Source organism: Microcoleus sp. T3_D1 (assembly GCF_036700405.1).
Taxonomy (GTDB): Bacteria; Cyanobacteriota; Cyanobacteriia; order Cyanobacteriales; family Microcoleaceae; genus Microcoleus.
Window position 1 is genome coordinate 1 of record NZ_JAUBOV010000005.1, and the last position, 44,687, is coordinate 44,687.

Genomic DNA, 44,687 nt, shown 5'->3' on the forward strand with positions numbered 1-44,687 from the left:
CAAAGAGTGAAATTCTGTGTTTCATAAACGGTGAAATTCTTGTGGAGTGGGCGTCCCGCCCGCCCTAAAAATACAACTTAAAGGCGAGACAGCTTACCTATTTAATTTACTCTTTTCCTATTGCTATTTGCCAATGCAAAATCTGCTAAATATTCTGTCGAGCACTGATTCTGTCACTTCTTCGCCCGTAACTTCCCCCAATGCTTGAATTGCACCGCGCAAATCTATTGTCCAAAAATCTAAAGGCAATTTATAGCTAATAGTATCTGTACATTGTTCCAGAGAAATTTTAGCTTTAGTTAACGCCGCTGCTTGTCGCTGGTTGATTGCTAAGTCTGAGTTGGCTGCTTGCAAATTTCCCCCGCTGACAGCATCTAAAATTGCTGTTTCTAAGTCTTCTATGCCTCGATCCAGGGCTGCTGCTGCGGTAACTCTACGGTGAATTTCTGAGGAAAAAGGTAATTGGGGGATGGTGTTTACTAAGTCGATTTTGTTGATAATTATAATTAGCGGGCGGTGTTTTACTTGTTCGTAAATTTCCGAATCTTCCTCTGTCCAACCAGATTCCGCGTCAATTGTCAACAACACTAAATCGGCTTGTTTTGCTGCTGCGCGCGATCGCTCAACGCCAATCTTTTCTACCTTGTCTTCGGTTTCTCGAATGCCTGCAGTATCGAGCACCTGCACCGGAATGCCGCCCACAACTAGCTGCGATTCTACCACATCTCGCGTCGTACCGGGCAAATCCGTGACGATCGCCCGATCGCTCTTACTCCACGCATTCAACAAACTCGATTTTCCTACATTCGGCCGCCCAACAATCGCTACTTTCAAACCAGTTCTCAACAATTCGCCGCGATCTGCCGTCGCCAAAATTGTTGACAATTCCTCCAAAACATGATTTATTTCCAAAGATGTTTTAGCTTCATCTAAAGGCGGCAAATCTTCCTCAAAATCAATTCTTGCCTCAATTTCTGCCAGCACGTCCAAACAAGTGGTTCTCAATTTGCGAATTGGCTGCGCTAATTTTCCCTGCAAACCAGCCAAAGCACTTTGTGCAGCAGCGGGCGATTTTGCTCCCACCAAATCTGAGATACTTTCAGCTTGAGTTAAATCGAGCCTCCCGTTCAAAAAAGCCCGCAGCGAAAACTCTCCCGGCTGCGCCAATCTCGCCCCATTTTCCAAACACAACTGCAAGACTTGCTGCACGGCCATAATACCGCCGTGACAGTGAAATTCCACCACATCTTCGCGAGTAAAAGAACGCGGTGCTTTCATGATTAACAATAAAGCTTCATCGACTAATTCTTGAGTTTTGGGGCGACGGATGTGGCCGTAAAGAATGCGGTGAGACTCCCATATTTGCCGTCCTGGGGCGCGAAACAGAGTTTCGGCAATTTTTAAGGCTGCGGAACCGGAAACTCGCACAATGCCGACGCTGCCTTGTTGGGGAACTATGGCAGTGGCGATCGCTGCGATCGTTCCTCCTTTTGTTAGTGATTCAGACATTTTTAATTACTCTAAGTAGAAGGAAGAAGGAACAAGGAAGAATATTTATATAGCAATTAATTGAAATTTTTAGTTTTAGTCAAAATGATTTAATTGCATTCCAATGCCTAACTTTTACTTTTTTTAGTGTCACGCAATAGGTTCTCCATCTTCTATTGTGTAAATATCAGGTTCGTCATGCAAAAAGTCAAAACCGCCACCGCTTTGAGCAAGCTGCATAAGTTCCTGAGTCGAAGGGTACGGGATGTTTTCTAGTAATTTGTCCGTAATCGCTAATTGCTCGTCTGCGGAGAGAGATAAGATAACTTGAATTAGGGAGTCAACCAGTTGTACGTTCATTTTAAGTCATCTGTTGCTCGGTTACTAAATTATACTATAAGTTCAGGGTTTGCATCTACAGTCAACGGATACGGGCAGCAGACTGGGACTAATCTTAATGCTATAGTCCTCGACGCAGAAATTGGTTTTTTTACGGAAATACTGCATCCCGGCTTTTAACACTGCGTCCAGGACTGCTCAAATTCAGACAAGGCTCAAAGTTTGGGCGATCGCCTTTAAATTGCCAGCACCTGTAGTCCTACTACTGGCGATTTCTTCGGCGGCTTGGCACACCGGAATCAATAGCTAAAAGTTGGACACCACAGTGAGCTCTTCTGATTTTATGCGATAATGGAAAATTGATAGGGTAGAGGGCAAAGCATGATTGGTCAACTTCTAGACAGACGTTACCGCATCATTAAAGTCACAGACTCAAGTGAGGTGGGAAAAACTTATCTAGCAGCAGATACTCACCGTCCCGGGTATCCGCAATGCACGGTTAGAGAAATGCGACTCCCCGGCACAAGTTCGCAAACTCCCGAATTAGTCAAAGTTATATTTCAAAGAAACGCAGAAATAATTGAAAAATTGGGAAAACATGACAAAATTCCCGAATTATTGGCGTATTTTGAGGAAAATCAAAGTTTATACTTAATTGAAGAATTTATTGCGGGCTTACCTTTAAGTCAAGAACTAATACCCGGTCAACCTTGGGATGAAGACCAAGTAATTGGTCTGCTATCAGAAATATTAGAAATTTTGGTGTTCATCCACGAGAAGGGTTTTATTCACCGCAGAATTCAACCAGACAGAGCGATCCGGCGCGAGTCAGACGGCAAATTTGTATTGGTAGACTTTAGCTTAGACAAAGAAATTAACCCGGAACTTGCTAATTGTCATTTGTTGTCGCAAACCTCCCCGAACTCTGTTAAACGGCATGAGGCAAAAAAACAGGATTTGGCGGCTCAGGAGTTATACGTGCCGATCGAGCAATTGAGCGGCAACCCCCGTTACAATAGCGACATCTACGCTCTAGGTACGATCGCCCAGCTTGCCGTCACAGGACTTTCACCCAACGAACTGAGTGCCTTAAAAAACAACAAAAACGAAATTCCCTGGCGAAACCGGGCAACTTGTTCGGCAGCCCTAGCAGATATTATCGATCGAATGGTGCGCCCCGACTGCGAGGAACGCTATCAAGAGGCCGCCGAAGTTTTAGCAGACCTCAAACAAATCGCCGTAAAATTGGAGGTTGAGCCGCCGCCAGCCACAATCATCACGGACGCTATGAGTCAACCGCGAAGACAAAGCCAAACCAAACTGCTGCTGTTGGCTGCAACAGCGGCAGCTTTAATCTTGACGGCACTGATAATTTACTTTTGGCAGAGTCAAAGTCCGGCGAGGTCAAAAGAATTGTTAGCCCGCGGCGTTATCAAGGCGCAGCAAGGTGACACAACAGGCGCGATCGCCGATTATACTCAAGCGATCGCCCTGAATGCCAGCGATGCGGAAACTTACTACAAGCGGGCAAACGCTCGCTACGACATGGGCGCAACCGAGCAAGCAATACAGGATTACACGCAAGCAATTAAAGTCAATCCTAGCCACAGCAAAGCTCTCTACAATCGAGGTATGGCCCGCCTCGACATCGGCGACAAGCGGGGGGCCGTGGAAGATTTCACCCAAGTAGTGCGACTCAATCCCAGCGACGGTGAGGCATACTCTCAGCGGGGTTTAGCCTACTACGATTTGGGCGACTACCGCACAGCAATAGAAGACTACACTCAGGCAATTCGGCTCACTCCCAACGATGCTACAGCTTACAGCAATCGGGGTTTAGCTCGATCGGCTGCAGGCGACAAAACAGGAGCAATGGCAGATTTTACTCAAGCCATTCAAATTAGCCCCCAGCAAGCTGGCGTATACTACAGTCGTGGTCGAGCCAGGTTTAATCTGGCAGATTATCAAGGAGCGATGGAAGATTATACTAAGGCGATCGAATTGCAACCCGATCTCGCTGATGCTTATACCAATCGGTGCAGCGCTTACTTGAATTTGGCTACCTACGACAAAGCGATTGCAGATTGCACCGAAGCAATTCGCCTCGCTCCAAAAGATGAAGCAGCTTACAACAACCGCTGCATTGCTTATCTGAATTTAAAACAATTTCAAAAAGCTAGCGAAGATTGCAGTTTGACGATCGGACTCAACGGCAACAATCCCAAAGCATACAGCAATCGAGGATTAGCTCGATCGGCTTCGGGAGACAAGCAGGGAGCTTTAGAAGATTTTACTCAAGCAATTCGACTCAATCCCAGCGATGCAGTAGCATACAGCAATCGCGGTACTATTTACTCAGAACTAAAAAATTACCCTTTAGCGGTTGAGGATTTCGCTCACTCGCTGCGGCTCAACCCCAACAATGCTAGCGCTTTTTACAGCCGAGGCCTCGTCCGCCGCCAACTCAAAGACCGTGCTGGGGCGATCGAGGATTTTCAGAAAGCTGCCACCCTCTTTCTCGAACAAGGAAGAGCCGATGGTTTCCAAAACGCACAAGCACAAATCAACGACCCTAAATAAACTATTACTCATCAGTCAGATGTTAAAAAAAGAAGAAATAAGGAAGAAGGAAGAAGAAAAAAGGCAGAAGGAAAAAGGCAAAAGGAAGAAAGAAGAAGGCAACATTACCAACTCCCCCTTACCAACTCCCCCTTACCAACTCCCCCTTACCAATTCCCAATTACCAACTCCCCGTTACCACTTCTCAATTATAGATATGAACATGGTTGGTCAACTTTTAGACAGGCGTTATCGGGTAGTGCAAATTCTCAGTTCAGGAGCTTTTGGACAAACTTATTTAGCTGTCGATACTCGCCGCCCTGGCCACCCTCAATGTGTAGTCAAACAACTGCGCCCTCCCAGCAACACTTCCACAGTTCTCAAAACAGCTTACCGCTTATTTAAACAAGAAGCAGAAATATTAGAAAAGCTGGGAAAACACGATCAAATTCCATTTTTACTCGCTTATTTTGAAGAAGGAAATCAATTCTACCTCGTCGAAGAATTTGTGCCCGGACACGCCCTAAATAGGGAAATTGTGGCCGGTCAACCTTGGCGGGAAGAACGAGTGCTGGATCTGCTGGAAGAAGTGTTACAACTTCTCGGCTTCGTACACTCTCAGGGAGTGATTCACCGCGATGTTAATCCCTCCAACTTAATCCGCCGCAAACCCGACGGCAAATTAGTTTTAATTGACTTCGGCTCGGTTAAAGAAGTTGCAAATCAAGTCAGCGAGCACGATACAGAATTTCCGCGCACCATTGCTACTGGAACTCCGGCTTATATGCCGATCGAACAATTTCAAGGCAACCCGCAATTTAGCAGCGACATCTATGCAGTCGGGATGATGGCCGTCCAAGCTATCACGGGTTTGCCCGGTACGGATTTGCCCAAATTGCAAGATCCGAGTCCTTCTCACACGGGGGAAATTGTGTGGCGAAACCGAGCTCAATGTTCTGTGGGACTAGCCAATATAATTGACAAAATGGTCTGTCACCAATTTGGCAAACGCTATCAATCGGCTGAGGAAGTTTTGGTAGCTCTCCGCAAGTTGAGACACCGCCAAGAACCGGGGAATACGGCTCAAAAGAAAAGTATTTCTCCGAGGTTACTGTCTTCGGATAGTTTTTCGTCACGTTTGGGAAGTCGATTTTGGTTGATGATTTTGGCGGGGTTCGGGGCGGCGATAGTTCTGCTATTTCTGTTTAGTTATTGGAGCCGCCCGAATCCGATTAAAGCTAAGGAATATTACGAGCAGGGAGTGGAAAAGTCTCGCAATCAAGATGCGGAGGCAGCTTTGCAGGCTTTTAATAAATCAATTCAATTGAATCCTAAAAATGCTGAGAGTTTTTATAGGCGGGGTAATGCTAATTATGATTTAAAAAAGTATCAAGAAGCAATTGCGGATTATTCTCAGGCGATCGCTCTCAATCCTAAATATTTTCAGGCTTATTTTAACCGCGGGCTAGCCCGTCACGATTTTAACGACAAGGGCGGGGCGATTGAGGATTACACTCAAGCTTTGAATCTCCAGCCCAATGATGCTGATACATATTATGAAAGAGGAGTTGCTTATTTAGAAATGCAAGATTACAAGGCGGCTATTCAGGATTTTACCGAAGTAATTCGGTTGCAGCCGAACCTTGTTAAAGCTTATCATTCGCGGGGGTTGGCTCGCGCTGGGAGCGCAGATTTGCAGGGGGCGATTGGAGATTATACTGAAGCAATTAAACTCGATGCTAAGAATGTTGATGCTTTTTACAGTCGGGGGAGAGCTCGCTTTCACCTAGGAGATTATCAGGGAGCTTTGGCGGATTATTCTCAGGTAATTGCGATCGATCCCAAGAGTGGAGATGCTTACGCTAATCGTTGCAGCACGCAGTTGAATTTGGGAGCGCATCAAGCGGCAATTGACGATTGCACTCAGGCAATTTCGCTCAGCGAGGAGGATGGGGTTCCTTACAACAATCGCTGCATTGCTTATTTAAATTTGAAGGATTATCCGAAAGCAATTGCCGATTGCACTCAAGCGCTGACAGTGAATCCGAATGATTTTAATGCTTTTAACAATCGTGGTTTAGCTCGCAGCGCAGGGGGTGACGCGCAGGGGGCGATCGCAGATTTTACAGCAGCAATCGGGTTCAATCCCAACAATGCGGAAGCTTACGCCAATCGGGCGAAGATTTATCAGGAGTTAAAGAATTACAATAGTGCGATCGCAGATTACGTGCAAGCTATTCGGATCAGTCCGAATTATGCTGCTGCTTACTACGGTAGAGGTATGGTTCGGCGCTCATTGGGAGACAAAGCAGGAGCAATTAGCGATTTAGAAAAAGCCGGCCAAATGTTCCTCGATCAAGGACTTACCGGCGGTTACAAAGATGCACAATTTGAGATTGAAAAGCTGAAGTAGTCATTAGTCATTAGTGATTATTTCTCGATATTATATTTTTATCGATCAAGGATTTATAATCCAATACGCTTGGGTTAAAACTATTTATTCCGGGCTAGATCCCCCTAAATCCCCCTTAAGAAGGGGGACTTTGAGTAATTTCTTGTCCCCCCCTTGTAGGGGCGGTGCGACCCCTACTCCCCGTGCCCGCCCTTGGCTAGGGGGGATCGAGCTTAACTGAACCGTATTGATTTATAATCTCAGATTGCGTAAGGGCTGGTTCCCCCTAATCTTTAATACCAACAGAAACTGCTGGTTAACCTGCCCCGGAACGCTATTAATTCAAGCTATTATCAATCAATTTTCTGGGTCTTGAAGTCGTTTAACCAATTCATAAAACGGTTCCCAATTATCCTCAATAGCAATGGCCTCCCAAACAGCCTCAATCGTCGGTCTCAACAGCGATTGTTCGGGATTGTGCCTCCGCAAACAGTCCGCCATTTTATCCATATCATCCGCCGAGAAACTTTGCAAAACGTGATAATAAAACTGTCGCCAAGGTGCTATCAAGTCCGCCGGTTCCGCCTCAGCAAAAATTAGACTAGCATCATCTCGCCAAGTGCGATCGAACTGTCTTCGCAGTTCAAAAAAGAAATCGTGATAGGCTACTTGAGACTCCGCCAGCATTTTAATTGTCACCTTCAACAACTCATCTCCCTCAGCTTCTGGCAAATCCTCAAATCCCAATCTATTGAGCATCAACTGCCGATAAGCTGCATTATAATAATCGCCAAACTTTGCCAAACCCGCATCCATATCAGCTTGAGGAATCGCCGCTGCTAGCGGTTCCTGAAGCTTCTCTAAATTGTCCCTACAAATTAACGGTTGATTGCCGTAACAATACAGACCGTAATGGTCGAAATAAGCTGCTGTAAATTCCGGCTTGTAAGTTGGGATAAAAGCGAAAGGCCCGTAATCGAAACTTTCTCCAGTAATCGACATATTATCAGTATTCAGCACAGCGTGGCAAAATCCTGCTGCCATCCACTGAGCGACTAATTCAGCTACTCGCTTGACTAAATCTGCATAAAACAGGGCGTACTTTTCCTGCGGCGAAACACCCGCATTACTTGCTTCTAAATGCAGTTCTGGGTAGTAATATTCAATAACAAAATCTAAAAGTTTTTTAATTAAATCCGGGCGGCGGATATAGTGCAACCTTTCAAAAGTTCCAAACCGGATGTGAGAAAGACTGAAACGCACCATTACGGACGATCGCGTCGGAGATGGTTCGTCGCCCCGCCACAAAGCATCCCCAGTTTCAACTAAACTAAAACAGCGAGATGTGCGAACTCCCAACCGGTGCAAAGCTTCCGCAGCTAAAACTTCGCGAACTCCCCCTTTGAGAGTGAGTCTACCGTCACCGCCCCGCGAGTAGGGAGTGCGGCCGGAACCTTTAGTACCGAAGTCGTAAAGTCTGCCGTCAGTCCCGCGAACTTGGCCGTATAAGAAGCCTCTACCGTCGCCTAAATTGGGGTTATATGTGTTGAATTGATAGCCGTGATAGCGAAGTGCCAAAAAAGGGCGGACACAGTGAAATTCGCCGAACGCTTCTATAAAATGTTGGTCGGTTACTTGTGCGGGGTCTAAACCCAATATTGGCAATAATTTGTCGTTGCGGAAGCGGAGAATATGCTGCGGAAAATCTGCAGCCGGGACTTCATCAAAATAGTCGCCACCGAGGGATTCGAGGGCGGGTTCGTAGTTGAGGGAAAGCAAAGGATTTGACATTTTTCTATTTTATCTTGAAATTGGCGATCGCTCCAAATTATATACGGGTAAGGTGCCCACTGTATTGGTGTCAACAATTGCCTCATACCCTTTGTCTCCCTCGTTTATAGACGAGTTCGATCCCCTCCCATCTCCGGGCTTTTTCATGCTCAAATTTTAACCAAGCTAAAGTTTGAGCATGAAAGATTAATGTTTTCCTCGAAGGCAAAAACTTTTTACGGTTCATTTTAGTGAGAGTTTAATTAACGGTTTTCCTTGCTAAAAATGGAGTTGATCTCATATCCGATTGACCATAATATCCCGGTCGGGCGGGTTTTTGAGATTGTCAATTATTGGCCGATGTTGTTGGTGAACCCGCCCCTACCTGATTTCGGGTAATCGACGGGACATGAGATGAAGTCTTAAATTTTTTAAAGTTAAGTGGGATTCACCAGCTAATATAGTAATCTAAATCATTTGTGAATTTCTTACTCCCTCCCCGCGGGTTCGGGGAGGGTCAAAAGATTACAACTCCTGCAAGGATTGCTATATACCTTTTCCCTGAGATATTGCACCATTCTCAAGAACGGGCTCTTCGGCCCGTTCCACAAAGAATGAGTTTTCTTGTGGAACAGGCCGAAAAGCCTGTTGCTAAACAAGTAATTGAGAATGGTGCAAGATGTGAGTTTTCCCCTATTTAAAATTCGTCAACACCCCGTAAATTGCCCAAATTGCCATCGCCCGCAAATAGTGACTCGCCCGAAAAGTCCCCCCCGCCGTAATCGCTTCCGGCGTGCGAAACTGCAACCCATTTTCATAAATCTGCTTCACCACAGCATCCGTCAATTTAAATGCTTTATCCTCCATCCCCATCTGTACCAAAAAAGCGGCCAACCCAAAATTAATCCCCGTCCAAACTTCCAAAGGATGAGTTGCATTGGGATTTTCCGGCGAACCGTTCAGCATCACTCCATTCGCCGCACCGAACTCCCCCTCATTGAACTTCAAAAAGCAAGATTCGTACACAGTTTCTAAAGCACTGACTGCACATTCCGGCGGCACAATATCCGGCAATCCTAACAGTTTCGCGTAAAATTGACCGCACAGTTGGTCGGCCATCACCACTTCGGAATTACTCTCGCTGTCCAAACGGTAATATTGACCGTTCCACAGTTTTTCTTGATAGCTAGGTCTTGCTTGTAGCAGCCAACTGTGATATAATGCTATCTTTGCTTGAGGGTTAGGAATTATCTCCGGTGCTGCATCTTCCAAGATTTCGCCGATCGCGATCGCAGCCTCCAGCGCCGCCAACCACAAACCCCCGCAATACGCACTTATCCCCCGCATTTGCCAGTCATCAAACGTCTGATCCGGTGCTCCCGAATTCTCAGGAATTCCGTCCCCATCCTCATCAAAAGTTTTCAGATAAGCCAAAGCCTCAACAATTGCCGGCCAACACTCTTGCAGAAACTCACAATCTGTGCCACCAGTCAATAGGAAATCCCGATAAACCTGCAACACAAAATCGCAAGGCAAATCCTTCCACAAATTGCAATCTTGATAGCTAGTATAATTCGTTTTCTCCCAAGGATGTTCGTTAGGAGCACCCAAATCGTGCGGCGTCGCACCGACAGCTTTTCTAATAGCCGAAGCTTGATTCCAGCCAATAATTCTCGGCGTATCGTCTCCGGCTGAAATTGCCCTAGCGAACGCTAAAACCACCGACTTTTCCAAATCCGGCCACAGCATCAACAAAGCAAAAGAACCGTAAAGGCGCACGTCCAAACTTTCATACCAGCGGTAATCAATGCACTCCAAAACCGCAAATTGACCCTTTGGATCGCGTTCGTCAGCCGCACTCCACAGAGTACCGCCGTCTGTCAGGGCGTATAACTCGTTAAACAAAGCCATTTTAAAACTGTCTGACAAATCTTTTCGTTCTAAAATGGGTTTTTGCCAAGCTTCAATATTTTCGCGCCAAGTATCCGAATGCTTCATTGCAGTGCGAATAATCGGCCAAGCATTTTTGCCGTTGCGGCCGAAGAAATCTGTATAGCGGCGGTAGTACCAAACTCCCGATGCAAACTCAGTAACGGGCAAATCCCAAGCTATAATAAAGGGGATTTTGCGAGTTTTTCCCGGTCGAATAGTAAAGCGAACTGCGATCGCACAAGCCAACTGTTCTCCTGCTGCTGCGGCTGTCTCGTCTTTGTCATCCAACAAGAAACCTTCAGTAGAAAAGTTGCGCCAAATATCGTCGCCATTCCCCGCCGGGTTCCAGCGAGTTTGATAGAATACCTCTACGGCCGGATTAGTAATAGTTGCGATCGCCCATTGTCCATCCCCCTCTTGCGGTTCGTCCTCAGCAGTCAACCGCGTCATCACGCAACCGATGCGGTGGAAATCTTCCACCAACAAATTCATATTTCCGCCGCTTTCTCCCCACCGGGATTGATAATCATAAAATGGACTACCATCATCTCGAACCATCACTTTCGGCGACTTGTTGGCATTAGTAAACCAACCAACAATATTCTCCCAAGTCAGCATGATGCTGAGAGTAATCGGCGCATCTGTAGGATTGTGCGCCACCCATTCAAACATGGCTACTGGGTAACTGCTTTCCTGATAATTCTTCGGCAAAATTGGCGAAAATTGCTCGCAGCTTAATTGAGCCTCAAACACATTTTCGTAAACAAACCAACTGCGCGGATACAAAGCATGATAAGTACCAGAATTAGACTTTACCCCTCTCCCTTCATCCTGGTGTATTCTATCCGTTACATCCGTTACAAAATCCGCTGCCGAACTTCCTTCTTCCTTATTCCTTATTCCTTCCGATGGATACCATTTCCAACTAGATAAACTACCATCACTAGGCGGTTCAGTGGACAGTGCAAAAGCTTGTTTCTTGCCTTGAGTTTCTTCAAAAATGCTGAACTGACAAGCGGGCAAACTGCGAAAAATGTGCTCCCCGCCGTCAATGTGCCAGAGGTTGAAGTCGCCACGGGACGATCGCCCGATGCAGCCGGCACCGAACCCGCCCAGAGGCATTCCGTGCCAGGGGCCGTCGTCGAGATTGCTTGCGTAGCGGACTGTATAGGGATTCTCCCAACCGAGGCCGATGGGACGTTTCCAGGTGTGCGGGGGGATGTTTGGATTGGATGTGCGATCGTTCTTCATGTGATTAATCTTAGCGCTCGATCGAGCTTGACAATTTTTTTATTTAATTTTAAACTTTTATCGCTGGAACAAACCCCGATATTTCCGAAGATTGTTGACTGTTGATTGTTGACTATCAAGCAATTGGTTTCTGGTTCGCCGGCTTCATCAATTCTCCAATCTAAAATCTCAAGTCTAAAATCTAAAATCGCTCGACTGTTGATTGTTGATTGTTGACTATCAAGCAATTGGTTTCTGGTTCGTCGGCTTCATCAATTCTCCAATCTAAAATCTAAAATCGCTCGACTGTTGACTGTTGATTGTTGACTATCAAGCAATTGGTTTCTGGTTCGTCGGCTTCATCAATTCTCCAATCTAAAATCTAAAATCTAAAATCTAAAATCGCTCGACTTCTACCACAAATTTAATAGATCGTCCCAGCGTAATCACAGGTTCTCTTTCCCAGAGAGGTTCGCTGACAAGGGCGGTTTCATCTAATACGACAATATCGGGACGGCGGGCAGTAGCTGCATCTGAAAATGGACGTATCAAACAAGTACGGGGAATGAACCAAGGTAGTTTTTCGGCTGCGATGGCGATGCCGATTTGAGTTGCTAGTTTACCGCTGACGGTTTCGTGGGGGCCTGTGGGTTCCATGTCAACTAATTCTCCGTCAGCGAGCTCGTAGCGGAAGTTGTCACAATATCGATCGAGGAATGTTTCAAAAGTTAAGATTTTTGGCGCAGTGTAAGCCATTGGAAACTAATAGTTTGTTGCTAAAAATCTTATTCTATCAACTAATCAAATCCCAAATCCGAACCTTTCCCCGCGTGAACCAGAGCCAACTTTTCGTAACGCTTAGCGTGTTCCACCAACTCGGCCGCTTCTTCCTCAGAGACATCTCGCAGGCGTTTGGCAGGCACTCCCGCAACTAGCGTGTGAGGGGGAACGTCCTTGGTGACAACCGCCCCTGCACCGACGATAGAGCCTGTTCCCACCCTGACTCCGTCCAGGACGATCGCCCCAATCCCGATCAGGCAGCCCCGTTCAATGTAAGCTGAGTGAATCACGGCTCGGTGTCCCACTGTCACGAAATCTTCCAAAACAGTCGGTTTTCCCGGATCGCCGTGCAGAATTGCTCCATCTTGGATATTGGTACTTGATCCTATTGCAATTCGCTCTATATCCGCCCGCACCACCGCCCCGTACCAGATACTAGCGCCTGCAGCCACCTCTACCCTGCCGATGACAACAGCGCCTTCAGCGACAAAAGCCGCTTGGGACAGATCGGGCCTGGGCCAAGAGGAAGGAAGTGCAGACTGAGATTCGTTGAGATTGCTCATTAGTTGGTCGATCGTTATACTTCAAGCAGATTAGCTGGTTGTTGATACGGGATATAATAAGAGTATTTGGGACTTTTGCAGAGAAAATATGCTGGGACGCAAATAAATGATTGAAGTTGCCTTGCAATACCCGATGTTTGGCCCGGAAATTCAGTGTCCCCACTGTCGCCAAACAATTCCGGCTCTAACGCTCACGGATACCTATTTGTGTCCGCGTCACGGGGCATTTGAGGCAGATCCAAAAACGGGGGAACTGGTTCACCTTCAGTCTGGGCGGCACTGGCGCCGCTGGGAGAATGAATGGTATCGCCAGCACACGCACCCGGACGGGATTCGGTTTGAAATTCACGAAGCGCTCGATCGACTTTATACTCAAGGCTACCGAGCAACTCGCGTGATCGTTGCCCAACGCTATCGGGACTTAATCAGCGCTTATTTGGAACGCAGCACCCCTTGGCGCGGCCAGTCGGAATCGCCCCGGCCGAGGCTGTACGGTTTGCCTGTGGATTTTAGCCCCGATCCTCAAGAGGACCCTTGCTGGGAAGTGATTAATTTTGATTTGGAAAAAGAGCCGGGAGTTCCGGTTAGATATCCCTATTTTCGGTTGTTTGAATAGTTATTAGACATCTCCCAAAAAGACAGTTTTGAACAGGCAAGATGCCTGTTCCACAATAATTATGGGAGAGGTCTATTCGTTATTAGTCATTAGTTATTTGTTGGTTGTCATTTGCCCAAGGTTTTTTAGAATGTTTTGGCGATAGCAACCAATGCCCAATGCCCTGTTTGGCCAATTCCCCAATCTAAAATCTAAAATCTAAAATCTAAAATCGAATGCACCACGCCTCGATTCGCACTGCTAACATTCACCGGGCGATCGCCTTTTACGAACAGTTGGGATTTACTGTGAGCGATCGCTTCACCACAGGTTACACCCTAGCCTGTTGGATGGAAGGTCTCAACGGACGCATCGAACTAATTCAAATCCCGGAACCAAAACCCGCACCGGATGCTTTTGGAGACGAGCATTATGTTGGATATTATCATTTATCTTTCGATTTAACTGAGGCGACAACTGACTTACCTAGCTGGTTGCAGTCTCTGAAAGATCGGTTTGAGGAAGCTGCTAAAGACCAACCAAACCAGTTTCAAGCTTTGAAAGTTTTATTAGAACCGACTCAACAGGCGATCGGGCAAAATGTTTACGAAGTAGCTTTTATTGCCGATACAGACGGTTTGCCCTTAGAGTTTATCCGGCGCATGAATGACTAATTAACTCAGAGCTAAAACACCTCAAAAATCCCATCAGCGTCCATCTGTGTTCATCTGCTGATATCTGCGGTTAAAAAATTCCCATCCCACTAATGTGCTTTAATCAGGAGATAAATTCACCAATAACTTAAGTAGAAGGAAGAAGGAATAATGCTCATAGAGCAAGCTTTTCAACCATCTGCATCTTACATTAAATCACCTAAATTTACTTAATAACCCATAACCATAAGCATAAAAACAAAACCCGCTGACGCGGGCTTCATCTTAATCCTTATGGTTAATAAATTACGGTTTCAACTACTTACTTTTTAGGAACAAGAGCCTCATTAGCGGTTACGGGAGGGGGAGACGAAGCGGTAGTTCGCAAAAGTGCGATCGCCTGCGCGTAAGCAGGATCGTCCTGAGTCGCAACCAACATCGGTTTGTTAGCTAATTTCAGCTTTTGTTCGTCGGTGATTTCCACCTTAACATCGGGAGTAACGCCCTTGTGGCTGATATCCGTACCGTTGGGAGTATAGTAGTGAGCGATCGTCACCGCCAATCCCGAACCGTCAGCCAAAGAATGCACCGACTGCACCAAAGCTTTGCCAAAAGTTTGGCCGCCCATCACAGTTGCGCGCTTGTTGTCCTTCAGAGCACCGGCCAAAATCTCGCTGGCGCTGGCCGAGTTATCGTCCACGAGCACCACCAAAGGCTTGTCAGTGAGCGCAGTGCGATTTGCCTTCATTTCCTGAGAATCGCCCGCGCGATCGACTGTGCGGACGATCGCCCCTGTATCCATCCACATCCGAGCGATATCAATGCTCACTCGCAGCAAACCGCCGGGATTCCCCCGCAAATCCAAAACAAAAGCGTCAGCTTTCTGAGCCGAGAGCTTTTTAATCGCCGCCTCCATTTGTTCGCCCGCGTGGGAGCTAAACTCTTGCAAACGGATGTAACCCACATTCTTACCGCCTTCATTTTTGAGGCTGTAGCGAACCGCTGCTACCTCAATTCTCGCCCTAGTCAGAGTAATGTCAAATTCGCTTTTGCCCTCACGAGCAATCCGCAGCGTGACTTTCGTGCCTTCGTCGCCCCGAATTACCTGAGCCGCATCCGAGACAGTCATGCCTTTGGTAGTTTTGCCGTCAATCACCAAAATCGTATCGCCCGCTAGAATCCCTGCCTTCAGGGCCGGGGAATTTTCCATCGGCTCGACTACCCTAATCGCTTTCGTTTTCTCGTCTTCTTCCAGCCTCATCCCCACCCCTGTCAGTTCCCCAGAGGTTTGATTCGTCAGCGCTTCGTACTGCTTCGGGTCCATGAAGCGCGTGTACTGGTCGTCCAACTTCTCTAGCGCTTTACGGAGAGCGGTGTAAGCAGCTTCGCGAGAGGTATAGTTTTTGCTCAACAGTTCTTGGCGGGTCAATTGCCAGTCAGTCTTGTTAAAGCTGCCATCAACATACTCTCGGTTCACAATTTGCCAAGCTTCGTCTAAGACAGCTTTGGGGCTATCTTGAAGCTCGGCGCGGACTGATTGACTCAGCCCGGGAACGAGCAAAGATATCGAAGCGGTTGTTGCCATCGCCCCACTGAACAGGGCTGCCTGTAACTTAGAAAAGCGTCTGCGGGCTTGATTCATTGAATTTGGCTCAATTCGATTTTAGATTTTTGATTTGAGATTTTATATTGCTAAAAAATCTCACACTACTACTTAAACTATTGTGTGGAGGCTCCACCATCCCTTTGGACAGTTTAACGAGATTTTTAGTCGATCGCCAACCAATTATTACTCTCTTTCAATAAACTTAATTTAAAACTTGGATTTATAAAGTGCCGTGGAAGCTAAAATCGAACAATTTTCGCGTAAGTGGTTGAGCCTGCTCGTTAATGGAGCTATCGGTCTAGCAGCGCTGGCGGGGGTCGTCGCCATGCAGTCTAGCGGGCAGTTGGGCGGAATGTCCCCAGTTGGCGTTCAGGGGCAAAAGTCGCCCTCTGCAATGTCTGCTGCCAGTTTCAAGCAAGCCGCACAGCAAGAAGCGCAGCAAGAAGCCCTGCGGCTAAAAATGCTCAAAACAATCCCTAGTTTTGGGTTTGACAATTTAATTGCAGATTGGACATTTCTCAAATTTTTGCAGTATTTTGGGGACGACGAAGCGCGAGATGTAACGGGCTACAATCTCAGCCAAGATTATTTTGACATAGTTACGCGGCGCGACCCGCGGTGGGCTGACATCTACCTGTTTCTTTCCACAGCTATTTCTTTTTATCAGGGAAAGCCTGAAACTGCAGTTGAGTTTATAGAGCGGGGTACTAGCGCCCTTGCCCTTTCGCCACAAATTCATTCCCAATCGTGGATAGTGTGGCGAACTAAAGGTATTGATGAGTTGCTGCTGTTGGGGGATATTCCCGAGTCAATTCGCTCTCACGAAATGGCCGCTGATTGGGTGGAAAAAAACCCGGAATGGTCGAAATTGGCGCCGATGTTTCGAGCCACTGCTGAGTATTTGCGCCGAGATCCCGATAGCGTGCCGGTGCGGTTTAATGCTTGGAGTACGGTTTATGCTCAAACAACTGATAAGTTGGTGCGTCAAAGGGCGAGACAAGCTCTTGTCAAGTTGGGAGCTCAGGTGCAAAAAGATAAGGATGGAAACGAGAGTTTTATTTTGCCGCCTCGAAAGTAAGCAGAAGGAAGAAGGAAGTTCGGCAACGGATTCGCAAGGGCGGATGTAACGGATGTAACGGATGTAACAGATTTCAGTCCGATGGAAGTCGGAAGAAGGAAGAAGGGAAATGCAGTCGCAGTAATAGTTTCAGATATCAAGAATGTCCTAAATGTCAAGGCGGTTGACTGTAATTCCCCAATCTAAAATCTCAAATCTAAAATCTCAAATCGGCTTGAGTTAGTTCCCGCCATTCACCGGGTTTGAGGTCTTCGAGACGCAAATGCCCGATCGCACACCTAACCAGCCGCAGCGTCGGAAACCCTACTGCTGCGGTCATCCTGCGGACTTGGCGGTTGCGGCCTTCTGTGAGAGTCATTTCCAGCCAAGCTGTCGGCACGTTTTTGCGAAATCGAATCGGCGGTTCGCGGGGCGGCAAAGCGGGTTCTTCTAACAATAATTGCACTTTTGCCGATCGAGTCCGATAATCTTGAATTGTGACACCTGTCTGCAAAGCGGCGATCGCACTTGCATCAGGAATTCGTTCAACTTGCACCCAGTAAGTGCGGGGATGAGCGAATTTCGGGTCACTAAGTCGGTGCTGAAGGGGCCCATCGTCGGTTAGCAGCAACAAACCTTCACTATCGCGATCGAGCCTTCCTACTGCATAAATGTTAGGAATAGGAATATAATCTTTGAGAGTGCTGCGTTTAGCTTCCCCTGAGTTGTCAGTGAATTGAGTTAAAACATCATAGGGTTTGTAAAATAAAATGTACCGATAGGGCATAACAAATTAACGCTTAAAAATCTACGATTTGGTTTTAATATTAACTGAATAGGTATCAACGGAGATATTGCATCATTGTCAATTACCTATTTAGGAACAGGCAAGATGCCTGTTTCACAATAAAATTGAGTTTTTGTGGAACGGGCATCTTGCCCGTTCTTAAGAATGGTGAAAGATGTGAGTATAAACTGATATCCTGCACCAAGGTCAAAAACAGGCAAGATGCCTGTTCCACGAAATATGAATCAACTTACATCTAATTTTACCATGCCCGAAGCCACACACCGCGTTTGCATCGTCTTAGGAACTCGCCCGGAAGCGATTAAACTAGCCCCAGTAATTCAACTCTTCAAAAGTTCGCCCACCTTTGACACCCAAGTAATTTTAACCGGTCAGCACCGAGAAATGGTCGAGCAAGTAATGCGAATGTTCGATCTAAAAGCCGATCGGGATTTAGCCATTATGCAGCACCAGCAAACCTTGACAGATATTACATCCCGGAGTTTGCAGGGTTTGGAAGCATTGTTTAAAGAATTGCAGCCCGAAATCGTCTTAGTTCAGGGCGATACAACGACAGCATTTGCCGCTGCTTTGGCTGCATTTTACCAGAAAATACCCGTAGGTCACGTAGAAGCCGGATTGCGGACAGACGACGTGTTCAATCCTTACCCCGAAGAGGCTAACCGACGGTTGATATCTCAACTCACAAGGCTGCATTTTGCCCCGACAGAGCTGGCTGCGGAGAATTTAGGGCGATCGGGCGTTTTGGGAGAAATTCACCGCACAGGCAACACAGTAATCGATGCCTTGCTTTCTGTCGCCAAACGCCAACCAGAATGCAACATTCCTAACTTAGATTGGAGCAAATATCGCACTATCTTAGCAACTGTTCACCGTCGCGAAAATTGGGGAGAACCCTTAGCAGGAATTGCTAAGGCATTTCTCCAAATCTTAGATAAGTTTCCCGATACAGCCTTGCTCTTACCTCTACATCGAAATCCCACAGTCAGAGAACCTTTGCAAGCTCTTTTGGGCGACCATCCGAGAGTCTTTTTAACTGAACCTTTAGATTACGCCGAATTAGTAGGAGCGATTCAGAGATGTCATTTAATTTTAACAGATTCCGGTGGCTTGCAAGAGGAAGCACCTAGTTTGGGCAAGCCTGTTTTAGTATTACGAGAAACCACAGAAAGACCAGAGGCAATTTCCGCAGGCACCGCTAAACTTGTAGGTACTAATTCTGATATAATTTTCACAGCAGCGGCAGAATTGCTCAGCAATTCCGAAGCATACAACGCAATGGCAATGGCAATTAATCCCTTTGGTGACGGTTTGGCCGCCTCGCGGATTTTGAAAATTGTTGAAGAGTATTTTAGTTAGCTACCGTTCGATCATTCGGCATAAGTGCGCCACCGCAGCTTACATTTATAGTCATGGACGCAGGGGTGGCGAGAAACCGGGTTTTTAACCAAAATAATTGCTGAAAACCGTCAATCTCGGTTCAAAAACCCGGTTTCTTAGTCGGCGCGTGCGAGTGCTAACTAATTTAGATATTTTTAAGGAGAGGGAACTGGTTGCAGAAAATTGCTGCTGCCTTTATAACCGGATAAAATAGCCAGTTTTTCCAAAGATTGCCGGCCCGTGTAATATTTACCCCGAATTTCCCAAGTGGGATAAGCTTTAATATTGGCAGCTTTGCACAAATCGGGTTGAGCATCTTTGCCTCTGGGATCGCACTCAATGTAAGTAATAGCGGTAAAAGCTTCTTTGCCGAAAAGTTCTTGTTGCGTGTGACAGTTAGGACACCAGTAAGCACCGTAGAGTCTAGCTTTGATGGTCTGCAAATGGGTTGCTAAAGCTATTTTATCCGGCACTGATTCGCTGCGAATAGGTGGCGCTTCTTGTTCGGTAACAGGCTGTGCGAAAGGGGGAGGAGGAGGGAGGGTTTGTGCTAATTTTTGAGTGGGTTTATTGCTGACACTGAACTGTGCAATTCTTCCGTCTGCTTTGGTACTGACGAAAATCCCCAAAGTCAGAAAAATGCCGATCGCACAAAAGTTGAATTTGCTTACTCTCATCTTGGATTTCATCTTGAATTTACTAGGATTTCGCGAGCTTGATTCATAGCCTCTACAGCATTGTCTACCACAAAGATGTTAAATTGTGCTAAACCTTTAAAAAAAACTTGACTTTCGGCGCTGTGATTTAACAATATAACTTGTTTGTTAGCTTTCAGAGCGAGGGCGATTTCCGAAGCAGTGCCCGTCCCCATACCGCAGGCAATTATTACATCTGAAGAAAGAACGTTAATGTTATTTCTGGCGTTTCCCATATCGGTGACAATGGCAATATCTACAGCTTCAGAAATGCCGCGAGTGTCATTTCCCGGAAGGATGCCGACTGTTAAACCGTTAGCTGATTTTGCTCCTTTGTTGGCGGCATCCATGACGCCGACATTTCTGCCGCCAGTTAGCAATATCCATCCTGCTTCGGCGATGAGTTGTCCGAGTTGATAGGCGTTTTCTAAGTCGGTTGAGGTGGCACTCTCGCCCGGGCCCATGATGCCAATGATGATTTTTTTCATAGTTTTGGGCTGGATATGGTGTTATTAATACTTGCGAGTTTTTTGCAGTATCTACAAATGTATGTTATTATATAAATAGTGGCTTAAAAAAATAGCTTTTGAGACCACAAAATTCTCGAACCTTCCTAGTATTTTTACTATGAAAGAGCAAACATTTAAACTAGATGAATCGCAGGTAAAATTTTTAGAACTCTGTCAAAACTATGGATTTAAAGATCCTAGTGAATTGGTTAGAATAGCGATTCAACGGTTGGAATTAGCGTTAGAAACCGAGCAGTTGAAAGAATCGGCGATGCTCTATGCGGAAGTCTATGCCGAAGAGACAGAGTTACAGGAATTGGCGGAATTAGGTTTAGAAGAATGGCCGAAGGAATAAAACTGACACGGGGACTAATTATTGAAGTCAATCTTGACCCTACTAGGGGTTCTGAAACTGGAAAAATTAGACCTTGCATTATTGTGACTAACAATACTTATAATGAGAGAGTTCCCATAATCCAGGTGGTTCCAATTACTGCTTGGAGTGAAAAAAAAGCCAAGATTAGAAGTAATGTGGAGATTGAACCTTCAGAAGCAAATAGATTAACAAAAAAATCTCTTGCAGATTGTTTGCAAACGCGCCCTATAGATTATTTTTCTCGCTTGGTGGATATCCGAGGTGAAGTTGAGCCAGAGGTTTTACTAAAAATCGATCGAGCTCTCAGAATTGTGTTTGCTTTGTAATTTTTCAACTTTTTAAAGAAGGAATTATGGGCGAGATCCTTTCTGGATATGGGTGAGAAAGGGATCTGGATCTTTTTTAACCGCAGATGCACGCAGATTAACGCGGATGTAAGAAGGGCGATCGATCAAGGACTAATGGAAACCACATCCCCAGTATCATTAATGCGAACTGCGGAACCCGTTGGTAGCGACAATATCATAGTGCTAACTTGTCTCATCAAAGGTACAAGATGGTCGGGTCTCGTACTGCTAGAATCTAACACCACAATTGTAATAACACGAATTGCTAAATTTTGTTGATAGGGAAGATTTTTATCGGCGGTGATAAAAACATCAAAAGGATGATTCTCCGATCGATCCAGAATTTCCCGGTCTTTTAGCCCTCTCCACCCCATGTCATAAACATTGCTGATTGAATGACCCTCATCTAAGAAAGGCTGCTTAAGTTTTTGACTCAAGAGATTTTCATCAAGCAATATAAGCATTGGAATCACTTTCTAGCGACAGCATCATCTTAGTAAGATTTTCTAGCACTTTAATTGCCTGACTTTCTAGGTAAGGAAAATCATTAATAAATTCTGCGAAACCGCTTTCACCTTCCAGGTAATCGAAAAAAGTCTTTAAGGGAACGCGAGTGCCGACAAATACGGGGACACCGCTCATAATTTCTGGATCGCGGTGAATAATCCCTTTTCTTTGCAGTAATTCTTCTATTTTCACGGGCTTTACTCCTTTATATCAAAAGAAGTGGGCAAGTGTAGCTGTAACTGATGGGTAATTATATCATAAATTCAGCAAAAGCGATCGCCCTTCTGAATTATTAGAAAGGGCGATCGATCTTTTTTTACCGCAGATGGACGCAGATTAACGCAGATGCAAGAAGGGATCTCGCTCTTTTGATGAATGATGGGCGAGAGCCTTTCTGAATTATTAGAAAGGACGATCGCTATAATTCCAGATAGCGCTGCAAAATCTCTTGACTTTGGGAAAATAGCTCGGATTCCAATTGGCCGACTTGTTGTACTAATCTTGTTTTGTCGAAAGTCATGGGATCGACACAGACTAGCAAACTATCTGCATCTAAACCATTTTGTGGGGATGCGGGTACTAATATCACAGCAGCAGAAATCCGAGGATCGTGAGGACGAGCGGATGTAAATGGCAAAACAGTCACTTTGCTGCGCCGCTCGTTGAACAGCGTACCAGAAATGACCAACGCAGGTCGCGTTTTGCGTATTTCTGTTCCTACTGACGGATCGAATCTAGCTATCCAGATGCTTCCCAGTCGGTAATCGCTTGAGCTTGCCATTCCTCATCCCATCCTAAATCTAATTCGTCAATTAGCTTGCAAGCCTCTGCTAAAGCTTGGTTTTCTTGTTGTTTTCGCCATTGTTTTAAGAGAGATTCTATCAAAGCACTGGGGTTGGGCGCTTTTTGATTGACGTATGTGAGTAAGTCATCTGGCAAGCTGATAGAGATGTCGCTCATTGGCTAATCAGAATAGTTTTTTGTGATTATTTTAGCAACAATTGACTGAAATGACAATCTTTTGTTAGTTGAATGCAACAATAAGGGATCTCGATCTTTTGATGAATCATGAGTGAGATCCTTTCTGCCTTTGGCTGATTAAGGGCGATCGCTTTTTTTTTACCGCAGATTAACGCAGATTAACGCGGATACAACAAGGGATCTCGCCATGATTGATGAATTATGGGCGAGATCCTTTCTGAATCTGGGTAAAAAAGGGATCTCGCTCTTTCCAATTTATTATAAAATTACACGTTGTGTGAGACTTGACAAAAAATGGCAAAATCTGCCATAATAAGATAACGAGTTAAATGAGGTAAGTAATACCCGTGACAAGTATGAATATTTCTCTGCCTGACTCAATGCGAACTTATATAGAAGAACAGGTAGCCCAAGGGGGTTATAGTACAGCTAGCGAGTATTTTCGTGAGTTAATTCGCCAAGACCAAAAACGTAAAGCTTCAGAACGTTTGGAAGCGATGTTATTAGAGGGTTTGGAATCTGGAAATCCTACGGCGATGACGGAGGAAGATTGGATGGAGATTAGTCAAGCTGTGCGATCGCGTATTTCCCAGAATCAGGGGTTGCAGGAATAAAAAAGACCTCGATCCAAAAACGTCCGCAAATTATCGGCGATTTGATTGAATTAGCCACTTACATTGCGGAAGATAATATGGATGCTTCCGATCGCTTTCTTGTCGCGGCCGAAGAAACCTTTAAACAATTGGCCCAAACGCCGAAAATGGGAAAAGGCTGTCAATTTTCTCATCCGAATTTAATCGATGTGCGACAACAAGCTATTAAAGGTTTTAGAAGATATCTGATTTTCTACCGTCTCATAGAGTCAGAGGTAGAAATTTTGCGCGTGATTCACGGGGCACGGGACATCGAAGATATCTTGGATAATGTTGATGAGAATGAATAAATCTTTACTCTTGAGGTGGGAAGTTGAAGATCGATCGCCCTTCTGAATTATTAGCAAGGGCGATCGATATTTTGTGACCGCAGATGGATGCAGATTAACGCGGATGTAAGAAGGGCGATCGATCGTTCGATGAATTATTGGCGGTCGGCTTTCTGAATTTGGGTGAGGGAGGGCGATCGCCTTTGGAACTAAACCGATTATAATTGCTAAAATAAAGCTAAACTGCTCTTAATCTATAATCCGATTATGACTGTTATTGAACAAATCTACGCGATCGTCAAAACCCTTCCCCAAAACCAAGCTAGGGAAATTCTCACTTTCGCTGAGTTTATTCGTGCCAAGTACCTGAATGAGAACCAATCCACCGATACAGTAGATACTTCAACTCCTTGGACGGAACTGGTTTATTCCCTAGCTGGAGCGTGGGCAGATGACTTTCCTACTCTGGAAGAGATTCGTGTTGAGTCGGGGGAAGACATTTTGCGGGAGAGCTTTTAGATGTACATTTTGGATACAAATACATTAATCTACTATTTCAAAGGACAAGGACAAGTTGCCCAAAACCTTGCCAATGTATCTCCTCAAGAAATTGGCATTTCAACGATCGTCCTGTTTGAATTGCAAGTGGGTATTGCTAAATCTACTTCGCCTGCAAAACGTACCCAACAACTTCAGCAACTTTTAAGCCGAGTTAATGTTGTTCCTTTCGATCGCGATTGTGCTGTTGCTGCTGCCACAATCCGCGCTCAATTGGAGCAAAAAGGTACTCCTATCGGTCCGATCGATGTTTTGATTGCAGGGACAGCCGCTTCGTTTCAAGCAACTCTTGTTACTCACAATGTCAAGGAGTTTTCGAGAGTTTCAGGACTGGCGATCGCGGACTGGTATTGAATTTATGGCATATCGCTCTTGTCTAACCATAAATTAGAGATGGATGAATGAAGAGCGATCGCCCTTCTGAATTGTTAGAAAGGGCGATCGCTCTTTTTTGACCGCAGATTAACGCAGATGCAGGAAGGGCGATCGCTCGTTTGATGAATTATGGGCGATCGCCTTTGTGAGTCAGGGTGAGCGAGGGCGCTTGCTATTTTCGGATAGTTGAAAAAGGGCGATCGCTTTGTGCGATTTTAGTGATAAGTATTTTATGCTAGTAAAATAGGCAATCCCCCTTCTATTGGTTCCTCAACAACAAGTTTTATACTGTAAGGTTTTGCCGCACCGTAGTTTTGCAGTTTATAAGCAGGACTTAAAACCCACCCAACTAAACCAGGCGTCTTACCATCTGCTTCGGAAAAAGCAAAATCATCATATAGGGTGTAAGTAAAATTACCTTTCCACTCAATTGTTTTACCTGTTGGTTTTGCTGGGTTATAATCAATCGAAAAATTCCTCAATCCAATCTCTTCTTGTTGAGTTCCGTGAATAATAACTCCCAGATTACCGTCATCAAAACGTACAGGTCCGAGCTTGTTTTCCCAAGCACTAGAACTATTTAATAGATCCTTAAATCTATCATTATTTCCTAGAGATTTTTCATTAACTTGTTGGGCTACAACATCTTCTATCTTGACTTTAAGCTGAGTCCGAATCTGCTCAAACTTGGTCTGGAAGTCTTTGTGGTTTCTTGCTTCTTTAGAAAGTTCATCGTCAGGACCAAGGATGATTTCTGCATCACCATTCTTACCATCAGTAAAAGTTCTGTAGTATGGTATGGTTGTGAAAATATTGCCACCTTTTGCTATTGTGCCACCCTCAAGGGCATAAATAAGCTGACCCGTTTGATAGGTTACATCAGGAGATTCCCAATTAAAGCCCAAATTGAAACTCTTGCCACGACCAACGTTCCAGTCATCACCACTACGGTACTCACCGTACCGAGTAGCAATAGAAAGGTAGTCAACTTTAGTATGTACAGGTTGTAAGAGAGGATTAGTTGGTTGGGATTGGTTGGGATTGGTTGGGATTGGTTGGGTTGGGTTGGGTTTGATTGGATTAGGATTACTTGGATTTATGCCTAAATTGGGATTGCCTGGATTGGGTTGGGCTAGGTTAGTACCTGAACTATTAGATGCTAAACCGCTACCTTCTTTGTAAGCGATCGCCTTACTGCCATTCCAGTAAATGTGACCGTTTTCAAAGTATTGGATGATATTTCCATCTCCCAATCCCTTTTCTTCACTCGTTGGAGCACCTAACCAGCCTTCCAATCCACCTGTATTCCTGTATGTTTGACGGATGCCTCCGTAAAGCGGGAATGTTCCATTTGCACTGCTGACGATCGACCCATTCTCAAATAGCTGATAGCTCACGCCATTATAGTCGGTGACATCTGAAATGGGATTCCCCAGCGTTCCTTGATAATTCTGGAAAACTGGATAGAAATTGCCACCAATGGTGTGTCCGTTGAGAGAAATTGAATTAGACGGTGGCAGTGGATCGGGATTTTGAATTGGATCGGGATTTTGAATTGGATCGGGATTTTGAATTGGATCGGGATTTTGAATTGGATCGGGGTTCTGAATTGGATCGGGATTTTGAATTGGATCGGGGTTCTGAATTGGTGCTGATACCTCCTTGGGAATCTCAATTGTATCCCCAGCCTGAATCTCACTGGCATTGGGAATGCCGTTATGTTGAGCAATCCAGTTGTAAGCATTAGCAGAAGCATCGCCCATTGTGTCGAGTGCAATTTGACTTAGGGTATCTCCAAACTGAAGAGTGCGAGACTCCCACTCATAGTATTTGCCATTAAACTCATCGGCCGTCGCCCTTTCTAATGGCGTCACCAACCCTTCTTTACCCCAAGTTGTCGGATTCGAGAAAGGTGTCGGAATATAAAGTTGTGGCGCTGTTTCCTTCGCCATTGCTACAGCTTTATTGAAATTCACCACCCCAAAACCTGTTTCTTCATCCCATCCGGGCTCCTTCAAATCGATCGCACTTCCGGTCAAAATATCAATCACTTGGGTAGCATTCAAATCGGGATTACTCTCCCAAACCTTAGACGCCATCCCCGCCGCCTTAGCCGCGGATGCCGAAGTTCCCGCCATCGTGCCTAAATCATCGCCAACAGTCGATAAAGTCGGATTTTCGATCGCACCTCCGGGCACTAAAATATCCAAACCATAGCCGTAGCTGGAATAATCCGATCGCCCAAAGCCATCAGATGAACCAACCGTCAGAATATTCTCAAACTCCTGGGAAGATTGACCCAAAACAGACATCACGTCGCCGTCATTCCCAGCCGCAACAACTAAAAGCACTCCATTCTGACGCGCATTCTCTAATGCAGCACGTTCTCGGTTCGTAAATTCATAACGAGTAGTAATGCTTCCGTCAGCATTTTTCTGAGTTAAATCGAGGGGAAGAAGTGCGATCGCATTCTTCTTCTTCTTTTGTGCTGTCGCTTCACCCACAAAATCAGTTAAAGCTAAATCCCATTCCCCAGAACCAATTGCCCGACTTAAATAAACATTTGCCTTATCGTTGTAGCCATCAATGCCTTTGTCGTTGCCTTGAATCGCACTAACTAAACCCCAGCTAAATGTGCCGTGTTCGTTACCAGTGCCAGCAGTAAACAAAGGATTGCTGTCTTTGTCAATGCGATCGCGCCCCAATGTCACTTTAGAGTAATCCAAATCGGGATTGTTCGTCGCAAATCCAGTGTCGATGATACCGATAAAGGCGCGATTTTCTGGCGGCAAACTAATCGGTAATACGGTTTCAATCGGCGGTTCCGGGTCGATCGGCTGCGACATATCATCGATCGGCTCAAGTCCAACTAGAGGCGGTTCCGGGGCGATCGTAGGCGGTTGCACCGGTGGTGTTGGAGGGGTCGGCAGCGTTGCAACAGGTGGCGTTGTCGCAACAGGCGGCGTTGCCACAGGCAGCGTTTCCACAGGCGGCGTTGTCTCAATCGGTGGCGCGACAGCCACAGGTGGTTTTGTCTCCACAGGTGGCGTTGTCTCAATCGGTGGCGTTTCCACAGGAGGCGCTACAGCAACCGGCGGTTTTGGATCAATCGGTGGCGTTTCCACAGGAGGCGTGACAGCTACCGGCGGTTTTGGATCAATCGGTGGCGTTTCCACAGGAGGCGCGACAGCAACCGGGGGTTTTGGATCAATCGGTGGCGTTTCCACAGGAGGCGCGACAGCAACCGGCTGCTTTGATTTGACATAATCGATCAATTTCTTGCCGCCATCGAGTTTAGTCCAATCCTTACTTGGATCGATCACTTTGTCGATCGACACTGCTTTGCCCGTCGCGCCTGTTAAATTGAAAACCAAATCGTTATAATCTTTATCTGAACCCTGATCGACGCGCTGATCTTCCATTGCAAATGCCTTGCCATTGCCAGTGACATCTGCTACTTGACCGTACAACCAAGCATCATCTGGATTAGTGCTAGATAATGATAGCAGCGGGCGTTTGTCACCGCCGGCACCGGGATTCTTAAACACATCTTGCACTGTACCATTTGGCACCAGCATCACGGCAAAAGCTTCTCCCGGTTTCATCGGAAATGTTTTCGCGCCGCTGTACTGCCCTTCGTTATAATTTCCCTCTCCTAAACGGCCGTTAAATAGCGGATTTGCACCTTCTGTGGGGTCAGAAATTACTACGTGACCCAAGGTAGAATTGGTCAAGGATCGTCTTGCTGCTTCTTTGATAAATTCCTGAGAACCAGGAGTAAATTTCTCCATTCCCAGCACGCTGAAAATGGCAACTTCACCTTTATAATTGCCGCCGTCGTGCAGCCAGTCAAAGCCAACTTGTCCCGTTGAATCTGTAGCGAAAAAGCCGGAGTCAACCCCTAAACCTGTCAGCGGGTCAACTTTGCCATCTGGGGTTAAACTAACTTGATAATTTGTATCGCCCGAAGGTGCAGAAATTTTGAGTGCATAATTGGTTGCGCCCAAATTATCGATGCTAAAAGTTCCCGAATTTGTGCCGTTTGTTTCGATGTCTTTGACGACTTTTCCCTGACTGTCGAGGAGTTGCATCCCGACAATGGAACTAAATCCTTCAGCCGTAACTCGAAAGCTGCCTGTATTCAGCCGATTAAAACGATAGGTGTCTGTGGGGTCAGTTTTACCTGCGAAGTCGATGGAGAAATAGTTGTCGTTCAGATTGCCGATCGATATATTAGACATGATGCACCTTGATTAATTCGATAACTGTGGGCTGATATTGATCTATCTGAAGTGCGTCGGAGTTTTTATGCGTTTTGTAATATAACTTCACAAAGAGTGTGGGGTTAACTCGCTGAACTTCCATCGCTACTTATTTATCTGGAGTAAGTTTTAGTTTTTATGCAAAGTTTCAGTCTTTGTAGCATAACTTTACACAAACTACCGGGAATCGAGGTTTTACATCCACCTCACACTCAGGGAGATGGATATAATTGCGATTGGCTGATGCCTGTTCTCCCTATTGTGGTAAAATCTGATGGTGAGAAGACCTTTGCGGAATTTGGTATTTTCTCATGCCTCCGGGGTCGCCTGCTGCTTGATTAAGAACTAACAAAAAAAACACCGCGAATAAAATTGTCTCCCAACCAAAAGGTGCCGGCTTCGGTTCTTCTTTGGGTTGATCTGTAACCGACTCGACGTTGACTTTGATGTCGAGTTTGCCCTCAATGACTTTGCCTTTGAAAAGTCCATCGCTGGCAACACCCTTAAATCGCATTGGATTAGTTTGTTCTGCTGACATTGTGGTTATCCTTGTGTTGGTAGATTATGAAAAAACCAAATTCAATGAAGGGCGAGATCCTTTCTAAATCTGGCGTATAAATGGCGCCAGATTCAGACAATCAGCAATCAGCCAGACATAAAATCAGAATTTTTTTGAGCAATGTGTCGGCCAATTCGTTGCAGTTTGGACAATCCCGTCCTTTTCCAAAAAGAGTAAATAGTCTGTGTCTTGATATTTAACTGTCGGGCGATGACTGCCATTTTTTCGGGCGACTGCTGCAAAAACAATCTTTGAACAAGAATTTGACAGTTGCAGTCGGGACGGTTTCGAGGATAACAATTCCGAAGTTCGTATTCTGGATCTCGATAGATGTATTTTACGATCGCCCGTGCTACAGCTTGTTTTTCTTGTCTCTCAATCCGTTCGATTTCCACCTCCAAACCATCTAAACAGTCATTGTAAAATCGACTACGTTCTAAAGCGTCTAAATCTAAGGGAAGTATGTTTGGATTTTTGGCAGCATATAAATCGTGAATTCGATACTTGAGATAACGGTTAATCCAAGTCATGATACTGTCTTGAATGGGAGAACTGCGGGGATGAAACTTGTGAAGGTTCTTGTCTAACCATTCCCAAGTTTTATTAACGGCTTCATAATAATAGGGATGAGAACTTTTTGACAATTTTGGCAAGCGTTGCAGTTCCCGCAATAACCGATCCATCAATTTTCGACGCTGGGGATTATCCCGTGATAGCAAGCAGATATTTAAAATTAGCTGACATAACAGCTCGTCTTTAGAACTGCGATCGGAATATTGTTCCAGTCTCAACCTCAATTTATCTATGCCATCCATAATCACTCTTTTAGTAAATGTAGATGTAACACTGTGAAAACTTTGGGCTAAGTTGGTAGAGATGAAAAACGATTGAACTAACTCGAACGCTTGTAGGTAAAATTGGGACAGTTAACCTACACCTAGTTTTGTACAGTTGGTTACTTCTACATATTTTCCAGGATTCGCCTAATCAAAACAATGCTAAAATTCACACACAAAGTTCACAACTTTTATAAAAAAATCACAAAAATCACAAAAATCACAAAAAATCTTTTATAATCACTAAAAAAATAGATGAATTGGGGAAAGCAATGGAACCTGAAGAAATGTTGAGCCTGTTGGATAAGTGGGTTTTGGAAAAGAAAGGCAAGTCGCTGGATTTTGTAGAAAAAGAAATTATTCGTCTAAGCTGGCTGGATGTGGATTATGCAGATATGAACATTTCTAACTACAGCCCTAATTATGTCGAGAGAAGGCTGGCCCAGGGTTTATGGGCTTTAGTATCCGAGGTGATTGGAGAAGGGAAAAAAATTACTAAAAAAAAATTCAAGCTGGCGATGGAAGAAGCAATCAAGAAGCGATCGCGCCCGGAAGCACCAGCAAGAGAAATGACTTTGTTTGATGCGGCGAAGGATGCTAACAATCGAGGGTTTAACTTAAAACAAGCTGGCGACTTAATTGAAGCTCGAAAACAATTCGATCTAGCTATTAAAATCAACCCAGATAATGCAGTGACTTACTACAATCAAGCATTGATGTATGAAGAAGCGGGAAAAGTCGATCGGGCGATGGAACTGTATCAGGATGCAGCATTCCTAGGCTTGGCTGCTGCTTACTGCAAGTTGGGCCGTTTGTATATCATTGAATATAAAGATTTGCGGAAATCAGTTGAAAAAATTGGGCTAGGTTTAAAGCTGGTGAAAACCGAGAAAGTTGAGAATAACAAAATAGTCAAAGCAGGGTTGTTAACCTACCTTGCTTGGGCTTGGAAGGAACAAGGATGCTATGAAGAAGCTTTGGACAAGCTGCAAGAGGCTGTTAAATTACAGAGCGATCGGGGTTTAACTTATGGCATCATGGCCCAAGTGCAAGAAAATCTGGGGAATGATGCAGAAGTTGTGAAAGCTTGGAAACACTGTTTGGAATATGCTAACTCCGATGAGCCAGATGAAGATGTTTACATTGGTAAGGCTCGTCAGCGTCTGAAGCAATTAGGTGGCTCTAATTAAATGTAAAATGATCTCGCGCGGTGAGATACCCGACTGCTTTAAGAAGTCGGGTATCGGGGAATTCTGTTTTTTAGGTGGATTTACTTAAGTGCGATCGCACTTATTTGAGATTTAGCCTTAATCAAGGACAGGGGTATTCATTGCCATGTCGATCGATACAAATTCGGGGTATCATGTTAGTTGTGGCTGACCCAAGGGCGATTCGAGCGATTGAAGCACCTGAAACTGCGGCTAGTACCAAAGTTATGTTGCCGATCGCGATCGAGCAGATGAGGAGGGGTGAAATCAAGACTTTGCAATTCATACTCTTGTCTCCAAGTCAATTTTTTGAACCAAGGACAACTGAGTTAGGCCTAACTGCTGTCTACAATCACAATGTACTGAAACAAAAGAGTGACAACCAGATTGATTCAGTGCAGATAACAGTGCCGTTCTGCATCGAGCTGCATTTTTGTATATATCTGCATTTATCTGCATTTATCTGCATTTATATGGGTCGTTAAACTTCAAGAAAATACAACGCTAAAATTATTGTAATAATGACTCAAAAACGCAAGAAACTTCGTGGATTACTAGCCACTGATAACGGCTCCAAAATCATTGAGGATCAAAGGTTTAAGAAAGGATACTCTTACGAAAAATTAGCAGAAATTGCGGCTGTAAATGTTGACCAAGTTAAAAGACTCAGTAATCCCCATTGGGGCTATCCGGTTCAGCGAGATGCTATTGAAAAGATTGCTAAAGCCTTAGATTTGCATCCTAGAGATATCGTGAATCCTAATGAATGGTATCCACTGCTAACTGGGCAAGAAGTTCGAGTCGGTGCAAAGATGTGGATCGATCCTGTGGTTTTCGAGACAGTGCCACCAGATATCATTCTTGAAATCTCCAGAATCCTAGAAAGAATTCCCGGCAATATTTCGATTCAAATAAATCAAATACAAGAGGGTAGTTTGATTGTATATTTTGAGACAGATCCCACAGGATTTGAGGAAATTCAAACTAGATTTAGGACAGGAGAGTTAACCCAATTACTTAATATGAAAGTTAAGGATGTAAGACTAGATTATGTAATAGTACCGCCAGTGAATTTAAATATATGGTTCCAAAATAACTTTGTTGAGGCGCTTCAGGAAGGATGGTTGACAACTGCTGATATATTGGGTATTAGAAGGCTTCAAGAAGCTTTTAGGTCAAATACCGTTCAACGAGTTAAACAAATTCAAATGGGCGATCGTACCCTCGCTTTAACTCTGGATTTAGAGAAACAAGAAGATCAAACCATTAGCCTATTTCTGGGGATATATCCGCTTCAAGAGCAAACCTATTTACCAGAAGACCTCAAGCTTACTGTTTTTTTTGAATCCGGCGAACCTGTCGAACTCCTAGTTAATGAAGACAGAGATGGATTTAAACAAGAAATCTCATTCTCACCAGGAGAAGAGTTCAGCGTTCAAGTGACTTCAGGCGATGACAGCCTTACCGAATATTTTGAATTTTAACTAATTGAGAAGGTCAAAAAAACACCTATGGCCAAACGAATTTTCTTAAAAATCAACAGGGGAAGTTTTGAGGAAGGGTTTGATGTCACTCTGCAAATTGCCAAAGAAGGTCAGCCTTTTTTTACTGGAATGGATTTTCAGCTTCCACCAAGTCCCGACAATATTTCTAACATTTATCAGGATTTGAAAAAGAATTATTCATATTTGCGTCAGTGTTTGACTTTTCGTAATTCAGAAAGACTCAAACAGCGGATTACTCCGAATGATACTGCCACAGCCCGAGAAAAATGTCGCTTATCTTATCAAAAATTGACAAAAAGTGTCAATTTTTGGTTAAATCAATACGACTGTGTTGAATTTAGAAAACTTAACGATCGGCTCCTGCAAGAATTAGGAGAAAGTCAAGGAAAACAAGAAGAAGTTAGGTTTTTTATTCAAGCAAAAGATGATTTGCTCAACAAAATTCCTTGGCACGAATGGAGTATATTTACTTCTAGTAAAGCTAAAGTAGAAATTGCCTTGAGTCCGCCCAATTTTGACCGAGTTGAAAAACTCACCCGAGTTGGCGACAAGACTAAGCTGAGAATCCTAGTAATTTTGGGCGATAGTGAAGGACTGAATCTAGAGGAAGAACGTGCTACCTTAGAAGAAGGTTTTTCAGATGCAGAGGTCAGATTTCTCCCAGAACCGACGCGGGAAGTTGTTAGCGATCGCATTGGATACGAAAACTGGGATATTCTGTTTTTTGCGGGACATAGTTCCAGTGATGATAACAAAGGACGAATTTATACTAGAACAACTGAGCCTAAAGAATATTTAACAATAGATCATTTAAAGCCAGGGTTAAAAGATGCGATCGAACGCGGGTTAAAATTAGCGATTTTCAATTCCTGTGACGGGTTGCAACTTGCTTATGATTTGGCAGAGTTAAATATTCCGCAATTAATTGTCATGCGAGAACCCGTACCCGATCGGGTTGCACAACGGTTTTTAAAGCACTTTTTAAAAGCTTTTTCTAATAACCGAGAATCTTTATACCAAGCTGTTCTGAAAGCACGAACCATGTTGAGGACAGAAGGGTTAGAAGATGAGTTTCCTGGTGCAGCTTGGATGCCAATTATTTGTCAAAATCCCGCTGAACCTTCTCTCGTTTGGTCACCACCCACGAGTTGGGAAGATAAAAAGATTGAAAATTTAGGTATAATTCGCAAAAAACTTTTACTGGCAAAATCACAAAGAGAGATAAAAGAAATTTTATTTGATGTAGACTTTTTTCTCGAAAAGTATCCGAAAGATCCCAAAGGACGGAGCTTGAAAGCGGAAATAGAGCAAGCTTTAGAACATGAAAATACTCAAACTAATTTCCCCAAAAAAACTTGGAAAACCGAACATACTCTCACAGAGCATTCAGACATTATTAAATCACTCGCCATTCACCCAGACGGTCAAATTTTCGCTAGTTGCAGTCTCGATCAAACTATTAAAGTGTGGAACTTGACAACAGGAGAACTCCTAGAAAATCTCACCGAACATTCTGGAGGCGTGACTTGCGTTACTTTCAGCAGCGACGGAAAAACTCTTGCCAGCAGCAGCGCCAATCCCGACGGTACTATTAAATTGTGGGATACTCAAACCTGGCAACTAAAACGCACTCTCAAAGGCGATGACTGGGTGGTTCTTTCTGTATGGTCGATCGCCCTAACTCCTAATGGCAAAACTTTAGTCAGCGGACACCACGCTGACAGTACCGTGAAAGTTTGGAACCTCGAAACCGGGGAATTGCGACACACTCTCAGAGGTCATGTTTGGGCAGTTCACGACGTTGCGATCGCTCCCGACGGCAATATAATTGCTAGTGGAAGTTTCGACAGTAATATCAAGCTTTGGAATCTTAACACAGGCAGAGAAATCCGCAACTTAAACGGCCCTGGTGACGGCCCTATTGGTTGGCCTCGTTCTTTCTTTAGCGACAACATTGTTTATAGTGTCACCTTCAGTCCCGATGGACAAACTCTCGCCAGTGGCGGTGTCAAGCAACCGATTAAACTGTGGCGTTTAAGCAGTGGAGAACTCAAAAGTAACTTGACAGGACATACGGATGATGTTCACGCTGTTGCCTTTAGTCCTGATGGGAAATATCTCGCTAGCGGTAGTGCCGATCGCACTATTAGAATTTGGGATTTATTTACCGGAGAAGCAATGCACACTCTAGGACATTCAGACACTGTTTATTGCCTTGCCTTTAGTCCTGACGGAGAAACTCTCATCAGTGGTAGCCGAGACAGAACTATTAAGATTTGGCGTTTTTCCACCTGACAATAATTACTAATATTGCTTTTTGAACAGGCAAGATGCCTGTTCCACAATAATTATTGGAGATATCTATTAAAAAATATCCCCAACGATCATTCCCGCCAATATGACAAATCCCACCCAAACATTTTGGCGAAAAATTTGACCGTAAACAGGCTTAGGAATATCCGCATTCCGCAGTTGACTGTACTGCAAAAACCACAGAACCGCCGCCCAAAAAATTGCAATCCAAAAGCCAATATGCAAGTGCAAATTCATCCCCATTGCTGCCAATAAACCGACAGTACCAACAAAGAAAAACCCCACAGCATTAGCGGCATTATCTCCGAAAAATATCGCGCTGGAATTCACCCCCAAACGCAAATCATCTTCCCGATCGCTCATCGCATAAACTGTATCAAATCCCATCGTCCAAAACACGACTGCACCCCACAGCAGCCAAGTCGCTAATTCTAATTCGTCAACGGCGGCGCTCCAACTAATTAAAACAGCAAATCCCCAGGCAATTGATAACACTAATTGCGGCACTGGAAAGAATCTTTTTGCCAGCGGATAGCAGATAATTACTGGTACGGCGGCGACACACAGCCAGAAGCTTAAAGGATTGAGATACAAAGCGAGAATGGCCGCGCAAGCAAAGGAAATTAATGCAACTCCTATTCCCGTTTGCACGGTGAGGGCGCGGGATGCTAGGGGGCGCGATCGCGTCCTTTCTACTTCGGGATCAATATCGCGATCCCATAAGTCGTTGATGACGCATCCCGCCGCACTCGTGGCTAGGGTACCCAACACAATCACGCCCACCAATGCTGCGGGCGGCCTCCCCTCTGCTGCTAAAAAGACGGCCCAGAGGGCTGGAATCATTAAAATGAGCCTTCCTGCTGGTTTGTCCCATCTCAAAAGCCTCACGACGGTTAGCAATGTGGATTCGGGTTGGCGATCGGGCTCTTTAAGCATTTCAATTCTAGATTTGATATTTTTAACTCTAGATTTTATCAAATTTTAGGCACAATCACTTACTATCTCTGCTGGCGAGCATACTTCTATCGGAATTTAAAATAGGTGAAAGTCTTGCCCAGTCAGCAGTTCCCGATTTTTGCTAATTTAATAGAATCCCTAACTGGATTCGTGAAATAATCATAAATATCTGTCAACCCCGATACTCCAATGGTTAATTCACTTGCTTCTGCGGAGTCAAATCGCATTATTGCTGCTATTGATATGGGTACTAACTCATTTCACATGGTGGTGGCGCGCATCGATCCGAAATTGCCCGCGTTTACGATTATTGCTAGAGAAAAAGATACGGTTCGGTTGGGCGATTGTGAGGTTAAGACAGGGTGCTTGAAGTCCGAGGTTATGGAAAGGGCGATCGCCACTCTGCGCCGTTTTCAAGATATTGCTAAAACTTTCAATGCGGAACAAATTATCGCTGTGGCTACGAGTGCGGTTCGGGAAGCTCCTAACGGGCGGGATTTTCTCAAACAAGTTGCTGACGAATTAGACCTGGATGTGAGTTTAATTTCCGGTCAAGAAGAAGCGCGGAGAATTTATCTCGGTGTTCTTTCGGGTATGGAATTTAACAATCAGTCGCAGGTAATTATTGATATTGGAGGCGGTTCTACGGAGTTGATTTTAGGAGACAGTTCTGAGCCTCGCTGTCTCACGAGTACAAAAATTGGTGCTGTTCGCTTAACAGGACAATTTGTCAAAACTGACCCGATTAGCAGGGAGGAGTTTGCTTATTTGCAAGCTTATATTCGGATTTCGCTGGAAAGACCGATCGACGAATTGCGCTCTCAATTCAATGCTGGCGAACCTTTGCGCTTGATTGGCACTGCTGGAACCATCGAAACTCTGGCTGCAATTAACGCTCGCGAAAAGTTTGGAACAGTGCCGAATCCCCTAGCCGGATATCAGTTAAGTTTAAAAGATTTGCGCGATTTAGTCAATCGCTTTCGCAAACTTTCTTATGCCGAAAGGTTGGCAATTCCGGGAATGTCGGACAAGCGGGCGGAAATTATTCTCGCAGGATCTATGATTTTGCAGGAAGCTATGACACTATTAGGAATTGAATCGCTGACTGTGTGCGATCACTCTCTGAGAGAAGGCGTAATTGTTGACTGGATGCTGGCGCACGGTTTAATTGAGAACCGCTTGCGCTATCAAGGTTCAATCCGCCAGCGCAGCATTCTGCACATGGCTGAGAAATATCAAGTCAATTTAGAACAAAGCGAAAGAACCGCAGCATTTGCGCTCAATTTCTTCGACCAAACTCAAGGAATTCTACACTATTGGGGAACCGAAGAACGCGAGTTGCTGTGGGCTGCCGCGATTCTGCACAACTGCGGTTTGTACGTCAGTCATTCAGCGCACCACAAGCATTCTTACTATTTAATTCGCAACGGTGAGTTATTGGGATACACTGAAACTGAGATTGAAGTAATTGCGAACTTAGCTCGCTATCACCGGAAAAATCCTCCCAAAAAAAAGCACGATAATTTTGTAATTCTTCCGAAAAAATACCGGGAACTCGTCAGTAAATTGCATCCTTTTCTGCGATTGGCTGTGGCTTTGGACAGGCGGCAGATTGGCGCAATTTCTGATTTTAAATGCGAACACCGCCCGGAAGTTCGAGAGTTTCATTTGCGGCTGCAGCCGCTCAATCCCGAAGACAATTGCGCTCTGGAACTCTGGAGTTTGGATTATAAAAAGCCATCTTTTGAAGATGAGTACAATCTAAAATTAGTGGCAAATTTGGAACCTACTCTGGTTCCGGTTTAAATACAAAGCCGAGGCTGGAAACGAGAAACTGTAGGGTGTGCAGTCCGCACCCTACAGTTTCAACTTAACCCCAAGTCTAGTACCAATATTGTGTTTTACTCCACAGTTCTCCCGATCGCCCTAGCCTGCATTCTGAAGGCAGGGTAGATTAATTTTAGAGAGGATAAATCAAGGCGATATGACTATTTGCTGAGGCTATACGAAAGATTTAAGTAGTGTCTCATATCATGTCCGGTCGAGCGAGATCGATTTTTGTAGGTGCTCCTCTCACCAACAATACCTGCCAATAATTGACAATCTCACAAACCCGCCCCCACCGGGATATTATGGTTAATCGATCGGACATGATATTAGCGATCGTTCTGATACAACTGGATTCCATATTATCTACAAACCAGGTAGCCCAATTACTGTAAAATCCTGTTGAGTGATGAGATTAGCTGACACGCCTTTTAGGCTAGCTAAGATTTGATCTGTGTTGGCAATTTTGATAAAAGTTGTAGTGTTTTCTTCAACTATGCTGAGTCGATCGACCGTTAACCCTCCCGTCAAAATTAATAAATCTTCACCTTGCGTAAAATCAGCGATGACATCGCGGCCTTCTCCCGCAGTCAAGAAAAAGTAATCGCGCCCGCTTCCCCCTTGCAGCGTATCGTTTCCGAAGTCTCCCCTCAACCAGTCGTCGCCAATTCCCCCAATCAAAGTATCATCACCCTCACCCGCGTACAGAGTATCGCTACCGTCACCGCCGCACAATTGATCGGCATCTTGATGACCAAAAATTAAATCATTGCCGCCACCGCCGCACAAATAATCTTTTTGACTGCTAGCATCCGTCGCGATATTGTCAATATCTCCGAAAATCGTATCCTCGCCATCGCCGCCGCAGATGGTGTCATTTCCCAACTCTCCAAACAGCAAATCATTGCCAAAATCCCCGCAAATTATATCGTTATTTTTGCCACCATGTAAGGTATCATTGTCCTTGCCGCCGCTTAGAGTATCTTCGCTTTCTTGCCCGTACAAAACGTCGTTGCCGTTATTGCCAAAAAGCAAATCTTTTCCTGTCAAGCCACCGTCAGGCGCATCAGAAGTGCCGCCAAATAAACTGTCATTACCTTCATCACCAAGCAGGCTATCGTTGCCTTTGTCGCCCCAAACTACGTCATTATCTTTGCCTGCGATCGCCACATCTGGATCTTTACCCGCATAAATAATGTCATTCCCAGCGTGGCCGACGAGATAGTCGTTATTTTCGTTGCCAAATATGGTGTCGCTGTCTGCATCCGCGCCAACAGTAACTGGGCTAGCAAGGCCACCGTAAATATTGTCGTTGCCTGGAAAGCCAATTACCAAGTCGCTGCCGTTAAAACCGTTGATGCTGTCATTAATATGGCTGCCGATTAGGGAATCGCTGCTGTCTGTAGCGTTGAGGATATTTTCAGGGATATTGGGGTCGGGAATGGAAGTGCGATCGGGTAAAGTGATTCGATCGCGCATACAGTCTTCCGAAGCCACAGGAATTAGCGCAGGTGTGGGGGTTTCGGTTGGTGGAGATGTGGTTGGGGCGATCGAATTCTGATGGGCGATCGGCGTTTCCGCCGGTTTAGCCGTCGCAATTGGAGTTTCTCCAGATGTCGGAATTGGCGTCGGAATTGGTGTCGGAGTTTCCGCAGGCGTCGGAGTCGGTGTCGGAATTGGAATTTCAGCAGGAATTGGTGTCGGAATTGGAGTTTCCGCAGGAATTGGTGTCGGAATTGGAGTTTCCGCAGGAATTGGCGTCGGAATTGGTATCGCAGTTTCCGCAGGCGTCGGAGTTTCTGCAGGCGTCGGAGTTTCTGCAGGCGTCGGAGTCGGTGTGGGAATTGGAGTTTCCGCAGGCGTCGGCGTCGGAATTGGCGTCGGTGTGGGAATTGGAGTTTCCGCAGGCGTCGGAGTCGGAATTGGCGTCGGAGTTTCCGCAGGTGTCGGAGTCGGCGTCGGAGTTGGAGTTTCCGCAGGAATTGGCGTCGGAATTGGTGTCGGCGTCGGAGTTGGAGTTTCCGCAGGAATTGGTGTCGGCGTCGGAATTGGAGTTTCCGCAGGTGTCGGAGTCGGCGTCGGAGTTGGAGTTTCCGCAGGAATTGGCGTCGGAATTGGCGTCGGTGTCGGAGTTGGAGTTTCCGCAGGAATTGGTGTCGGTGTGGGAGTTGGAGTTTCCGCAGGAATTGGCGTCGGTGTCGGAGTTGGAATTTCCGCAGGAATTGGCGTCGGAATTGGCGTCGGTGTGGGAATTGGAGTTTCCGCAGGTGTCGGAGTCGGAGTTTCCGCAGGTGTCGGAGTCGGAGTCGGAATTGGCGTCGGTGTGGGAATTGGAGTTTCCGCAGGCGTCGGAGTCGGAGTTGGCGTCGGAATTGGCGTCGGAGTTTCCGCAGGCGTCGGAGTTTCCGCAGGCGTCGGAGTTTCCGCAGGCGTCGGAGTTTCCGCAGGCGTCGGAGTCGGAGTTGGCGTTTCTGCAGGTGTCGGCGTCGGAGTCGGAGTTGTATCTACAATAGTCAAAACAGCACTAGAAATTGCTCCTAAATCTGCTCCGTTAGTGGGATTGTTCAGAGTTAAATTAACAGTTTCATCCTCTTCTATCCCTGAATCATCAACAAGGGGAATCGTGAAAGTTTGAGCAGTTTCGCCAATCCCAAAATTTAATGTTCCCGATGTCTGGTTATAGTCACTACCAGCATTAGCAGTGCCATTACTTGTAGTGTAACTGACAGCAGCAGCCACATTAGCATCAGTGCGAGTAACGGTAATTGTGGCAAATTGACCGTTTTCATTAACGCTGTAGTTGGCGTTGCTGAAATTAAATCTGCCTGGATTGGTGAGGTTGATAATGAACGATTGGGTGTCAGAAGTATCGAAGCCTTCGTTATCTATACCGCCATTATCTCTCAGGTTTAGAGTGATATTAGCACTGCCGATCGCCCCCGGCACTGGTGTAAAGGTTAGCGTCCCCACCGAGTCGATCGCAGGTTGTACACTAAACAAAGCAGCATTATCATTCCCTACCACTTGAAAAGCCACAGTTTGTCCTGATTCGTTAGGGCCTGGAGAAATCTCAGTCGCCCATCCGGGGATGGTTTGTGGCCCCGAATTGCTGCTGAGAGTGCGATCGACCCCTTTGACAAACGAAGGTGGATCGTTGACTGGATTAACTGCGATCGAACTTGTTAAACTATTAGTGCTAAATGCCGTCGTTCCCCCAGTAACAGAAGCATTGACACCCGTTGTACCGCTGGCAACTCCGTTACTTCCATCCCATGCCCGAAAGGTAATTGTTGGTTCGCTTCCAGGGGTACTGTAATAGTCTGGGTTGGGTACAAAGCGGACTCTCGCAGGCGTTTGCAGGGAAACCCGCGTCAGGTTGATGTTAGCTTGCGCCGAGTTAGTACCGTCACCGAGGAATAGAAAATTAGGAGTTTCGTAAGGATCGATCTGGTCGCTAAATCCTGAATAATCGCGCAGCGGGCCGGTTAGTATGATAGCGCTGCCATCGGAAAGAAAGTAATTGTCACCTTGAACTCTGAGAGTGTAGTTAGTAGCAATATTGGTGTTATAACCAACATTCTCGGCTGCAACAAATAAGCCGTTGGTTTGTCCGCTTGGGTTGGGAGTAATGCCGTCGCCTTGTGCAAAGATATTGCCCGAAGTTGCAGATAGGCGCTGGAAACCGATTTCAATTGCTTTGCGATCGCTCGTAACGACAACAATGCTAAAACCCGCTTCATTCGGATTACTCCGCGATTCTGAGATAATCTGAAGATTAAAAGATATTTCAAATCCAACACTGGTAGAGCCTGCATTGCGTTCGAGTACGGGAAATGACGGATTTAAAGGAGTTCCTAAAGCCGTGTGGCTGCTGTATCCAGCATATATACTCTCGGTAGCAGTGCTGTTTAAATTAGCTCCATTACCGCTAAATATTTCTGAAGCTGTAGTGGCAGGAGAAGCAGCATTTAAGTTGGTCAAATCCAGCCAACCTTGAGAACTTGGAGTATTGCCAACTAAGCCATTATAAAAAACTGTCGGGCCGAGAACAGTTGCTGAACTATCAGAAACAGTGCCGAAATCTGTCCAAGTATTGCCGCCGTTTGTTGAAAATTGCCAATCCCCGTTAGTATTGTCAACTCCCGTGACTGCGATACCAAAAGGATATCCCTCAGCATCACCGCCATACTCGGCAAGATAGGCAAAAGGAGGAAATCCTCTGTTATTTGGATTGGGCAAATCTTCGTTCATGGATAACAGCGCATCAACACCTGAAGTATCCAAACTCGGAGCGATGTTAACCTGCGGGTTGCGGAGGCTGTTAATATAAATACTGTTAATTCCGCCGTTGGGCAAACCCAAGGAACCTGGATTATTTACAGCATAATTAGCAGTTTGGTTCACGCCACCACTAGCGCTTAAAAACTCGACAATACCCCCGTTGAGCGGTGCTGGAATTTGCACCTTAGCTGCACTCCCAAAGGCTCCGTGTATTCCCGATGTCCTCCAGGCGATCGAATCTACTGTATCGGTATTTGTCGTGCTAGCATTATCAACATAAACAACATCTGAAGCCGCGAAATCCCCATGCAAATTTCCGGTTGGGAGCAGCTTTGTCAAAAATCCACCTTGGGGACTCAATCGAATGTTCCAATCGTTGTTTGTTCCCGACGGTATGGGGTTGTAGACAATCTCTTGATTAGCAGCCGAACCGCCGATCGTAAGTATTGTTCCTGCTTTAAACACAGGAGCAATACTTGTCATATTAGTAAATCGATAAGCTGAATATTTAGCTGCTGTTGGCTCAGTTGAGTCGCCTACAAAATAGCTCTGAAGCTGAGTTGCACTTACATCTTCTGTGAGCAGTAACTCTACATACTCGTTGCCTGTAATGTTTCCAGTAGCGCGGCGGAATTCGTTAATAATTATCTGTCCCATCTAGATGCACCTAAATTTGAGATGATTATGTATTAGCTGCCAACTACTATCAATTTTTTTACATTTAATTTTTATTTACGTAAATACACTGACAGTAGTTTCTCCGTACAGTGGCTTGTTTAAGTCATTTTTGTTACTAAAATAATACCGGGAGTGCTGAGCAGTGTCAAGGAAAAGCTTGGATTATTGTCGATCGCACTCCCGGACGCAAAAAGTGATTTGATACACTACTCATAGCGGCAAGCTACGCGCTGTGCACCCTACATAATTAACTAAGGTGCGTACTCCGCACCTTAGTTAATTAATTTGTGCTTACCCGAAGATGGTAAAATCATTCACACCGATCGCACTAGCTTGCACTCCATTCAAAGCAGCCAACAGTTGACCGTTCTCACCAATCCTGATGAAAGCTGCATTAGCGTTTTGGGTAATACTAAGTTGACCAAAAGTTAGACCACCCGCTAACACCAGCAAATCCTCACCTTTTATGAAATCAGTAATTAGATCGCTGCCTTCACCTGCTGTTAAAACAAAGCGATCGCGCCCAATGCCACCGCTGAGAATATCATTGCCCAAACCGCCAATCAGACAATCGTCGCCTTTACCGCCATAGAGAGTATCGTTACCCTCCTCGCCGCATAGCTTGTCACTACCGCCGTTGCCAAACATCAAATCATTGCCAGCACCACCGCACAGGGAATCAGGCTCGCCGTTAAAGTCGATCGCACTGTCTCCGAAAATAGTATCGTCCCCATCGTCGCCGCAAATGCTATCACTGCCGCGATCGCCCAACAGCCGATCGTTGCCAGTACCCCCCACCACAACGTCATTGCCCTTGCCGCCATAAACAGTATCATTGCCCTCGCCGCCGCTTAGAGTATCCGCAGCATCTCCCCCATTCAAGAAGTCGTTGCCAGCACGGCCAAAGAGCAAATCGCGTCCAGTCGAGTCAAGGCTAGACGGGTCAAAACTGCCTCCAAACAAGCTGTCGTTACCCTGAGCCCCAACGAGAGTGTCATTGCCTTTGTCGCCCCCAATCAAGTCATCGTCTTTGCCGCCGATGGCCACATCATCGCCCTTACCCCCGAAAATGCGATCGTCGCTGCCGGCGCCGTTGAGGTAATCATTGCCATTCCCGCCAAACAGCAAGTCTTTGTCTGCATTCGGGCCAAGGGGGATATTGGTGGGCAGTGCCCCGTAAATATTGTCGTTGCCTTTTTCGCCCAGCAGAACGTCGTCGCCGTTGAAACCGCTGATAACGTCGTTGAGATTGCTGCCGATGAGGAAGTCGTCGCCGTCAGTGCCATTGAAAGTGCGATCGACAGAATTCGGGCCCGGAATCGAACCGATCGCGGGTAGGGTAATCTGTTCGCAAATGCAATCGGTATCGCCCCCTTGAACGCTGTCAGAGTCAACAGGAATTCCGGTGGGAGTTGGAGTTCCGGTGGGAGTCGGAGTTCCGGTTGGGGTTGGAGTTCCGGTTGGAGTCGGAGTTTCCGTGGGAGTTGGAGTTCCGGTTGGGGTTGGAGTTCCGGTTGGAGTTGGAGTTTCCGTGGGAGTCGGAGTTTCCGTGGGAGTCGGAGTTCCGGTTGGGGTTGGAGTTCCTGTTGGAGTCGGAGTTCCGGTTGGAGTTGGAGTTCCTGTTGGAGTCGGAGTTCCGGTTGGGGTTGGAGTTTCCGTGGGAGTCGGAGTTCCGGTTGGGGTTGGAGTTTCCGTGGGAGTCGGAGTTCCCGTGGGAGTCGGAGTTCCCGTGGGAGTCGGAGTTGGAGTTCCGGTTGGAGTCGGAGTTCCGGTTGGAGTCGGAGTTCCGGTTGGAGTCGGAGTTCCCGTGGGAGTTGGAGTTCCGGTTGGAGTCGGAGT

The 44,687-nt window shown here is 45.6% G+C and carries 37 protein-coding genes; 16 read left to right on the forward strand and 21 right to left on the reverse strand.

From position 1 onward, the window contains the following. Positions 1–123: 123 nt before the first annotated feature. Together mnmE and QT992_RS03980 are read right to left on the reverse strand one after the other, a co-directional pair. Positions 124–1,509, reverse strand: coding sequence for a tRNA uridine-5-carboxymethylaminomethyl(34) synthesis GTPase MnmE (mnmE, locus tag QT992_RS03975; RefSeq protein ID WP_333322037.1), 1,386 nt, complete (start codon positions 1,507–1,509; stop codon positions 124–126). Between the two features lie 129 nt (positions 1,510–1,638). Then, positions 1,639–1,848 (reverse strand): hypothetical protein, encoded by a 210-nt coding sequence (locus QT992_RS03980; RefSeq protein WP_333283038.1) that lies wholly within the window; start codon positions 1,846–1,848, stop codon positions 1,639–1,641. A 360-nt stretch (positions 1,849–2,208) separates the two neighbouring features. Between QT992_RS03980 and QT992_RS03985 the strand changes: the two genes are divergently transcribed. Next, positions 2,209–4,407 carry a tetratricopeptide repeat protein gene (locus QT992_RS03985; RefSeq protein WP_333335959.1) on the forward strand — a complete coding sequence of 733 codons (2,199 nt, stop codon included), beginning with the start codon at positions 2,209–2,211 and terminating at the stop codon, positions 4,405–4,407. After that, positions 4,364–6,799, forward strand: a complete 2,436-nt coding sequence (locus QT992_RS03990) for a tetratricopeptide repeat protein (RefSeq protein WP_333376586.1) — start codon at positions 4,364–4,366, stop codon at positions 6,797–6,799. The genes QT992_RS03985 and QT992_RS03990 overlap by 44 nt, the downstream gene beginning before the upstream one ends. Positions 6,800–7,135: 336 nt before the next feature. Here the strand turns inward: QT992_RS03990 and QT992_RS03995 are convergent, their stop codons facing one another. From QT992_RS03995 to QT992_RS04010, 4 genes are all read right to left on the reverse strand, one after another. Further along, the gene (locus QT992_RS03995) at positions 7,136–8,569 is read right to left on the reverse strand and encodes a protein adenylyltransferase SelO family protein (protein ID WP_333335956.1); all 1,434 of its coding nucleotides are present in this window, start codon (positions 8,567–8,569) and stop codon (positions 7,136–7,138) included. Positions 8,570–9,241: 672 nt separating this feature from the next. After that, positions 9,242–11,731, reverse strand: a complete 2,490-nt coding sequence (locus tag QT992_RS04000; protein WP_333335954.1) for a GH116 family glycosyl hydrolase — start codon at positions 11,729–11,731, stop codon at positions 9,242–9,244. Positions 11,732–12,106: 375 nt separating this feature from the next. After that, a complete protein-coding gene (locus QT992_RS04005) occupies positions 12,107–12,466 on the reverse strand; it encodes a Uma2 family endonuclease (RefSeq protein ID WP_333335951.1) in 360 nt (119 codons plus the stop codon). 41 nt (positions 12,467–12,507) lie between these two features. Beyond that, complete coding sequence (locus QT992_RS04010; RefSeq protein ID WP_333335948.1) at positions 12,508–13,053, reverse strand: gamma carbonic anhydrase family protein; 546 nt, start codon at positions 13,051–13,053, stop codon at positions 12,508–12,510. Between the two features lie 106 nt (positions 13,054–13,159). On the opposite strand from QT992_RS04010, the gene QT992_RS04015 reads away from it, so the two are divergent. Both QT992_RS04015 and QT992_RS04020 read left to right on the forward strand, forming a co-directional pair. Beyond that, positions 13,160–13,669: a TIGR02652 family protein gene (locus QT992_RS04015; RefSeq protein ID WP_333245117.1), complete on the forward strand. Its 510-nt coding sequence runs from the start codon at positions 13,160–13,162 to the stop codon at positions 13,667–13,669. A 215-nt stretch (positions 13,670–13,884) separates the two neighbouring features. Continuing rightward, on the forward strand, positions 13,885–14,322 hold the full coding sequence (locus QT992_RS04020) for a VOC family protein (protein ID WP_333335945.1): 438 nt from the start codon (positions 13,885–13,887) through the stop codon (positions 14,320–14,322). Positions 14,323–14,623: 301 nt separating this feature from the next. Here QT992_RS04020 and ctpB read toward each other — a convergent pair whose 3' ends face one another. After that, the gene (ctpB, locus tag QT992_RS04025; protein WP_333335941.1) at positions 14,624–15,943 is read right to left on the reverse strand and encodes a carboxyl-terminal processing protease CtpB; all 1,320 of its coding nucleotides are present in this window, start codon (positions 15,941–15,943) and stop codon (positions 14,624–14,626) included. Between the two features lie 196 nt (positions 15,944–16,139). Between ctpB and QT992_RS04030 the strand changes: the two genes are divergently transcribed. Continuing rightward, the gene (locus tag QT992_RS04030) at positions 16,140–16,985 is read left to right on the forward strand and encodes a hypothetical protein (RefSeq protein ID WP_333335938.1); all 846 of its coding nucleotides are present in this window, start codon (positions 16,140–16,142) and stop codon (positions 16,983–16,985) included. 196 nt (positions 16,986–17,181) lie between these two features. Here the strand turns inward: QT992_RS04030 and QT992_RS04035 are convergent, their stop codons facing one another. Then, positions 17,182–17,751: an rRNA large subunit pseudouridine synthase E gene (locus QT992_RS04035; protein ID WP_333322168.1), complete on the reverse strand. Its 570-nt coding sequence runs from the start codon at positions 17,749–17,751 to the stop codon at positions 17,182–17,184. Positions 17,752–18,018: 267 nt separating this feature from the next. On the opposite strand from QT992_RS04035, the gene wecB reads away from it, so the two are divergent. Then, the gene (gene wecB / locus QT992_RS04040) at positions 18,019–19,131 is read left to right on the forward strand and encodes a non-hydrolyzing UDP-N-acetylglucosamine 2-epimerase (protein WP_333335997.1); all 1,113 of its coding nucleotides are present in this window, start codon (positions 18,019–18,021) and stop codon (positions 19,129–19,131) included. A gap of 176 nt (positions 19,132–19,307) precedes the next feature. Here wecB and QT992_RS04045 read toward each other — a convergent pair whose 3' ends face one another. Further along, entirely contained in the window at positions 19,308–19,829 is a 522-nt protein-coding gene (locus tag QT992_RS04045; RefSeq protein WP_333335935.1) for a hypothetical protein, read from the reverse strand. An 8-nt stretch (positions 19,830–19,837) separates the two neighbouring features. Continuing rightward, positions 19,838–20,335 carry a TIGR00725 family protein gene (locus QT992_RS04050; RefSeq protein WP_333335932.1) on the reverse strand — a complete coding sequence of 166 codons (498 nt, stop codon included), beginning with the start codon at positions 20,333–20,335 and terminating at the stop codon, positions 19,838–19,840. Positions 20,336–20,474: 139 nt separating this feature from the next. On the opposite strand from QT992_RS04050, the gene QT992_RS04055 reads away from it, so the two are divergent. Beyond that, on the forward strand, positions 20,475–20,711 hold the full coding sequence (locus tag QT992_RS04055; protein WP_333322162.1) for a hypothetical protein: 237 nt from the start codon (positions 20,475–20,477) through the stop codon (positions 20,709–20,711). Beyond that, positions 20,696–21,058, forward strand: a complete 363-nt coding sequence (locus QT992_RS04060; RefSeq protein WP_333322161.1) for a type II toxin-antitoxin system PemK/MazF family toxin — start codon at positions 20,696–20,698, stop codon at positions 21,056–21,058. The genes QT992_RS04055 and QT992_RS04060 overlap by 16 nt, the downstream gene beginning before the upstream one ends. Before the next feature lie 125 nt (positions 21,059–21,183). Here the strand turns inward: QT992_RS04060 and QT992_RS04065 are convergent, their stop codons facing one another. The 4 genes from QT992_RS04065 to QT992_RS04080 form a co-directional block, all read right to left on the reverse strand. Continuing rightward, complete coding sequence (locus tag QT992_RS04065) at positions 21,184–21,543, reverse strand: DUF5615 family PIN-like protein (RefSeq protein ID WP_333317555.1); 360 nt, start codon at positions 21,541–21,543, stop codon at positions 21,184–21,186. Then, positions 21,527–21,778 carry a DUF433 domain-containing protein gene (locus QT992_RS04070; protein ID WP_333238704.1) on the reverse strand — a complete coding sequence of 84 codons (252 nt, stop codon included), beginning with the start codon at positions 21,776–21,778 and terminating at the stop codon, positions 21,527–21,529. The genes QT992_RS04065 and QT992_RS04070 overlap by 17 nt, the downstream gene beginning before the upstream one ends. Positions 21,779–22,004: 226 nt before the next feature. Continuing rightward, positions 22,005–22,367, reverse strand: a complete 363-nt coding sequence (locus QT992_RS04075; RefSeq protein WP_333304365.1) for a type II toxin-antitoxin system PemK/MazF family toxin — start codon at positions 22,365–22,367, stop codon at positions 22,005–22,007. Then, positions 22,325–22,546, reverse strand: a complete 222-nt coding sequence (locus QT992_RS04080; RefSeq protein ID WP_333168235.1) for a hypothetical protein — start codon at positions 22,544–22,546, stop codon at positions 22,325–22,327. Before QT992_RS04080 ends, QT992_RS04075 begins: the two co-directional genes overlap by 43 nt. Positions 22,547–22,923: 377 nt before the next feature. On the opposite strand from QT992_RS04080, the gene QT992_RS04085 reads away from it, so the two are divergent. The 4 genes from QT992_RS04085 to QT992_RS04100 all read left to right on the forward strand — a co-directional run bounded on the left by QT992_RS04085 (position 22,924) and on the right by QT992_RS04100 (position 24,401). Beyond that, positions 22,924–23,181, forward strand: coding sequence for a type II toxin-antitoxin system ParD family antitoxin (locus tag QT992_RS04085; RefSeq protein ID WP_333322159.1), 258 nt, complete (start codon positions 22,924–22,926; stop codon positions 23,179–23,181). A gap of 32 nt (positions 23,182–23,213) precedes the next feature. Further along, positions 23,214–23,510: a type II toxin-antitoxin system RelE/ParE family toxin gene (locus QT992_RS04090; protein ID WP_333376625.1), complete on the forward strand. Its 297-nt coding sequence runs from the start codon at positions 23,214–23,216 to the stop codon at positions 23,508–23,510. A gap of 246 nt (positions 23,511–23,756) precedes the next feature. Beyond that, the gene (locus QT992_RS04095) at positions 23,757–24,008 is read left to right on the forward strand and encodes a DUF2281 domain-containing protein (protein ID WP_333335925.1); all 252 of its coding nucleotides are present in this window, start codon (positions 23,757–23,759) and stop codon (positions 24,006–24,008) included. Beyond that, complete coding sequence (locus QT992_RS04100) at positions 24,009–24,401, forward strand: type II toxin-antitoxin system VapC family toxin (protein WP_333322157.1); 393 nt, start codon at positions 24,009–24,011, stop codon at positions 24,399–24,401. Between the two features lie 251 nt (positions 24,402–24,652). Here QT992_RS04100 and QT992_RS04105 read toward each other — a convergent pair whose 3' ends face one another. From QT992_RS04105 to QT992_RS04115, 3 genes are all read right to left on the reverse strand, one after another. Continuing rightward, complete coding sequence (locus QT992_RS04105) at positions 24,653–28,663, reverse strand: S8 family serine peptidase (protein WP_333335921.1); 4,011 nt, start codon at positions 28,661–28,663, stop codon at positions 24,653–24,655. Between the two features lie 277 nt (positions 28,664–28,940). Then, complete coding sequence (locus tag QT992_RS04110; RefSeq protein ID WP_333055242.1) at positions 28,941–29,222, reverse strand: hypothetical protein; 282 nt, start codon at positions 29,220–29,222, stop codon at positions 28,941–28,943. Between the two features lie 107 nt (positions 29,223–29,329). Then, complete coding sequence (locus tag QT992_RS04115) at positions 29,330–30,058, reverse strand: hypothetical protein (protein WP_333317959.1); 729 nt, start codon at positions 30,056–30,058, stop codon at positions 29,330–29,332. A gap of 293 nt (positions 30,059–30,351) precedes the next feature. On the opposite strand from QT992_RS04115, the gene QT992_RS04120 reads away from it, so the two are divergent. After that, the gene (locus QT992_RS04120) at positions 30,352–31,269 is read left to right on the forward strand and encodes a tetratricopeptide repeat protein (RefSeq protein ID WP_333317961.1); all 918 of its coding nucleotides are present in this window, start codon (positions 30,352–30,354) and stop codon (positions 31,267–31,269) included. A 121-nt stretch (positions 31,270–31,390) separates the two neighbouring features. Here QT992_RS04120 and QT992_RS04125 read toward each other — a convergent pair whose 3' ends face one another. Then, positions 31,391–31,573 carry a hypothetical protein gene (locus QT992_RS04125; protein ID WP_333335917.1) on the reverse strand — a complete coding sequence of 61 codons (183 nt, stop codon included), beginning with the start codon at positions 31,571–31,573 and terminating at the stop codon, positions 31,391–31,393. Between the two features lie 235 nt (positions 31,574–31,808). On the opposite strand from QT992_RS04125, the gene QT992_RS04130 reads away from it, so the two are divergent. Continuing rightward, positions 31,809–32,771, forward strand: a complete 963-nt coding sequence (locus QT992_RS04130) for a DUF1822 family protein (RefSeq protein WP_333317963.1) — start codon at positions 31,809–31,811, stop codon at positions 32,769–32,771. 27 nt (positions 32,772–32,798) lie between these two features. Next, positions 32,799–35,087, forward strand: coding sequence for a WD40 domain-containing protein (locus QT992_RS04135; protein ID WP_333317965.1), 2,289 nt, complete (start codon positions 32,799–32,801; stop codon positions 35,085–35,087). Positions 35,088–35,156: 69 nt separating this feature from the next. Here the strand turns inward: QT992_RS04135 and QT992_RS04140 are convergent, their stop codons facing one another. After that, positions 35,157–36,041, reverse strand: coding sequence for a 4-hydroxybenzoate solanesyltransferase (locus QT992_RS04140; RefSeq protein ID WP_333317967.1), 885 nt, complete (start codon positions 36,039–36,041; stop codon positions 35,157–35,159). Positions 36,042–36,251: 210 nt separating this feature from the next. Between QT992_RS04140 and QT992_RS04145 the strand changes: the two genes are divergently transcribed. Next, positions 36,252–37,868 (forward strand): Ppx/GppA phosphatase family protein, encoded by a 1,617-nt coding sequence (locus tag QT992_RS04145; RefSeq protein WP_333317969.1) that lies wholly within the window; start codon positions 36,252–36,254, stop codon positions 37,866–37,868. A 387-nt stretch (positions 37,869–38,255) separates the two neighbouring features. Here the strand turns inward: QT992_RS04145 and QT992_RS04150 are convergent, their stop codons facing one another. Continuing rightward, positions 38,256–42,827, reverse strand: coding sequence for a choice-of-anchor Y domain-containing protein (locus tag QT992_RS04150; protein WP_333335911.1), 4,572 nt, complete (start codon positions 42,825–42,827; stop codon positions 38,256–38,258). 312 nt (positions 42,828–43,139) lie between these two features. Further along, a partial coding sequence (locus QT992_RS04155) for a calcium-binding protein (protein ID WP_333376589.1) occupies positions 43,140–44,687 on the reverse strand: 1,548 nt, incomplete at its 5' end.

Bases quoted from the DNA above. Each gene is read 5' to 3' on its own strand.
- QT992_RS04075 (WP_333304365.1), bottom strand. From the start codon at position 22,367: ATGGCAAGCTCAAGCGATTACCGACTGGGAAGCATCTGGATAGCTAGA.
- QT992_RS03980 (WP_333283038.1), bottom strand. From the start codon at position 1,848: ATGAACGTACAACTGGTTGACTCCCTAATTCAAGTTATCTTATCTCTC.
- QT992_RS04115 (WP_333317959.1), bottom strand. From the start codon at position 30,058: ATGGATGGCATAGATAAATTGAGGTTGAGACTGGAACAATATTCCGAT.
- QT992_RS04015 (WP_333245117.1), top strand. From the start codon at position 13,160: ATGATTGAAGTTGCCTTGCAATACCCGATGTTTGGCCCGGAAATTCAG.
- QT992_RS04080 (WP_333168235.1), bottom strand. From the start codon at position 22,546: ATGAGCGACATCTCTATCAGCTTGCCAGATGACTTACTCACATACGTC.
- ctpB (WP_333335941.1), bottom strand. From the start codon at position 15,943: ATGAATCAAGCCCGCAGACGCTTTTCTAAGTTACAGGCAGCCCTGTTC.
- QT992_RS03995 (WP_333335956.1), bottom strand. From the start codon at position 8,569: ATGTCAAATCCTTTGCTTTCCCTCAACTACGAACCCGCCCTCGAATCC.
- wecB (WP_333335997.1), top strand. From the start codon at position 18,019: ATGCCCGAAGCCACACACCGCGTTTGCATCGTCTTAGGAACTCGCCCG.
- QT992_RS04095 (WP_333335925.1), top strand. From the start codon at position 23,757: ATGACTGTTATTGAACAAATCTACGCGATCGTCAAAACCCTTCCCCAA.
- QT992_RS04055 (WP_333322162.1), top strand. From the start codon at position 20,475: ATGAAAGAGCAAACATTTAAACTAGATGAATCGCAGGTAAAATTTTTA.
- QT992_RS04085 (WP_333322159.1), top strand. From the start codon at position 22,924: ATGAATATTTCTCTGCCTGACTCAATGCGAACTTATATAGAAGAACAG.
- QT992_RS04020 (WP_333335945.1), top strand. From the start codon at position 13,885: ATGCACCACGCCTCGATTCGCACTGCTAACATTCACCGGGCGATCGCC.
- QT992_RS04100 (WP_333322157.1), top strand. From the start codon at position 24,009: ATGTACATTTTGGATACAAATACATTAATCTACTATTTCAAAGGACAA.
- QT992_RS04065 (WP_333317555.1), bottom strand. From the start codon at position 21,543: ATGCTTATATTGCTTGATGAAAATCTCTTGAGTCAAAAACTTAAGCAG.
- QT992_RS04050 (WP_333335932.1), bottom strand. From the start codon at position 20,335: ATGAAAAAAATCATCATTGGCATCATGGGCCCGGGCGAGAGTGCCACC.
- QT992_RS04135 (WP_333317965.1), top strand. From the start codon at position 32,799: ATGGCCAAACGAATTTTCTTAAAAATCAACAGGGGAAGTTTTGAGGAA.
- QT992_RS04045 (WP_333335935.1), bottom strand. From the start codon at position 19,829: ATGAGAGTAAGCAAATTCAACTTTTGTGCGATCGGCATTTTTCTGACT.
- QT992_RS04010 (WP_333335948.1), bottom strand. From the start codon at position 13,053: ATGAGCAATCTCAACGAATCTCAGTCTGCACTTCCTTCCTCTTGGCCC.
- QT992_RS04120 (WP_333317961.1), top strand. From the start codon at position 30,352: ATGGAACCTGAAGAAATGTTGAGCCTGTTGGATAAGTGGGTTTTGGAA.
- QT992_RS04125 (WP_333335917.1), bottom strand. From the start codon at position 31,573: ATGAATTGCAAAGTCTTGATTTCACCCCTCCTCATCTGCTCGATCGCG.
- QT992_RS04000 (WP_333335954.1), bottom strand. From the start codon at position 11,731: ATGAAGAACGATCGCACATCCAATCCAAACATCCCCCCGCACACCTGG.
- QT992_RS04105 (WP_333335921.1), bottom strand. From the start codon at position 28,663: ATGTCTAATATATCGATCGGCAATCTGAACGACAACTATTTCTCCATC.
- QT992_RS04130 (WP_333317963.1), top strand. From the start codon at position 31,809: ATGACTCAAAAACGCAAGAAACTTCGTGGATTACTAGCCACTGATAAC.
- QT992_RS04110 (WP_333055242.1), bottom strand. From the start codon at position 29,222: ATGTCAGCAGAACAAACTAATCCAATGCGATTTAAGGGTGTTGCCAGC.
- QT992_RS04145 (WP_333317969.1), top strand. From the start codon at position 36,252: ATGGTTAATTCACTTGCTTCTGCGGAGTCAAATCGCATTATTGCTGCT.
- QT992_RS04140 (WP_333317967.1), bottom strand. From the start codon at position 36,041: ATGCTTAAAGAGCCCGATCGCCAACCCGAATCCACATTGCTAACCGTC.
- QT992_RS04150 (WP_333335911.1), bottom strand. From the start codon at position 42,827: ATGGGACAGATAATTATTAACGAATTCCGCCGCGCTACTGGAAACATT.
- QT992_RS04035 (WP_333322168.1), bottom strand. From the start codon at position 17,751: ATGCCCTATCGGTACATTTTATTTTACAAACCCTATGATGTTTTAACT.
- QT992_RS04060 (WP_333322161.1), top strand. From the start codon at position 20,696: ATGGCCGAAGGAATAAAACTGACACGGGGACTAATTATTGAAGTCAAT.
- QT992_RS03990 (WP_333376586.1), top strand. From the start codon at position 4,364: ATGGTTTCCAAAACGCACAAGCACAAATCAACGACCCTAAATAAACTA.
- QT992_RS03985 (WP_333335959.1), top strand. From the start codon at position 2,209: ATGATTGGTCAACTTCTAGACAGACGTTACCGCATCATTAAAGTCACA.
- mnmE (WP_333322037.1), bottom strand. From the start codon at position 1,509: ATGTCTGAATCACTAACAAAAGGAGGAACGATCGCAGCGATCGCCACT.
- QT992_RS04005 (WP_333335951.1), bottom strand. From the start codon at position 12,466: ATGGCTTACACTGCGCCAAAAATCTTAACTTTTGAAACATTCCTCGAT.